Source organism: Parafrigoribacterium humi (assembly GCF_040227205.1).
Taxonomy (GTDB): Bacteria; Actinomycetota; Actinomycetes; order Actinomycetales; family Microbacteriaceae; genus Parafrigoribacterium_A; species Parafrigoribacterium_A humi.
In genome coordinates this window covers 1-57,069 of sequence record NZ_JBELOA010000007.1, presented here as the reverse complement: position 1 = coordinate 57,069, position 57,069 = coordinate 1, and the positions used below count along the sequence as shown (strand labels likewise).

At 67.6% G+C, this 57,069-nt stretch carries 55 protein-coding genes (1 of these 55 only partly in view); 41 read left to right on the top strand and 14 right to left on the bottom strand.

Going from position 1 to position 57,069, the window contains the following annotated elements:
• The 3 genes in view from murA to ABUA28_RS11285 are tightly spaced (at most 14 nt apart) and all read left to right on the top strand, a layout consistent with a single transcriptional unit that may run on beyond the window.
• Positions 1-1,035 carry the 3' portion of a UDP-N-acetylglucosamine 1-carboxyvinyltransferase gene (murA, locus tag ABUA28_RS11295; RefSeq protein WP_349904279.1) on the top strand. It extends 333 nt beyond the left edge of the window, so only the last 1,035 of its 1,368 coding nucleotides appear in the window; its start codon lies beyond the left edge, outside the window; the stop codon is at positions 1,033-1,035.
• A gap of 7 nt (positions 1,036-1,042) precedes the next feature.
• Positions 1,043-1,816, top strand: coding sequence for a lysophospholipid acyltransferase family protein (locus ABUA28_RS11290; protein WP_349904278.1), 774 nt, complete (start codon positions 1,043-1,045; stop codon positions 1,814-1,816).
• Positions 1,817-1,830: 14 nt separating this feature from the next.
• The gene (locus ABUA28_RS11285; RefSeq protein WP_349904359.1) at positions 1,831-2,862 is read left to right on the top strand and encodes an NAD(P)H-dependent glycerol-3-phosphate dehydrogenase; all 1,032 of its coding nucleotides are present in this window, start codon (positions 1,831-1,833) and stop codon (positions 2,860-2,862) included.
• Positions 2,863-2,877: 15 nt separating this feature from the next.
• Here ABUA28_RS11285 and ABUA28_RS11280 read toward each other — a convergent pair whose 3' ends face one another.
• Together ABUA28_RS11280 and ABUA28_RS11275 are read right to left on the bottom strand one after the other, a co-directional pair.
• The gene (locus ABUA28_RS11280) at positions 2,878-4,113 is read right to left on the bottom strand and encodes a CynX/NimT family MFS transporter (RefSeq protein ID WP_349904277.1); all 1,236 of its coding nucleotides are present in this window, start codon (positions 4,111-4,113) and stop codon (positions 2,878-2,880) included.
• Positions 4,114-4,245: 132 nt separating this feature from the next.
• Positions 4,246-4,776, bottom strand: coding sequence for a DUF3515 family protein (locus ABUA28_RS11275; protein WP_349904276.1), 531 nt, complete (start codon positions 4,774-4,776; stop codon positions 4,246-4,248).
• A gap of 24 nt (positions 4,777-4,800) precedes the next feature.
• Between ABUA28_RS11275 and thiL the strand changes: the two genes are divergently transcribed.
• Entirely contained in the window at positions 4,801-5,805 is a 1,005-nt protein-coding gene (gene thiL, locus ABUA28_RS11270) for a thiamine-phosphate kinase (protein ID WP_349904275.1), read from the top strand.
• Between the two features lie 140 nt (positions 5,806-5,945).
• On the opposite strand, the gene ABUA28_RS11265 is transcribed toward thiL, so the two are convergent.
• Positions 5,946-6,509 (bottom strand): RsmD family RNA methyltransferase, encoded by a 564-nt coding sequence (locus ABUA28_RS11265; RefSeq protein ID WP_349904274.1) that lies wholly within the window; start codon positions 6,507-6,509, stop codon positions 5,946-5,948.
• Positions 6,510-6,660: 151 nt separating this feature from the next.
• Here ABUA28_RS11265 and ABUA28_RS11260 point away from each other — a divergent pair, with 151 nt between their 5' ends.
• The 5 genes from ABUA28_RS11260 (at position 6,661) to ABUA28_RS11240 (ending at position 11,757) form a co-directional block, all read left to right on the top strand.
• A complete protein-coding gene (locus ABUA28_RS11260) occupies positions 6,661-8,805 on the top strand; it encodes an ATP-dependent DNA helicase RecG (protein WP_349904273.1) in 2,145 nt (714 codons plus the stop codon).
• Between the two features lie 247 nt (positions 8,806-9,052).
• Positions 9,053-9,535: a pantetheine-phosphate adenylyltransferase gene (gene coaD / locus ABUA28_RS11255; protein ID WP_349904272.1), complete on the top strand. Its 483-nt coding sequence runs from the start codon at positions 9,053-9,055 to the stop codon at positions 9,533-9,535.
• 110 nt (positions 9,536-9,645) lie between these two features.
• Entirely contained in the window at positions 9,646-10,665 is a 1,020-nt protein-coding gene (fgd, locus tag ABUA28_RS11250; RefSeq protein WP_349904271.1) for a glucose-6-phosphate dehydrogenase (coenzyme-F420), read from the top strand.
• Between the two features lie 55 nt (positions 10,666-10,720).
• On the top strand, positions 10,721-11,137 hold the full coding sequence (locus tag ABUA28_RS11245; RefSeq protein ID WP_349904270.1) for a PLD nuclease N-terminal domain-containing protein: 417 nt from the start codon (positions 10,721-10,723) through the stop codon (positions 11,135-11,137).
• Between the two features lie 35 nt (positions 11,138-11,172).
• Entirely contained in the window at positions 11,173-11,757 is a 585-nt protein-coding gene (locus tag ABUA28_RS11240; protein WP_349904269.1) for a mismatch-specific DNA-glycosylase, read from the top strand.
• 97 nt (positions 11,758-11,854) lie between these two features.
• On the opposite strand, the gene ABUA28_RS11235 is transcribed toward ABUA28_RS11240, so the two are convergent.
• Complete coding sequence (locus tag ABUA28_RS11235) at positions 11,855-12,607, bottom strand: SDR family oxidoreductase (RefSeq protein WP_349904268.1); 753 nt, start codon at positions 12,605-12,607, stop codon at positions 11,855-11,857.
• A gap of 249 nt (positions 12,608-12,856) precedes the next feature.
• On the opposite strand from ABUA28_RS11235, the gene ABUA28_RS11230 reads away from it, so the two are divergent.
• The 3 genes from ABUA28_RS11230 (at position 12,857) to ABUA28_RS11220 (ending at position 16,207) form a co-directional block, all read left to right on the top strand.
• A complete protein-coding gene (locus ABUA28_RS11230) occupies positions 12,857-13,873 on the top strand; it encodes a TIGR03557 family F420-dependent LLM class oxidoreductase (protein WP_349904267.1) in 1,017 nt (338 codons plus the stop codon).
• Positions 13,873-14,706, top strand: coding sequence for a coenzyme F420-0:L-glutamate ligase (locus tag ABUA28_RS11225; protein ID WP_349904266.1), 834 nt, complete (start codon positions 13,873-13,875; stop codon positions 14,704-14,706). The genes ABUA28_RS11230 and ABUA28_RS11225 overlap by 1 nt, the downstream gene beginning before the upstream one ends.
• Positions 14,707-14,809: 103 nt before the next feature.
• The gene (locus ABUA28_RS11220; protein ID WP_349904265.1) at positions 14,810-16,207 is read left to right on the top strand and encodes an NtaA/DmoA family FMN-dependent monooxygenase; all 1,398 of its coding nucleotides are present in this window, start codon (positions 14,810-14,812) and stop codon (positions 16,205-16,207) included.
• Between the two features lie 165 nt (positions 16,208-16,372).
• Here ABUA28_RS11220 and ABUA28_RS11215 read toward each other — a convergent pair whose 3' ends face one another.
• The gene (locus ABUA28_RS11215) at positions 16,373-16,657 is read right to left on the bottom strand and encodes a hypothetical protein (protein ID WP_349904362.1); all 285 of its coding nucleotides are present in this window, start codon (positions 16,655-16,657) and stop codon (positions 16,373-16,375) included.
• On the opposite strand from ABUA28_RS11215, the gene ABUA28_RS11210 reads away from it, so the two are divergent.
• The 3 genes from ABUA28_RS11210 to ABUA28_RS11200 are packed head-to-tail and all read left to right on the top strand — an operon-like array spanning position 16,572 to position 19,052.
• Complete coding sequence (locus ABUA28_RS11210) at positions 16,572-17,357, top strand: MetQ/NlpA family ABC transporter substrate-binding protein (protein ID WP_349904358.1); 786 nt, start codon at positions 16,572-16,574, stop codon at positions 17,355-17,357. The genes ABUA28_RS11215 and ABUA28_RS11210 overlap by 86 nt on opposite strands.
• Positions 17,357-18,391 carry a methionine ABC transporter ATP-binding protein gene (locus ABUA28_RS11205; RefSeq protein ID WP_349904264.1) on the top strand — a complete coding sequence of 345 codons (1,035 nt, stop codon included), beginning with the start codon at positions 17,357-17,359 and terminating at the stop codon, positions 18,389-18,391. Before ABUA28_RS11210 ends, ABUA28_RS11205 begins: the two co-directional genes overlap by 1 nt.
• Position 18,392: 1 nt before the next feature.
• Positions 18,393-19,052 (top strand): methionine ABC transporter permease, encoded by a 660-nt coding sequence (locus ABUA28_RS11200; RefSeq protein WP_349904263.1) that lies wholly within the window; start codon positions 18,393-18,395, stop codon positions 19,050-19,052.
• A 101-nt stretch (positions 19,053-19,153) separates the two neighbouring features.
• Here ABUA28_RS11200 and ABUA28_RS11195 read toward each other — a convergent pair whose 3' ends face one another.
• Complete coding sequence (locus ABUA28_RS11195; protein WP_349904262.1) at positions 19,154-19,405, bottom strand: hypothetical protein; 252 nt, start codon at positions 19,403-19,405, stop codon at positions 19,154-19,156.
• Between the two features lie 53 nt (positions 19,406-19,458).
• Entirely contained in the window at positions 19,459-19,875 is a 417-nt protein-coding gene (locus tag ABUA28_RS11190; RefSeq protein WP_349904261.1) for an Hsp20/alpha crystallin family protein, read from the bottom strand.
• Positions 19,876-20,134: 259 nt separating this feature from the next.
• On the opposite strand from ABUA28_RS11190, the gene msrA reads away from it, so the two are divergent.
• The 10 genes from msrA (at position 20,135) to ABUA28_RS11140 (ending at position 31,008) form a co-directional block, all read left to right on the top strand.
• Positions 20,135-20,653, top strand: coding sequence for a peptide-methionine (S)-S-oxide reductase MsrA (gene msrA / locus ABUA28_RS11185; RefSeq protein WP_349904260.1), 519 nt, complete (start codon positions 20,135-20,137; stop codon positions 20,651-20,653).
• 217 nt (positions 20,654-20,870) lie between these two features.
• On the top strand, positions 20,871-21,215 hold the full coding sequence (locus tag ABUA28_RS11180; protein ID WP_349904259.1) for a YciI family protein: 345 nt from the start codon (positions 20,871-20,873) through the stop codon (positions 21,213-21,215).
• Position 21,216: 1 nt separating this feature from the next.
• Positions 21,217-22,470, top strand: coding sequence for an RNA polymerase sigma factor (locus tag ABUA28_RS11175; protein WP_349904258.1), 1,254 nt, complete (start codon positions 21,217-21,219; stop codon positions 22,468-22,470).
• Positions 22,471-22,544: 74 nt separating this feature from the next.
• Positions 22,545-23,549: an AAA family ATPase gene (locus tag ABUA28_RS11170; protein ID WP_349904257.1), complete on the top strand. Its 1,005-nt coding sequence runs from the start codon at positions 22,545-22,547 to the stop codon at positions 23,547-23,549.
• 31 nt (positions 23,550-23,580) lie between these two features.
• The gene (locus ABUA28_RS11165; protein WP_349904256.1) at positions 23,581-24,894 is read left to right on the top strand and encodes a DUF58 domain-containing protein; all 1,314 of its coding nucleotides are present in this window, start codon (positions 23,581-23,583) and stop codon (positions 24,892-24,894) included.
• Entirely contained in the window at positions 24,881-27,070 is a 2,190-nt protein-coding gene (locus ABUA28_RS11160) for a transglutaminase TgpA family protein (RefSeq protein ID WP_349904255.1), read from the top strand. The genes ABUA28_RS11165 and ABUA28_RS11160 overlap by 14 nt, the downstream gene beginning before the upstream one ends.
• 65 nt (positions 27,071-27,135) lie before the next feature.
• Complete coding sequence (locus ABUA28_RS11155; RefSeq protein WP_349904254.1) at positions 27,136-28,101, top strand: siderophore-interacting protein; 966 nt, start codon at positions 27,136-27,138, stop codon at positions 28,099-28,101.
• Complete coding sequence (locus tag ABUA28_RS11150; RefSeq protein ID WP_349904253.1) at positions 28,101-29,138, top strand: FecCD family ABC transporter permease; 1,038 nt, start codon at positions 28,101-28,103, stop codon at positions 29,136-29,138. Before ABUA28_RS11155 ends, ABUA28_RS11150 begins: the two co-directional genes overlap by 1 nt.
• Entirely contained in the window at positions 29,135-30,178 is a 1,044-nt protein-coding gene (locus ABUA28_RS11145; RefSeq protein WP_349904252.1) for a FecCD family ABC transporter permease, read from the top strand. Before ABUA28_RS11150 ends, ABUA28_RS11145 begins: the two co-directional genes overlap by 4 nt.
• A complete protein-coding gene (locus ABUA28_RS11140) occupies positions 30,175-31,008 on the top strand; it encodes an ABC transporter ATP-binding protein (protein ID WP_349904251.1) in 834 nt (277 codons plus the stop codon). The genes ABUA28_RS11145 and ABUA28_RS11140 overlap by 4 nt, the downstream gene beginning before the upstream one ends.
• Positions 31,009-31,011: 3 nt before the next feature.
• Here the strand turns inward: ABUA28_RS11140 and ABUA28_RS11135 are convergent, their stop codons facing one another.
• Positions 31,012-32,283, bottom strand: coding sequence for a D-alanyl-D-alanine carboxypeptidase family protein (locus ABUA28_RS11135; RefSeq protein ID WP_349904250.1), 1,272 nt, complete (start codon positions 32,281-32,283; stop codon positions 31,012-31,014).
• A 103-nt stretch (positions 32,284-32,386) separates the two neighbouring features.
• Between ABUA28_RS11135 and ABUA28_RS11130 the strand changes: the two genes are divergently transcribed.
• Positions 32,387-33,403 carry an iron-siderophore ABC transporter substrate-binding protein gene (locus tag ABUA28_RS11130; protein ID WP_349904249.1) on the top strand — a complete coding sequence of 339 codons (1,017 nt, stop codon included), beginning with the start codon at positions 32,387-32,389 and terminating at the stop codon, positions 33,401-33,403.
• Positions 33,404-33,503: 100 nt separating this feature from the next.
• Here ABUA28_RS11130 and ABUA28_RS11125 read toward each other — a convergent pair whose 3' ends face one another.
• From ABUA28_RS11125 to ABUA28_RS11115, 3 genes are all read right to left on the bottom strand, one after another.
• The gene (locus tag ABUA28_RS11125; protein ID WP_349904248.1) at positions 33,504-34,301 is read right to left on the bottom strand and encodes an ABC transporter ATP-binding protein; all 798 of its coding nucleotides are present in this window, start codon (positions 34,299-34,301) and stop codon (positions 33,504-33,506) included.
• Entirely contained in the window at positions 34,298-35,365 is a 1,068-nt protein-coding gene (locus ABUA28_RS11120) for a putative F420-0 ABC transporter permease subunit (RefSeq protein ID WP_407075442.1), read from the bottom strand. Before ABUA28_RS11120 ends, ABUA28_RS11125 begins: the two co-directional genes overlap by 4 nt.
• A gap of 70 nt (positions 35,366-35,435) precedes the next feature.
• A complete protein-coding gene (locus ABUA28_RS11115) occupies positions 35,436-36,443 on the bottom strand; it encodes a putative F420-0 ABC transporter substrate-binding protein (protein ID WP_349904246.1) in 1,008 nt (335 codons plus the stop codon).
• A gap of 435 nt (positions 36,444-36,878) precedes the next feature.
• On the opposite strand from ABUA28_RS11115, the gene ABUA28_RS11110 reads away from it, so the two are divergent.
• From ABUA28_RS11110 to ABUA28_RS11095, 4 genes are all read left to right on the top strand, one after another.
• Positions 36,879-37,925 (top strand): methionine ABC transporter ATP-binding protein, encoded by a 1,047-nt coding sequence (locus ABUA28_RS11110; protein WP_349904245.1) that lies wholly within the window; start codon positions 36,879-36,881, stop codon positions 37,923-37,925.
• Complete coding sequence (locus ABUA28_RS11105) at positions 37,922-38,695, top strand: methionine ABC transporter permease (protein WP_349904244.1); 774 nt, start codon at positions 37,922-37,924, stop codon at positions 38,693-38,695. The genes ABUA28_RS11110 and ABUA28_RS11105 overlap by 4 nt, the downstream gene beginning before the upstream one ends.
• Positions 38,696-38,750: 55 nt before the next feature.
• Positions 38,751-39,674, top strand: coding sequence for a MetQ/NlpA family ABC transporter substrate-binding protein (locus ABUA28_RS11100; RefSeq protein WP_349904243.1), 924 nt, complete (start codon positions 38,751-38,753; stop codon positions 39,672-39,674).
• Between the two features lie 200 nt (positions 39,675-39,874).
• Positions 39,875-41,494, top strand: a complete 1,620-nt coding sequence (locus ABUA28_RS11095; protein ID WP_349904242.1) for an MFS transporter — start codon at positions 39,875-39,877, stop codon at positions 41,492-41,494.
• Between the two features lie 207 nt (positions 41,495-41,701).
• Here the strand turns inward: ABUA28_RS11095 and ABUA28_RS11090 are convergent, their stop codons facing one another.
• The gene (locus tag ABUA28_RS11090) at positions 41,702-42,100 is read right to left on the bottom strand and encodes a VOC family protein (protein ID WP_349904241.1); all 399 of its coding nucleotides are present in this window, start codon (positions 42,098-42,100) and stop codon (positions 41,702-41,704) included.
• Between the two features lie 112 nt (positions 42,101-42,212).
• On the opposite strand from ABUA28_RS11090, the gene ABUA28_RS11085 reads away from it, so the two are divergent.
• Positions 42,213-42,389, top strand: a complete 177-nt coding sequence (locus ABUA28_RS11085; RefSeq protein WP_349904240.1) for a hypothetical protein — start codon at positions 42,213-42,215, stop codon at positions 42,387-42,389.
• Positions 42,390-42,445: 56 nt separating this feature from the next.
• On the opposite strand, the gene ABUA28_RS11080 is transcribed toward ABUA28_RS11085, so the two are convergent.
• On the bottom strand, positions 42,446-43,771 hold the full coding sequence (locus ABUA28_RS11080) for an aminotransferase-like domain-containing protein (RefSeq protein ID WP_349904239.1): 1,326 nt from the start codon (positions 43,769-43,771) through the stop codon (positions 42,446-42,448).
• 132 nt (positions 43,772-43,903) lie between these two features.
• Between ABUA28_RS11080 and ABUA28_RS11075 the strand changes: the two genes are divergently transcribed.
• The 10 genes from ABUA28_RS11075 (at position 43,904) to ABUA28_RS11030 (ending at position 56,685) form a co-directional block, all read left to right on the top strand.
• A complete protein-coding gene (locus ABUA28_RS11075; RefSeq protein ID WP_349904238.1) occupies positions 43,904-44,752 on the top strand; it encodes a nitrilase-related carbon-nitrogen hydrolase in 849 nt (282 codons plus the stop codon).
• The gene (gene hydA / locus ABUA28_RS11070; protein WP_349904237.1) at positions 44,752-46,188 is read left to right on the top strand and encodes a dihydropyrimidinase; all 1,437 of its coding nucleotides are present in this window, start codon (positions 44,752-44,754) and stop codon (positions 46,186-46,188) included. The genes ABUA28_RS11075 and hydA overlap by 1 nt, the downstream gene beginning before the upstream one ends.
• A gap of 61 nt (positions 46,189-46,249) precedes the next feature.
• Positions 46,250-47,266, top strand: a complete 1,017-nt coding sequence (locus ABUA28_RS11065) for a TIGR03842 family LLM class F420-dependent oxidoreductase (RefSeq protein WP_349904236.1) — start codon at positions 46,250-46,252, stop codon at positions 47,264-47,266.
• Between the two features lie 43 nt (positions 47,267-47,309).
• Entirely contained in the window at positions 47,310-48,632 is a 1,323-nt protein-coding gene (locus tag ABUA28_RS11060) for an aspartate aminotransferase family protein (protein ID WP_349904235.1), read from the top strand.
• A 59-nt stretch (positions 48,633-48,691) separates the two neighbouring features.
• On the top strand, positions 48,692-49,243 hold the full coding sequence (locus ABUA28_RS11055; RefSeq protein ID WP_349904234.1) for a YceD family protein: 552 nt from the start codon (positions 48,692-48,694) through the stop codon (positions 49,241-49,243).
• 2 nt (positions 49,244-49,245) lie between these two features.
• Entirely contained in the window at positions 49,246-49,449 is a 204-nt protein-coding gene (gene rpmF, locus ABUA28_RS11050; RefSeq protein ID WP_349904233.1) for a 50S ribosomal protein L32, read from the top strand.
• A 29-nt stretch (positions 49,450-49,478) separates the two neighbouring features.
• Positions 49,479-50,183 (top strand): ribonuclease III, encoded by a 705-nt coding sequence (rnc, locus tag ABUA28_RS11045; protein ID WP_349904232.1) that lies wholly within the window; start codon positions 49,479-49,481, stop codon positions 50,181-50,183.
• Between the two features lie 5 nt (positions 50,184-50,188).
• Positions 50,189-51,259, top strand: a complete 1,071-nt coding sequence (gene mutM / locus ABUA28_RS11040; protein ID WP_349904231.1) for a bifunctional DNA-formamidopyrimidine glycosylase/DNA-(apurinic or apyrimidinic site) lyase — start codon at positions 50,189-50,191, stop codon at positions 51,257-51,259.
• A gap of 285 nt (positions 51,260-51,544) precedes the next feature.
• Positions 51,545-55,231, top strand: coding sequence for an AAA family ATPase (locus tag ABUA28_RS11035; protein ID WP_349904357.1), 3,687 nt, complete (start codon positions 51,545-51,547; stop codon positions 55,229-55,231).
• Between the two features lie 197 nt (positions 55,232-55,428).
• Positions 55,429-56,685, top strand: a complete 1,257-nt coding sequence (locus tag ABUA28_RS11030; protein ID WP_349904230.1) for an MFS transporter — start codon at positions 55,429-55,431, stop codon at positions 56,683-56,685.
• Here the strand turns inward: ABUA28_RS11030 and ABUA28_RS11025 are convergent.
• Positions 56,672-57,069: transposase (locus tag ABUA28_RS11025; protein WP_349904229.1), on the bottom strand; the 398-nt coding region annotated here is incomplete at its 5' end. The two genes, ABUA28_RS11030 and ABUA28_RS11025, sit on opposite strands and share 14 nt — an antisense overlap.

Sequence of the window (57,069 nt, the reverse complement as noted above, 5' to 3'; positions counted from 1 at the left end):
AGCCGCATCCCGATCCTGTTCTGTGGCCCGCTACTGCACCGGCTCGGCGAGGCGCGCATCCCCGATCTCGGCGGCTGCCGCATCGGAGACCGACCCATCGACTTCCACCTCGACGCGCTGCGCTCCTTCGGTGCCGTGGTCGACAAGAGCTACGAGGGCATCTACATCACGGCCCCGAACGGCCTGCACGGTGCGAACATCGAGCTGCCGTACCCGAGCGTCGGAGCGACGGAGCAGGTGCTCCTCACCGCCGTGCTCGCCGAGGGGACCACCGAGCTCAAGAACGCGGCCATCGAGCCGGAGATCATGGATCTCATCGCCATCCTGCAGAAGATGGGTGCGATCATCTCGGTCGAACCGAACCGCGTCATCCTCATCGAGGGTGTCGAGCGCCTCGATGGCTACAAGCACCGAGCGCTGTTCGACCGCAACGAGGTGGCCAGCTGGGCCTGCGCCGCGATCGCGACCAAGGGCGACATCTTCATCGAGGGCGCGATGCAGTCCGAACTCATGACCTTCCTCAACGTGTTCCGCAAGGTTGGCGGCGCCTTCGACATCGAAGACGACGGCATCCGCTTCTACCACCCGGGCGGCGAGCTGAAGCCCGTCACGGTGGAGACGGATGTGCACCCGGGCTTCATGACGGACTGGCAGCAGCCGCTCATCGTTGCCCTCACTCAGGCGCAGGGCACCTCGATCGTGCACGAGACCGTGTACGAGAACCGCCTTGGATTCACGAAGTCGCTCAACGAGATGGGTGCAGACATCGTGGTGCACCCGCACGGACTCGCGGGTGTTCCCCGCAGGGTCGCTCGCCGCGACTTCGAGCAGGCCGCGGTCATCACGGGTCCGACTCCGCTGCACGGGGCAGACGTGCTGGTTCCCGACCTGCGCGGTGGCTTCAGCTATCTGATCGCCGCCCTCGTGGCCGAGGGCCAGTCCAAGGTGAGCAACGTCGGACTCATCCGGCGCGGCTACGAGCACATCATCGAGAAGCTCGCCACCCTCGGTGCCGACTTCGTGTACGAGGGATAACTCGCGAGTGCCAGAAGAGTCGACATCCACGGCAAAGGAGCCGGACGGTAAGCCGAAATCGGAGAAGATCCCGATCTTTCGAGTTCTCGCGGGGCTCCTGCTTCCGTTCATGTACCTCGTCGCACGCTACGAACTGGAGGGCGACGAGACCCTCCCGAAGCAGGGCGCCTTCGTGCTCTCGCCCAACCACTACAGCGAGATCGATCCCGTCGTCGTCGGCGTGTACGTCTGGAAGCAGGGTCGCGCTCCGAGGTACCTGGCCAAGGCGTCGCTCTTCACCGTGCCCGTGCTCGGCTGGCTGCTGCGCAAATCGGGGCAGATTCCCGTGCAGCGCGCGGGCAGCACCCGCGGGAGCGACCCCCTGGCGGCGGGGGAGAAGCTCGCCGCAGAGGGGCTCGCCGTGATCGTCTATCCGGAGGGCTCCCTCACGCGCGACCCCGACCTCTGGCCGATGCGCGGCAAGACTGGTGCGGTGCGGATGGCACTGGAAGCCGGCGTTCCGCTCATTCCCATGGCGCAGTGGGGCACTCAGGCCGTGCTGCCCCGCTACGGCAAGCGCATCAGCCTGTTTCCGCGCAAGACCATTCGCGCGAAGTTCGGCTCACCGCTCGACCTCTCGCGCTTCGAGGGTCGCAAGATCGACAGCGCGCTGCTCACCGAGGCGACCGGGATGCTCATGAAGGCGATTGCCGAACTGCTCTCGGAACTGCGCGGGGAGCCGGCGCCCGAGGAGCTGTGGGATCCGAGCAAGCACAACCAGTCCGAGATTGGACGCTTTTGAGCAACCTCATGACCATGCCGATTCCGATCTCGGCACCGGGTGTGCGGCGCGTCGCCGTACTCGGTGCCGGCAGCTGGGGAACCACCTTCTCGAAGGTGCTCGCGGATGGTGGGTCAGATGTCGCACTCTGGTCCCGGCGCGCGGAACTCGCCCGTGAGATCTCGCAGAGCAAGCGCAACAGCGACTATCTGCCCGGCATCAACCTTCCGCGCAATCTGTGGTCGAGCGCCCTCCTTCCCGACGTGCTCGACGGCGCGGAGATCGTCTTCCTCTCGGTGCCCAGCCAGTCGCTGCGCGAGAACTTGCGCATCGTGCGTGAGCTGATTCCCGCGGATGCCGTCGTGGTGAGCCTCATGAAGGGCATCGAGCGCGGCAGTGCGCTGCGGATGAGTCAGGTGATCGAGCAGGAGCTTCGGATCGGGGAAGATCGGGTCGCGGTGATCTCGGGCCCGAACCTCGCGCTGGAGATCGCGAAGGAACAGCCCACGGCATCCGTCGTCTCCTCGGCCAGCATGGACACCGCAACGCGCGTCGCGATCGCAGCGACCAACTCCTACTTCCGCTCCTTCGTGAACACGGATGTCATCGGCACCGAGTTCGGCGGGGTGCTCAAGAACCTCATCGCCGTGGCCATCGGCATCGTCGATGGCGTGGGCTACGGCGAGAACACGAAGGCCTCGATCATCACCCGCGGTCTCGTGGAGATCACCGACTTCGCGGTCGCCTACGGTGGTCGTCCTGAGACCCTCGCCGGCCTCGCTGGCCTCGGCGACCTCATCGCCACCTGCGAGTCTCCGCTCTCGCGCAACAACACCGCAGGGAGGCTGCTTGGCCAGGGCTACGGATTCGCGGATGTTGTGAAGCAGATGAACCAGACCGCGGAGGGCCTCGCATCCGTCGCGCCGGTGCTCGAGCTCGCGGCGGCCAAGGGCGTTGAGATGCCGATCGTCGCCCAGGTGGGCAAGGTGCTTGCCGGCACCATGGACCCGCACGACATCGCCCCGCACCTCACCACGGACGACGGCGAACCGCAGCCGGAGTCGTAGGCCTCAGGTGTCCGCTCAGGTACCTGGGATCGTGCGGTTGCGGCCCGCGAGCCCGCCGACGAGACCCTGGCCCAACATCATCACCAGGAGAACGACGAGTGGGATGGTCCACGCGCCGCTGAGGTCGTGCAGCAGGCCGACGCCGAACGGGCCGATCGCGGCGAGCAGGTAGCCGAGGCTCTGCGACATCCCCGAGAGGTCTGCCGCCCCGGACGCCGTGTTCGTTCGCTGCACGATGAGCAGCAGTGCGAGCGCGAGGCAGGCGCCCTGGGCGACTCCGTAGACGAGCGTCGCCACGACGCTCAGCGCGACGGGTGCGACGAGGAGGGCGATGACGGAGAGCGCGGCGAGCGCGACGCAGACGAGAATCGGCGCGACCTGCGAGCGGATCCGGCTCGCGATGATGGGTGCGAGCAGGCATCCGGGGATGCCCGCGATGTTGGTGAACGCGAGCAGAAGGCCGGCCTGGGTGTCTGAGATCCCGTGGCTGATGAACAGCGCGGGCAGCCAGGCGGTGAGCGAGTAGTAACTCAGCGACTGCAGCCCCATGAACAGGGTCACCCACCACGCGAGCGGCTGGCGGATGAGGTGGCGAAGCCCCGCGAGTCCACCACCGGAGACCGGGTGCCGCTGCCCCAGTAGGGGCAGCCACAGCGCGGCAGCGACCGCGGCCGGGATCGCCATGAGCGCGAGGATCTCACGCCAGCCCCAGCCCGTGGCATCCATGAGCGGCACGACGATCGACGCGGCGAGGCCGGAACCGGCCGACAGGGTCATTGTGTAGAGCCCCGTCAGGAGCCCGACGCTGCGCGGGAAGTCGCGCTTGATGAGACTCGGCAGCAGCACGTTGCCGACCGCGATGGCTGCGCCGATGATGAAGGTTCCCGCGAACAGGGCAAACGTGTTCGGCAGCAGTCGCAGCAGGATGCCGGCGATGAGCGCGCAGAGTGCGGCGAAGATCGAGCGCTCGATGCCGATGCGCCTGGCCAGCTCCGGCACGAGCGGCGAGAACAGCCCGAAGCAGAGCACGGGGATGGTGGTGAGCAGCCCGGCTGTCGCCGCGGAGAAGTTCGCATCCGCGCGGATCGTCTCGATGAGCGGGGAGACCCCGACGATCGCACCGCGCAGGTTGGCGGAGAAGACGAGGATGCCGAGGCCGACGAACCAGGGAGCGATCACGCGTAGTGAGCCGCGGCCCCCACCCGCATCCGCGGCGGACGCACGGCCCGCGGGCGGCTGCTCTGCACTCACGTCACCATGCTCGCACGAAATCTGCGGCATCCGGGCCTCCCGTGTTGGCGGGAGAAGACAACTGGCGGAGGGAGTTGTGTCTCCCGCCACGGGCACAGTATTCCCGCCGCGAGGAAGCGCTCCTCAGGGTGGTTACGGCGCCGGCGTCGGGCCGGGCACGACCTGGGACTCGCCGCCCAGCCCGTTGCCGAGCACGCTCTCGCACTTGTGCTTGGTGGACTGCGCGATGAAACCGACCGCGTTGGAGAGCTGGTCGAGCACGATAGTGCCCTGCCCCTGGGTGAGCTTCGAGTCGACGACCACCTGCACGGCGGGGGTGCGGCCGTAGGTCGTGAAGGTGTAGACGGGAGCCTTGCTGTCGTCGACGATCCAGTCGATGCCCTTGACCGTCGCGCACTGGGCGCTCGTCGGCCCGGGCGGTGTCACGCCGCAGCGCAGGATGACCGCGGCCGGATCGCCCCAGGCGCTCGTCGCCTGCGCGTTCGTCTCGCGCTGTGACAGGTCGGCAACCGCCCCGGGTAGATGCACGATCACGTTGGCACACTGGGGGTTGGTGGCATCCGCGGCAGGGCTCAGCGCAACCACGGGCGCGCATCCGCTGAGGAGGAGCAGCAACAGGGGCACGAGCGTCACCGGAGCGAGGCGCGCGTATCTCGGGTTCATCGCTTTCAGGCTACCGTTTGATGCATGACGAATGCTGATGGTGCGTATCTCGGGGGCGGCGTGGGGCGTGCAGATACCCTCGGCGAGGTCGGGGAGTCTGCGACGCTGGCGCGCCTGTTTCCTCGGTTGCCTGCCGCGGCATCCGCCCTGCTCGGCCCGGGCGATGACGCCGCCGTGGTCGCCGCGCCGGACGGGCGCTTCGTCGTGACCACAGACATGATGGTCCACGGGCCGGATTTTCGGCTGGCTTGGTCGACACCGCAGGATCTCGGCTGGAAGGCCGCCGCATCCAATCTCGCGGATGTCGCGGCGATGGGAGCCGTGCCGAGCGCCCTCGTCGTGGCGATCGCCGCGCCGGCGGACTCGCCCGTCGCGCTGCTCGAGGGCATCGCGGACGGCTTTCGAGACGCCTGCGCAGAGCTCGCACCAGGCTGTGGAATCGTCGGCGGCGACCTGTCTGTCTCTCCGACGCTCACGATCGCGGTGACGGCGTTCGGCGATCTCCAGGGCCGGGATGCCGTGCTGCGCTCCGGCGCGAAGGTCGGCGATGTTGTGGCCGTGTCCGGCCCGCTCGGGGAGTCCGCGCGCGCCCTGCAGCTGCTGTTCCAGTACGCGGTGGATTCCTTGGGCGAGCCTTCTGCGGCGCTCGCCTATGGGCTGCGTGACCAGACCGCAGCGCAGCTTGCTCCGCGCCCGCCGATCGCCGACGGGGTCGCCGCCGCGCTCGCCGGAGCGACCGCGATGCTCGACCTCAGCGACGGGCTAGCGCTCGACGCTGCGCGACTCGCGCGGGCGAGCGGCGTCGGCATCGACTTCAAGAGCGTGCTGCTTGGCGCGTCGCCCGAACTCGCGCTCGACGGGGGAGAAGACCACTCGCTGCTCGCGACTTTCCCGGCGTCTGCTGCGTTTCCCGGCGGGTTCAGGCCGGTCGGGGTCGTCGTCGAGGGCGCAGGGATCGCGGTGGATGGCGAGCCGTATGTGCCGGGCGGCTGGGATCCGTACACCGGCTGGGACGGCGGCCGCGGCTGACTCAGTTGGCCTCTCTCCTCTCTCTCCGCCTGCTCCGCTCTCGTGGCGGGAGAAACCCCGCGGTGGCGGGAGAAAGCGTCTCGTGGCGGGAGTTGCAACTCCCGCCACGAGACGCTTTCTCCCGCCGCAGGGGTGTGAGATCAGGAAGCGCTCGCCCACCACAGGGTCGTGTCGCCGTAGTCCTTGCGGCGGTCCAGCTCGAGGCCGGTGGGCCAGGCAGGCTCCGGCGAGCGGCTGCTGCGTTCGACCAGAACCACGGCATCCGGCGCGAGCCTCGGCACGAGAGCTTCGAGTGCGTGCTGCAGTTGTTCGTCGGTGAGGTCGTAGGGCGGGTCGAGCAGCGCGATGTCCCAGCTCTCGGCGTCGGTGCCGAGAAAGCCCTGCACGGACTGCGCGGTCACGATGATCTCGGGCGCCTGCTCCGGCGCCGCGTGCGTCACCCGTGCGGCGTTCTCCCGCGCGGCCCGGGTGGCGGCGTTTGCGTTGTCGACCAGCGCGACCACACTTGCGCCCCGGGATGCCGCCTCGAGGCCCAGCGCACCGGAGCCCGCGTAGAGGTCGAGCACCCTCGCGCCCGCGATGAGCTCGCGTGACTGCAGCGCGGAGAAGATCGCCTCGCGTACGCGGTCGCTCGTGGGACGGGTTCCGGAGCGGGGAACCGCGAGCGTGAGCGAACCCGCGAATCCGGCGATTATCCGTGTCATCGCGCTCAACGCTACCGGCTCCCTCGTGGTGGGCCTTTCGGAAATTCAGGACATTGGTCAGAAATCTGGCCGCCAGACGCCCGGCCGACGCTTTCGGTGACCGTTGTCCTGAATTTCCGAAAGCGTGGGTGGTCGCCGGTAGCCTCGAAGGGTGACCTCGCCCCTCGACGCCAAGCTGTCATCCGTGCTGGGCGCGCGCACGGCAGCGGCGCTCCAGAAAGGGCTCGGGCTCGTGACTGTCGGCGATCTGCTCGCCCACTATCCGCGGCGATACGCCCGGCGCGGCGAACTGACCGCGCTCAGCGAACTGGAACTCGACTCGAGCGTCACCATCGTCGCCGAGGTGCTGTCGGCGCAGGAGCGTCCGATGCGGGCCAAGCGCGGCTCCATCCTCGAGGTGAAGATCGGCGACGGCCGCGGCATCCTCACCCTCACCTTCTTCAACCAGGCCTGGCGACGCACCCAGCTCGTGCCGGGCGCTCGCGGCATCTTCGCGGGCAAGGTCGGCGACTACAGGGGCACGCGGCAGCTCGCGCACCCGGACTACGAGCTGTTCGAGGATGACGCCGACCGCAGTGAGGATACGGCAAAGGCCTGGGCGGAGACGCCGATTCCGCTCTACCCGGCCACGGCATCCGTCGCTTCCTGGCAGCTGCAGAAGGCCATCGGCGTCGTGCTCGACACACTGCCTGCTCTCGACGATCCGGTTCCGGACGCGGTGCGTGCCGCCCGCAAACTGATGAGCTACTCGAAGGCGGTCGAGCTCATCCACCGCCCGCACAAGGACTCGGACTGGGGTGCCGCCCGCAAGGCGCTGCGCTTCCAGGAGGCCTTCGTGCTGCAGGCGGCACTGCTGCAGCAGCGGCAGCTCCTGCGCGAGTGTGCTGCAACGCCGCGCACGGCCGGCGCACTGCTCGAGGGATTCGATGCGCGGATGCCGTTCACGCTGACGGGCGACCAGGTGAAAGTCGGCGAGGAGATCACCGCAGATCTCGCCGCCAGCACTCCCATGAACCGGCTCGTGCAGGGGGAGGTCGGCTCGGGCAAGACCCTCGTCGCGCTGCGGGCGATGCTCGCAGTGGCGCAGTCCGGCGGCCAGTCCGCCCTGCTCGCGCCGACTGAGGTTCTTGCGAGCCAGCATCTGCGCTCGATCGTGAAGACGCTCGGGCCTGATCTCGCTGCCAGACTCCGCCCGACCCTGCTCACGGGCCAGCTCCCGACCGCCGAGCGCAAGAAGGCACTCCTCGCGGCGGTCTCGGGCAGCGCGAGCATCGTCGTCGGCACCCACGCGCTGCTGTCGGATGCCGTGGGTTTCGTCGACCTCGGCCTGGTCGTCGTCGACGAGCAGCACCGTTTCGGTGTGGAACAGCGCGAGACCCTGCGCCGCAAGGGCTCGACCCCGCCGCACGTGCTCGTGCTCACCGCGACGCCGATCCCGCGCACGGTCGCGATGACCGTCTTCGGCGATCTCGACATCTCGACGATCTCCGAGCTGCCCGTCGGGCGGCAGGGAATCGAGACCTTCGTCGTGCCGCTCGCCGAGAAGCCCGGCTGGGTCGGGCGTGTGTGGGAGCGACTCGCGGAGGAGCTCGCCCTCGGCAGGCAGGCGTTCGTGGTGGCACCCGCCATCGATCCGAGCGACCCCGGGGAGGAGCTCGAGCTTGCCGAGGGGCCCTCCGCTGCGCACGCGAATGTCACCGATCTCCTGGCCGAGCTGCGCGCGAACCCGCTGCTGGCATCCGCTCGCATCGAAGCACTACACGGCCGCCTGCCGAGCGAGCAGAAGGACGCGCTCATGCGCGCCTTCGCCGCGGGGGAGATCGACGTGCTCGTGGCGACGACCGTGATCGAGGTCGGCGTCGACGTGCCGAACGCTTCGGCGATGGTGGTGATGGATGCCGACCGCTTCGGCGTCTCCCAGCTGCACCAGCTGCGTGGTCGGGTCGGTCGCGGCGGTGTGCCCGGGCTGTGCCTGCTCGTCACCCACGCGGAGCCCGAGTCGCTCGCGAGGGAGCGGGTGGAGGCGGTCGCGTCGACGCTCGACGGCTTCGAGCTGGCGCAGAAAGACCTTGAGCTGCGGCGCGAGGGTGATGTGCTGGGTGACACCCAATCCGGCGGGCGCTCGTCGCTGCGGCTGCTGCGTGTCGCCAAGGACGGCGAGCTGATCGCGGAGGCGAGGGCGCTCGCGCGGGAACTGCTCGATACCGACCCGACCCTGGCCGGGCATCCTGCGCTCAGGGGCGCGCTCGACCGCCGCCTCGACGAGACCTCTCGCGACTTCCTCGCCAAGAACTGACCCCGCGCATCCGCTCGCCCGCGCACCCCGCCTCATCCGTCGCCGCGCATCCGCTCGCCCTCCTCTGTGCCCCGCCACCGCCCAAATGAAGGAGTTGCCGAGACATCACCCCGTGTTTCCGGGGGCGGCTCGCGCGTGGGAGCGCTCCACTCCTTCATTTGGGACACAGCGGGCGGCGGAGGGCGGGCGCGGATGACCCGAAGGGTCACGTTCAGGAATCCACCTCGGCACCGGATAGGCTTGAGACATGAACAGGATCGCTGTCGTTCCTGGGTCGTTCGACCCGGTCACACTGGGCCACATTGACGTCATCGAGCGCGCGGCCGGCATCTTCGACGAGCTGCACGTGCTCGTCGTGCACAACCCCGATAAGGTCGCGCTCCTGCCCGTGGCGCAGCGCGTCTCCCTCATCGAGAAGTCGATCGCTGAGGCCGGTCTGCCCGGCAACATCCGCGTCACCTCCTGGAGCGTCGGCCTGCTCGTCGACTACTGCACGGATGTCGGGGCCACCGTTCTCGTGAAGGGCGTGCGTTCCCAGATCGACGTGGCCTACGAGACCCCGATGGCGATCGTCAACCGGGACCTCGCCGGAGTCGAGACGATCTTCGTGCTCACCGACCCGGCGCACGCGCACGTGTCCAGCAGCCTCGTGCGGCAGGTCGCGGCGCTCGGCGGCGATGTGAGCCCGTATGTTCCGCGCGCGGTCGCGAACTTCCTGCAGACGCCGTAGCGACACCCGCGCCCCAGCTCTGACGGGCGCGTGCGCGCACATCGCATGCGGCCGATCCGGATCGCGTAGCGTTGAGTCGTGGCGTTGCGACAACGCTCGAAAGGACCCTCATGCTCCCCCTCAAGCTCGGCTACAAGGCATCCGCCGAACAGTTCAGCCCGCGCGATCTCGTCGAGTACGCGGTCCAGGCGGAGGCCCACGGCTTCGAAAGCGTGACGGTGAGCGACCACTTCCAGCCGTGGCGGCACGAGGGTGGTCACGCACCGTTCTCGCTGGCCTGGATGGCCGCCGTGGGAGAGCGCACGAAGACCGTGCAGATCGGCACCTCGGTGCTCACGCCGACGTTCCGCTACAACCCGGCCGTGATCGCCCAGGCGTTCGCGACCATGGGCTGCCTCTACCCCGGGCGCATCATGCTCGGGGTCGGATCCGGTGAGGCCCTCAACGAGATCGCGACCGGATTCCGCGGTGCGGGCGAGCAGGACTGGCCCGAGTTCAAGGAGCGCTTCGCCCGGCTTCGCGAGTCCGTCAAGCTCATGCGACAGCTCTGGACGGAAGATCGCGTCGACTTCCAGGGCGAGTATTACTCCACGCACGGGGCATCCATCTACGATCGCCCGGACATGCCGATTCCGGTATATATCGCAGCGGGTGGACCGATGGTCGCCCGATACGCGGGACGCGCGGGTGACGGTTTCATCTGCACTTCGGGCAAGGGCATGGATCTCTACACCGAGAAGCTCATCCCGTCGGTGCAGGAGGGGGCGGATGCCGCGGGCCGCGACGCGGGGCAGATCGACCACATGATCGAGATCAAGCTCAGTTATGACACCTCCTACGACACGGCGCTCGAGAACACGCGCTTCTGGGCGCCGCTCGCTCTCAGCAAGGAGCAGAAGCACGACATCACCGATCCGGTCGAGATGGAGAAGGCCGCGGATGCCCTGCCCATCGAGCAGATCGCCTCGCGCTTCATCGTCGGTGCAGACCCGGATGCCGTGGTGGCGGAGATCAAGAAGTACATCGACGCGGGTCTCAACCACCTCGTCTTCCACGGACCGGGTCACGACCAGCGTCGCTTCATGGAGCTGTTCGAGCGCGATCTCGCGCCGAGGCTGCGCGCGCTGTAGTGGGCCGAGCCGCGCACCCTCCCGCTCGGCCGCGCGGTTGCCTAGGATGCTGCCTGTGTATGTACTGATTTCGCTGCTGGTGCTCGTGCTGTTCATCGGCGCGCTCGTGGACATCATCATGCACGACCAGTCGCAGATCAAACACCTCCCGAAGGTGCTCTGGATCCTCATCGTGATCCTCATGCCGCTCATCGGTTCCGCCCTGTGGTTCGCGATCGGGCGGGAATACGCGCGCCCGGTCGGCGGTCGGCAGGCGCGCAGCTGGCCACGCCGTGACACGGATGCCGTGCCACCCCCGTCGGTTCCCGGCCAGATGGTCGCACAGACGCCCGGCGTCTTCGGCGTGCGCAACACGGAGGCCGAACTCGCCGCGCTCGAGCGCGAGATCGCGGCGAACGAGAAGGCGGACCGCATCCGTCAGCTCGAAGCCGAGTTGCGCGCTCGCCGCGGCATCGAGGGGCCGAAGGACTGAAAACCCGCGGCGCGAACCGGGGCTAAAGTTCGAGTGTGGGGTTCACGAGCGAGGAGCTGGATGCGTTCAAGGGGGTAGGGCTGCCCGACCTGGTCGGCCCCGGCATCCGTTTGCTGCTCGTCGGCATCAATCCCGGGCTGCAGACCGCGGCGGTGCAGGCCCACTTCGGCCGACGCGGCAATCGCTTCTACCCGGCGCTGTACCACGCGGGAATCGTCGATCGGCTGATCGATGCCTCGGCAGGCTTCGACCCGGATGATCGCGCGCACCTGATCGAGCGCGGCGTCGGCATCACGAGCCTCGTCTCCGGGGCCACGCGACGGGCCGACGAGCTGGATGCGTCGCAGCTGCGCGCGGGCGCCGTGGATCTCGCACGGCGCGTGGGGGAGATTCGCCCCGCCGTCGTGGCGATGCTCGGCATCACCGCGTACCGTGTCGCCTTCGACGACAAGAAGGCCGTGGTCGGGCTTCAATCCAGACCCATTGCCGGTGCGCAACTGTGGGTGCTGCAGAATCCGAGCGGGCTGAACGCGCACGCGTCGCTCGCGAGTCTCGCGACGGCATACCGCGAGGCGGCCGTGGCCGCGGGCCTCCCGGTGCTCGACCCTCCGCAGTTGTGAGGGCGCGGTATCCACGCACGCGTTGCGGCAAAATGTGGGTCGCGCGCGCCTGCACCCGCATTTTGCCGCAATCAGAGCGGCCAGCGGATGTGGCGCGCTACGCTGGCCGCGGCAGCGCCTCCAACCACTGCGCGTAGGTCTGGGTGCCGAGCGTCGAGCCGTCCCTGGGCAGGCGCGACCCGTCGCGCAGGCCTCGCATCATCTCGCCGGGCGCGCGCAACGGGATTACCCGGCGTCGCGTTCCGGTTGCCGCGAGATAGCCGCGCGCCATCTCGACGAGACTCTCCTCGCGCGGCCCGGCGAGGTCGGCGGCTCGCCCGAGCTGGTTGGTTTCGGCGAGGTGCACGAGAGAGGCGGCGACCTCGGATGCCGCCACGGGCTGCAGGCGCCCCACCGGCATCAGGGCAAACGGTCCGACGCTCGTCCGGCCCAGCAGCTGGGCGGCGAACTCGTGAAACTGGGTGGCGCGCAGGATCGTCCACGCGACCGGGCCGTTCATGACCACGCGCTCCTGCTCGACCTTGCCCGCGTAGTACCCGGAGCGGAACCCGTCGATGCCGACGATGGAGAGCGCGATGTGGTGCGAGACCCCTGCGGCCCTTTCTGCGGCGAGCAGGGTTGCGCTGCTCGTGCCGAAGAACTTGATGGATGCTTCGGTCGAGGCCGCGGCGACACTCGCGGCATCGATGACGACGTCCGCACCCCGCAGTGCCTCGGCCAGCCCCGCGCCGGTGACGATGTCTACTCCGGTCGAGCGGGACATCCGCACGACCTCGTGTCCTGCGCGTTCCGCGGCTTCCACCACGTGGTGCCCGACGGTTCCGGTGGCTCCTGCGACGGCTATTCTCACTGTGCTTTCTCCTCGCTCTGCGAACGTGTGCCCATTACCAGCTTTACTCCACAATTTCGCCTCGAACCAAGACTGGTCGGCCGATCGTCGGCTCGGTCAATTTCCCGGCCGGATTGAAGGAGATTTCCGGCGATCAGCGTGAAAAGAGGGAGGATTCAGAGCGCCGCCCCCATTTTCTCCTTCTTTTCGGATGCGGATCCCGTCGAGGATGCGTGGCCTCGTCAACGCTCGGCACGAGACAATAGACGCATGCCCGCACCCGCTCGCCGACACATCGGCTACGCCGCCGCGCTGGAGCAGTTCCATCCCACCGAGGTGATCGAGCTGAGCGGATACGCGGAGCAGCACGGCTTCAGCGGCGTCATGGCGGCGGACCGGTTTCAGCCGTGGGTGCCGAGGCAGGGGAAGGCGAGCTTCGTGTGGAGCGTGCTCGGCGCGCTCGGGGGTCAGACCGCGGGAGACCTCGGAACCGGGATGACCGTGCCGACGTTTCGGTGGCATCCGGCCATGATCGCGCAGGCGAGCGCGACCCTCGCGGCGATGTATCCCGGCCGGCACTGGCTCGGTATCGGCTCCGGCGAGGCGATCGACGAGCACATCACGGGTGCGTATTGGCCCGAGACCGCGGAGCGCATCAACCGGATGTTCGAGGCCGTCGAGGTGATCCACAAGCTGTTCGCGGGCTCGCACGCCGGCCGCGACGTGAAGCACAGCGGCCAATACTTCAAGCTCGAGGCGACGAGGCTGTGGACCATGCCGGAAGAAGTGCCGGAGATCCTCGTCGCGACCTCTGGCCCCGTCACCGCGAAGCGCGCGGGCCGCACCGTCGACGGGCTCATCGTGGATGGCGCTCCGATCGAGAAGATCGCTGCGCTGTTTTCGCGCTTCGACGAGGGCGCACGCGAGGCGGGGCGAGGTTCGAGCGCGCGCACGGGAACGAAGGTGCTGCGCCTGCACCTGAGCTGGGCCGAGACCGAGGAGCGGGCGATGGCGAACGCCCTCACAGAGTGGCCGAACGGCGGCATGCGGTTTCCGCGCTCCGACATCCGCTCGCCCTTCGAGTTCGAGCAGCTCGCGCGGCTCGTGCGCCCCGAGGACTTCGAGGGGCGGATGCTCGTCTCGGCCGACCCAGACGTGCACCGCGCGAGCATCCAGCGCTACCTCGACCTCGGCTTCGACCGCGTCTATCTGCACAACGTCGGCCGCAACCAGCGCGAGTGGATCGACGTGTTCGCCCGCGACGTGCTGCCGAAGCTGGTGCACTGATGCCGGTCGAACTGCGCGTGTGGGCGGTCGAGGGCATCCCGGAGATCGTGGCCGGTGACGACCTGGCCGAGATTATCGGGGATGCGCTGCGAGGCACGCCGCTGGAAGACGGCGACATCCTCTGCGTGACTTCCAAGATCGTCTCGAAGGCGGAGGGGCGGATGATCCTGGCCGCCGATCGCGAAGAGGCCATCACTGCCGAGACCGTGCGCGTCGTCGCGACCCGCGCACACCCGGGCGGGGTCACCCGCATCGTGGAGAACCGCCTCGGCATCGTCTCCGCCGCCGCGGGCGTCGACTCGAGCAACACCCCGGAGGGCACGGTGCTACTGCTGCCCGTCGACCCGGATGAGTCTGCCCGGGCGCTCGCCGCAGACCTGCGGGCGCGCTTCGGTGTCACCCTCGGCATCGTCGTGTCCGACACGCTCGGCAGGCCGTGGCGAGAAGGACAGACGGATGTCGCGATCGGCGCTGCGGGCATCCGCGTCGTCGACGACCTGCGCGGCACCACGGATGCGGGCGGCCGCCCCCTGCACGTCACCCTGCCCGCCGTGGCGGACGAGATCGCCGCAGCAACCGATCTCGTGAAGGGCAAGGCCGCCGCGCTTCCGGTCGCGGTCGTGCGCGGGCTCGGCCACCTCGTCGGCGATCTCGATCTCCCCGGCGCTCACAGCATCGTGCGCCCGGCCGAGCGCGACATGTTCCGGCTGGGCACAGCCGAGGCGCGGGCGGAAGGGCACGCCGCGGGCTACGACGAGGGTTACGCGGCGGGGTATGACGAGGGTGCTATCGACCAAGGCGACTATTCCGAGAGCGATAACCCACCTCAGTAATCGCCACCACCTGCCGCAATTCGTCACAGAATACCTGCCGGTGCACTCCGCACGGTGATGATGGGGAGACACCATCTGCCTCGCGGGAATTCGGGAAGTCATTGTGAAACAACTCCACTTCAACCTGTTCGAAATGAACTGTGTCGGGCATATCTCGCACGGACTATGGGTGCATCCCGACAACACCAGGCACCGATTCAACGACCTGGATTTCTGGACAGAGGAGGCGAAACTCCTCGAGGACGGCCTGTTCGACTCGGTGTTCCTCGCCGATGTGATCGGCACCTATGACGGGTATCGAGCTGGTCCCGAAACCGCGTTGCGCGAGGCCGTGCAGATCCCGAGCAACGATCCGCTGCTGGTGATCCCGGCCATGGCAGCCGTGACCAAGCATCTGGGTTTTGCTGCGACGTTCTCCACGACCTACGAACCGCCGTTCGCGTTCGCCAGACGAGCATCCACCCTGGACCACCTGACAAAGGGGCGGTTTGGCTGGAACGTCGTCACGTCCTACCTGCCGAACGCCGCGCGCAACTTCGGGCTGGCTGACGAGGTGGCCCACGACGACCGATACGCAATCGCCGACGAATATCTCGATGTGCTGTACAAACTGTGGGAAGGGTCGTGGGACGACGACGCGGTCATCCGCGACCGCGAGAATCGCGTCTATACGGATCCGGCGAAGGTGCGGTACATCAACCACGTCGGCGCCAACTTCAGGGTGGCCGGGCCGCACCTTGCGGAGCCATCGGTGCAACGCACCCCGGTCATTTTCCAGGCGGGAGCCAGCGCGGCAGGGAAGGCGTTTGCCGCGAAGCATGCGGAGGGCGTTTTCGTCGGGGGAACCACGCGGGAGAGCTACCGGGATAACGTCGCGGATGTGCGTCGTCTCGCTATCGAGAATGGTCGCGGTGCCGATGCAATCCGCACCTTCGCAAGCGCCGTGATCGTCGTAGACAAGGATCGAGAATCTGCGCTTGAGCAGGCGGAAGAGTACAAGCGGCTCTCGAGCGCAGAGGGGTATCTCGCGCACGCCGGTGGTGGTGGCATCGACCTCGCCGCCTATCCGCGTACCGCTCTCATCAGCGACATCGTCGCAGCAGAAAATCGCTCAGGCCGCGACAACTCGGCGTCAAACCGTCGATACGCACCCGGCGCGACGGTCGGCGATGCACTTGATACCTTGACGAACTTCGATCGAAGCGCGTTTTATGTCGCGGGTTCGCCAACTGAGGTTGCGGATGCGATCGAAGGCTGGGCGGAGCAAACCGACCTCGACGGCTTCAACCTTCGGCAGTTCCTTACCCCGCGCACGGCTGAGAGCTTCATCGAATACGTGGTGCCAGAACTGCAGCGTCGTGGTTTGTATCGCACCGCGTATGAGGAGTCGACGTTCCGTGAGCGGCTGTTTGGCGCGGGGCATGCCCGGCTACCCGAGTCTCACCCGGGCAGCCGTTACCGAGGCGGAGCGTACCTCAACGATGGCGTAGCCGCGCACTGAAGCCTCTCTGGCGACACATCCGGACATCCGCGGTCACATTTCGTCAAAGCGAATTGGCCCGGCTGAGCTGGGCCGTAATGCTTGAGAAATCGACCAACGACGCTCGTTGTGCCCCGCGCACAGTTGTGCCTTCACCACCACGAGAGAGGTCATTCCCATGTCTACTCAGACTCCGCCATCAGCCGAATCCGGCCCAACGCTTCCGCCGCAACTACCCGAGAAGAAGCACGGGCTCCGCGGCAGAACAATCGGATGGATCGCGGCTGCCGCCGTTGTTGTGGTCGCAGCGATCGTTGTGACCACCGTCGTCTTCTCGAACAATTCCGGCGCTTCGGCGTCCGCGGATGGTGCGAAGTCGCAGACGGTGAGCATCGGCGTCGCAGACGCGTCGCAGCCGTACTGGAAGACGTACAGCGCGTTGGTGAAAAAGAAGCTGAACGTGACGATCAAGCTCGTCAACTTCACTGATTACAGCCAGCCGAACCCGGCGCTGAGCCAGGGACAGACGGATCTGAACGAGTTCCAGCACATCCAGTTCCTCGCGAACTATAACGTCAGCAATAACGACAACCTGCAGCCGATCGGCGCCACGGCTGTGTACCCCCTGACGTTGTACTCGCTCAAGTACGCGAAGCCTGCGGATATACCGGCCGGCGTGCAGATCGCTATCCCCAACGACACCATCAACCAGGCGCGCGGGCTGCTCGTGCTACAGGCAGCGAAGCTCCTCACCTTGAAGAACGGCGGTTCCGCGTTCTCCAGCCTGGCCGACATCGAGACCCACAAGGTCGACGTTGTCGCCGTCGATGCTGCGCAGACGGCTGTTGCATTGCAGAATGGATCTGCCGCGGCATCCATCGTCAACAACAACTACGCCGCCGAGGCCAAGTTGCCCGCATCCAAGGCGATCTTCCACGACGATCCGTCCAGCGCGATTGCGGCGCCGTACGTGAATGTGTTCGTAGCCCGGGCGAAGGACGTCAAGAACCCGCTGTACCTCAAGCTCGCGGCGCTGTACCACGACGCGACCGTTGAGAAGCAAGTGCAGGCGGCGAATGGTGGCACTGCGGTATTCCGCACGGTACCGGCCAGCACGCTTCAGGCCGAGCTGAAGAAGGTTGAAGGCGACGCACGCGCCGCCAAGAAGTAATGACCGCACTGGTCCGGCTCGATCACGTCACGAAGTCCTACCCGGCCGCAGGTCTTGCGGCCGGGCGGGTGACGGCGGTCGACGATGTCAGCCTCGAAGTCGAACAGGGCGACATCTTCGGCATCATCGGCTATTCGGGTGCGGGCAAGAGCACCCTCGTGCGCCTGATCAACGCTCTTGAGCTGCCGACCTCCGGCAGGGTGTTCGTCGGCGACAGAGAGCTTACGGCCCTGACGGAACGTGAGCGCCGGGCCGAACGGCGTGACATCGGGATGATCTTCCAGCAGTTCAACCTGTTCCGCTCGCGCACCGTCGCGGGCAACGTCGCCTACCCGCTCGTTGTCGCGGGTGTGAAGCAGCCCGAAAGGGATCGACGCGTTGCGGCACTGTTGGACTTTGTCGGTCTGCTCGCCAAAGCGCACAGCTATCCTGAACAGCTCTCCGGCGGACAGAAACAGCGGGTCGGCATCGCGCGGGCGTTGGCGACCAACCCGCACCTGCTCTTGGCGGATGAGGCCACCAGCGCACTCGATCCCGAGACGACCGCGGATGTTCTCGCCTTGCTGCGTCGCGTCAACCGCGAGCTCGGCGTGACCGTGGTCGTCATCACGCACGAGATGGATGCCATCCGGAGTATTGCCAATCGGGTCGCAGTCATGGACTCCGGAAAGATCGTTGAGCACGGCACGGTGTACGACGTGTTCACCAAGCCGCGAACGGATGCCGCATCCCGGTTCGTGCGCACCGTGTTGCGTGATCGCCCGAGCGCTCAGACCCTCGAACGGCTTCGTCGAGTGCACACCGGGCGAATCGTGAGCATCGAGTTGCAGGAGGTGCGAGGGTTTCAGGCCTCCATCAACCGGGTATTCGCCGAACACTCGGTGGATTCCGAAATCATCTTCGGGGGCATCAGCGAGTTGCAGGAGCGGTCTGTCGGCAGTCTCACCTATGAGGTCACCGGTGCTGCGGATGATGTCGAACGGGCGTTGCAACAGCTGCGTCGTGCCGACGTCGCTGTTGCGGAGGAAAGCTGACGTGAACGAGTTCTTGACCAACCTGCCGATCTTCTTCCAGGCGATTTGGGAAACCCTCTACATCGTGCTGATTTCGATGGTTGTCAGCGGCATCCTCGGGCTTGCGATCGGTGTCGGACTCACGACGACCAGGCGGGGTGGCGTGCTGGCGAACCGGGGTGTCTACGCCATCCTGAACATCGTTGTGAACATCGTGCGGCCCGTGCCGTTCGTGATCTTCATCGCCGCTGTGGGGCCATTGACGCTTGCTGTCGTGCACACGACCATCGGCAACAATGCGGTGATCTTTGCCCTGTCGCTGGCCGCCGCGTTCGCGGTTGCGCGCATCGTGGAGCAGAACCTGATCACCGTCGATCCCGGCGTGATCGAAGCCGCTCGTGCGGTGGGGGCCGGGCCGTGGAGGATCATCCTCACCGTGCTGCTTCCCGAGGGTCTTGGACCGCTCGTGCTCGGATACACGTTCATCTTCGTGGGGATCGTCGATATGTCGGCGCAGGCGGCGCTCATCGGTGGCGGTGGACTTGGAAACTTCGCCATCACCTATGGGTACCAGCGCTATAACTGGCCTGCTGTGTACATCACCGTTGCGGTGATCATCGTCATCGTGCAGGCTGGCCAGTACTTTGGCAACTCGCTCGCCCGCAGAGCGCTGCGCCGCTGATCTGCCGCGCGGCGGGCGCATGGATCGCGATGCTGCCGGGGCGACCGGGGGCGAAACGATGTAGGGCACAGGGCAGGAATTACTGCCCTGTGCCCTTGCATTCAGTCGCGTCCGGTCAGCGGAGGCGACCGGGCCCAGAAGAAGGCGGTCGTTCGGCCGTCCCGAGTCTGGGGATAGTAGTTTGCTCCGCTACCGACGGCGGCCGGAGTCGCCCGATCCGGCACGGCCGTGACCTCGGTGGTTGTCAGCTTTCGGGTGATGTCCTCGAAGAGCGCTTCGACCACGATGGCCTCGGCTTCGCGGACGACGGCGATCGCATCCGCATCGTTGTCTGTCAGTGCCATGAGAGACACAGTCTCCTCCTTCGGATGAGAGTGACGGTGCCACGGCGGCCCCGCCGCCACGGTCAACTGGAGATCGACTGTCTCTCCGAGCGAGTGCCGGTCGATACCTCGATTTTGCGCGGCCGCGCCCGTTCGCTCAGTGGGATGACGAGCGAGAGCACGCCGTTGTCGTAATTGGCGGTGACGTGCTCCGAGTCGATGCCATCGCCGAGATTGAACTGCCGCAGGTAGGAGCCATGGGGTCGCTCCTGCGTCAGCCACTTCGAGCCCTCGCGCAGCTCAGGCGTGCGGTCCGCCCGGATGGTGAGCAACTGGCCGTCGATGTCGATGTCCACCGAACCGGGATCAATGCCCGGCATGTCCGCGTTCAGTACATACCGGTCGCCATCCGCGAAGAGGTCAACGGGCATGAATTTGGGCCCCTGTCGTGACCCGAACAGTCGATCCAATTCGCTGAAAGGATCAAAAGACATAGCCATGATGAAGATTCCCCTTTCTGGACTTGTATTCGATGTGTGTCTTCGGCTGTACCCCGAAAACAGCAGCACTATAACTCCAGCCGGAGCGGCATAGCTTAAAAAATGCTTCAAACTCGCTCGAAGGATGCCGCGGGCGTGAGCAGGCTTCGAGACCGCGGAACAATTGGATCAGTGTCGGCGTTTCCCATGACGCTGGCGCTAGCATGCGAACGGGCGAGTCGGCCGAGAGCAGCCGCCCAATGAAAGAGGAGAAGAGTCGATGACCGCAACGACCGAAACCGCGATCCTGGCCGGTGGATGCTTCTGGGGGGCACAGGATCTGCTCCGCAAGCGCCCCGGAGTCGTCTCCACCAGAGTCGGCTACTCCGGCGGCGAGGTGCCGAACGCCACGTACCGCAACCACGGCAATCACGCCGAGTCCGTGGAGATCGTGTTCGACCCCGAGCAGATCTCCTACCGCGACATCCTGGAGTTCTTCTTCCAGATCCACGACCCGTCGACCAAGGACCGTCAGGGCAACGACGTCGGCGCCAGCTACCGCTCGGCCATCTTCTACACAAGCGACGAGCAGAAGCGGGTTGCAGAAGACACCATTGCGGATGTCGACGCCTCGGGCCTGTGGCCCGGGAAGGTCGTCACCGAGGTGACTGCCGCAGGCGACTTCTGGGAGGCCGAGGAGGAGCACCAGGACTACCTGCTGAAGAATCCGCACGGCTACACCTGCCACTACGTCCGCCCCGGCTGGAAGCTTCCGCACCGCGAGCCGGCCGCGAGCTGACGGCGTGCCGCCTCATCCTCCCGGCTGGAAAGAATTCCCGGCCAGAAAGGAGGATGAGGCGAGGATTGCGACTGAATATCTCCTCCTTTTCGTGCGGATCACGAAAAAAGTCCTCCATTTCGGTTCAGCCTGTCGATCCGCTGATGCGCCGTTCGTAGACACTGCGTAACGTTTCACGCAGGCAAATCGGCAGGCGTTCCAGGCGAGGAGGAAGACCATGCAGTATCTGTTCTTTATCGGCACGGCCCCAGACAGCGCCATCGAACCATCAGACGGGCCCGAGGAATCGGAGACTCCGGATAACTGGGTCGAAGAAATGGACGGTCGCGGGGTGCGCAAGTTCGGCGATCGGCTGCGGCCCGCCGAGGATGCCACGACCGTGCGCGTGCGCGACGGCGAGCTGCTCGTCACCGACGGGCCGTTCGTCGAGGGCAAGGAGTACATCGCGGGCATCGACGTGATCGAGTGCGCCGACCTCGACGAGGCGATCGAGATCGCGAGCAAGCATCCGATGGCCAGATACGGCCTGGTGGAGATCCGGCCCTTCTGGCCGTTCGAGTAGCGTGCCAGCGGCGTCGGTGGATGCGGTCGCGGCAGCAGTCGCGACCGCGCACGCGGAGGAGTGGGGGCGCATCGTCGCCACGCTCATCCGCGTCACCGGCGACTGGAGCCTCGCGGAGGACTGCGCCCAGGATGCCTTTGCGACCGCACTCGAGCGCTGGCCGCGCGACGACATCCCGCCGAACCCCGGCGGCTGGCTCACGACGGTCGCCAAGAACCGCGCCATCGACCGCTTGCGGCGCGCGGCCAACGAGCGCTCCAAGGTGGCCGACGCATCCAGGCTCGAGGGAGGCGGGGTGATGATCGAACTACAGGAACCCGACGACGACGAGATCACGGACGATCGGCTCAGGCTCATCTTCACCTGCTGCCACCCCGCGCTCACCCGGGAGGCGCGGGTAGCCCTCACGCTCCGCACGGTCGCCGGACTCACCACGGCGGAGATCGCCCACGCCTTTCTCGTGCCGGAGCCGACCATGGCCCAGCGCCTTGTAAGGGCGAAATCCAAGATCAGGAACGCGGGCATCCCGTATCGCGTTCCGGAGGGTCGGCTGCTCGGTGAGCGGCTGCCGGGGGTGCTCGCGGTGCTCTACCTTCTGTTCAACGAGGGCTATTCCGCGAGCGCGGGCGATGCCCTTCTTCGCACCGATCTTGCGGCCGAGGCGATCAGGGTCGCGCGCCTGCTCGTGCGGCTGATGCCCGACGAGCCCGAGGCCGAGGGCCTGCTCGCGCTCATGCTGCTGCAGCATTCGCGGCGCGCCGCGCGAACGGATGCCGACGGCGAACTCGTGCCGCTCGAGGACCAAGACCGTGGCCTCTGGGACGCGCGGATGATCGCGGAGGGGGTTGACATACTGCGCGCCGCACTCAAGCGCGAACGCCTCGGTCGGTACCAGCTGCAGGCCGTGATCGCGGCGCAGCACGCGACGGCGCCCTCGCTCGGCGAGACGAACTTCCCGGAGCTGCTGCACGCCTGGAACGAGCTCGCTCGCCTTGACCCTTCGCCCGTCGTCGCGCTGGGTCGCGCCATCGCGTGGGGCATCTGGAAGGGTGCGGAGGAGGGACTCGCCGCCATCGACGGCGTCACGGGACTCGACGGCTACTACCTCCTGCCCGCAGCGAGAGCGGACTTCCTGCGCAGGCTCGGGCGAGACGCGGATGCCGCGGGCCAGTACCGCGCGGCCATTGCGCTCGCGCCGACCGCGCCGGAGCGCCGCTACCTCACCCGTCGCCTGGTCGCCCTCACCCCGTCCTGAGGCGTTGTGCAGATTGCCTGTTCCCATCAGGCCGATATCTGACAGACTCGCTTGGAGAAGTGTGAGGTTCGACGATGAGCATGAACAGCGCCCTGGCGGCATCCGATTTTCATCAGCTCAGCGATGAGATCATCGGCGCGATCGAGACCGTCATCGACGGCAAGCGCGACGCGGTGGAGCTCGCGCTGACCACGCTCCTCGCCGAAGGACACCTGCTCATCGAGGACGTGCCCGGCGTCGGCAAGACGATGCTGGCCCGCGCGCTCGCGAGGTCCGTCGACTGCAGCGTCAGCCGCATCCAGTTCACCCCAGACCTCCTCCCATCGGATGTCACGGGCGTCTCCGTCTTCAACCAGGTCGAGCGCACCTTCGAGTTCCAGCCAGGGCCGGTGTTCGCCAACATCGTCATCGGTGACGAGATCAACCGCGCATCGCCCAAGACCCAGTCCGCCCTGCTCGAGAGCATGGAAGAGGCTCAGGTGACCGTCGACGGTGGCACCTATCCGCTGCCCTCTCCGTTCAGCGTCATCGCCACGCAGAACCCGATCGAGATGGAGGGCACCTACCCGTTGCCGGAGGCGCAGCGCGACCGCTTCATGGTCCGCATCTCCATGGGGTACCCGGATGAGGCGGCCGAGCAGGCGATGCTGCGCACCCGCGAGCAGCACAGCCCGCTTGACTCCCTGAAACCCATCGTCTCCGCGGAGGAGCTGCGGGAGATGATCGAGGTCGTGCGCGCGGTGTTCGTCAGTCACGCGGTCGAGCAGTACGCCGTGGCGATCGCCCAGGCGACGCGCCACGACCCCGAGCTGCGCCTCGGCGCGAGTCCACGCGCCACCCTGCAGCTCGTGCGGGGAGCCAAGGCGAGGGCGGCGCTCGACGGGCGCGACTTCGTGCTGCCCGACGACATCGACGCGCTCGCCGTGCCCGTGCTCGGCCACCGGCTCCTGCCGGTCACGAGGGCGTCGGGCCGGGGCGAACGGATCGGCGACACGGCCGTCGCAGACATCATCCGGCGCATCGTCGCGTCGACCACTGTTCCGCTGGGCGCCGTCAGGTCGTCGTCGCTCGGGGCCTGAGCGAGCGCACGGGAGGGGAGGCTGAGCCGGGATGTCATCCGAATCGCGCGGGCACTCCACCTCCAGGGTGGTGCGACCGACCAGTCGCGGACTGGCCATCGGCATCGCCGGTGTCGTCGTGCTCATCCCGGCCTACCTCTTCCACCGCACCGAACTGATGTTCCTCGGCTGGTTCGGCGTGCTGCTGCTCGCGGCCGCACTGGTCCTCGTCACGATGCGACGCCTGCGCATCGACGTGACCAGGACGTTCTCCCACTCGATGCTCGTGGCCGGGCATGCGAGCGTGTGCGAACTCGAGCTCCGCAATCTCTCGCCCTATGCCACGGCGGAAGCGCACTGGCAGGAGGTGCTGCCGTGGCAGCCGGTGTTGACGCCTCCGGAGCGCCTGGCGCCGATATCCGGGCGCATCACGAGCCGCACGCTGCCGGTGCGCACGCTGCGTTATGAACTCGTTCCTCCGAGGCGCGGGCGATTTCGGATCGGGCCGCTCCTCGTCGAGGTCACCGACCCGTTTGGGCTCGCCAAGTGCGTCACGGCCGTCGGCGACACGGAACTCGTGACGGTGATTCCGCAGATCGAACACCTCACCCAGGGTGGGCTCTCGATGACCGCGGATGAGGGTGCTGCGAGCGTGCAGAGGCTGCGCGCGCTCGGCGGAGACGACGACGTGATGACACGCAGCTATCGCACCGGCGACGCGCTCCGTCGGGTGCACTGGCGGGCATCCGCCCATCGTGGCCAGCTCATGGTGCGCGAGGAGGAGCAGCGCAGTCACGCCGAGGCGAGGATCGTGCTGGACACCTCACGGCGCGGCTATTCCGACCGGCGCGGCTCGGCTGAGCCATACCAGGGCAGGAGCGGGGTGACCACGGGAGACGAGGCGCAGAGCGAGCGGTTCGAGTGGACGCTCAAGCTCGCGGCGACCCTCGCGCTGCACCTCGAACAGCGCGGATTCCTCGTGCAGATCGCCGAGACGGCACCGAGACAGCTCACCGCGCCGGATCGCGTCGACGAATTCCTCGAGAGCGTCGCCGCCATCAGCCTGGTTCCGCGCTCGGGGCCCCTGGACGAGTCGATGCTGCCAGACACGCATCCGGACCGCACGCTCGGCATGATCTTCGCCATGATCGCGGATGCCGAACCGGCCACCATCGAGTCCCTCGTGGCCCAGCGCACCCAGTTCGGTCTCGCCGTCGCGATCGTCGTCTCGCCGCGGCCGGACGAGACGATCGTGCGGCTGGAATCGGCCGGCTGGCTGTGCATCGCCGCGCCGCCCGCGGAGTCCGTCGTTCCGCTTTGGCAGTCGATCGCACCGCTCGTGGAGAGTAATCGTGCCGCGCGCTGAGCGGAATCGAGCAACCGAGCGCCGGCTGAGCCTTGCCGTGCTCATCGCCGTTCTGCTGACGAGCTACGGGTTGCACGTGCTGCTCGATGGCTCGACCTGGTGGTTCGAACTGGCGTTCGCGAGTGTCGTCGTCGTGGGCGCCGCGGCGCTGACCCGCGCGTTCAGCCGCCGCTCGTCCCTTCCGACCGTCGTGGCGGCGCTCGTGCTCGTGGCGTTCGTCACCGTGCGATTCGCCTCGGATACCGCGATCTTCGGCGTCATCCCGGGCATCGGCACGGTCGGCAGGTTCGCCGATCTCGCCTCGCAGGCGGCGACGTCCATCCAGAACCAGTCGATTCCGGCGAACGCGGACACGGCCATCCTGTCGTTGCTCGTGATCGGTGTCGGCATCATCGCGATCCTGATCGACTGGATTGCCGTGACGCGTCGCTCGCCCGCGCTCGCCGGCATCCCGCTGCTCGTTCTCGCGGCGGTACCCGCGATGACCAACCTGGACCTCAGCGATGGTCTCGCCTTCGTGCTCGCTGCGGTCGGCTACCTGTGGCTGATCCTGTCCGGGCGGAAGCACCCTCGGCTGGGGATCGCCGCGGTCGCCGGAACGGTCGTCGTCGCCGCCGCGATCGTCGTGCCCTCCGTGCTGCCGAAGACCGTGTCCGTGGACAGCGGAGACAGCGGACTCGTCAGCACCGGCGTGAACCCCACGATCAACCTCGGGCGGGACCTGGCGTCGAGCCTGAACACGACCGCGCTCACCTACTCGATGGACTCCGGCGGTTCTGAGTACCTGCGGATGGTCACGCTCGACAGGTTCTCGGGTGACGACTGGGCACCCGACAAGCCGAGACACACGCGCAGCCACACGATGGACGAGTTCGCCCCTCCGCCCGGGCTCGGCCGCGATGTCAAGACGACCACAGAGACCACCAGGGTCGCGATCGGAGACCTTCGCAGTCCATGGCTGCCGCTGCCGTATCCCACCTCGAAGGTCAGGGGACTCTGGGGTGACTGGTTCTGGGAGTCGGACAGCCTTGCCGTGTCGAGCCCGAGCGTCGGCATCGACAACCAGAGCTACCAGGTCACGAGTCTCGACGTCGAGCCGACTCCGGAGCAGCTGACTGCCGCGGGGAGCACGGTGCCCTCGGGCTTCGAGAAGTACCTGGCGTTGCCGTCGGACCTGCCCGCGATCATCCCAGACACGGCGAAGAAGGTTGCCGAGGGGGAGGACGGGAGCTACGCGAAGGCGATCGCCCTGCAGCAATACTTCCTGAGCGGAGCGTTCGTCTATTCGATCAAGGCGCCGGTCGAGAAGGGCTATGACGGAACGAGTATGTCCGTGATCGCCAAGTTCCTCACGGCACAGAGCGGGTACTGCGTGCATTTCGCCTCGGCGATGGCCGTCATGGCGCGCACCCTGGGCATCCCGTCGCGGATCGGTGTGGGCTTCCAGCCGGGCTCCAAGATGCAGTCGGACGGATCGAGTCGCACCACCTTCAGGGTCACGACACATGACCTGCACGCCTGGCCCGAGCTGTACTTCGCGGGCATCGGCTGGGTGCGCTTCGAGCCGACTCCGACCCGCGGGGAGGTTCCGAGCTACGCGGACCTGGATGTCGCCGGCGTCCCAGCCCCGCTCTCGCCCGCGCAGCTGGCCGCGCAGTCCTCGGCGAGCCCCGCCCCGACGCCCGGGCTGACCGGACGCGGAAACCGGCTCAGCGACACGAGTGTCGGGATGTCCGGCGTGGCCGCTGCGGTATCCGTCTGGCTCTGGGTCGTCCTCGGGTTCGTCGTGCTCGTGCTCCTCCTGCTGATCCCGGCGATGCGGCGCAGGCTCGACGGCGCCGCGAGGATACGCACCGCCACCGCGGGCGATGCCTGGCACGAGGTCCTGGCCGTCGCGGAAGACCTGGGCGTCCGCGCGCCACCGACGCTCACGCCGCGAGAGACCGCACACGCGCTCGCCCCCATCGCCGGGGGAGAGCACCTGGATCGGCTGCGCACCGCCGTCGAACGGGAGAACTTTGCCCGGGATGCCGGTTCGGGCGTCGACGCAGACGACGTGCGCGAGGTGACGATGCGGCTGCACGCGGATGCGACGCTGGGCCGGCGGCTCCTCGCACGGTTTGCGCCTCCCTCGGTCTGGCGACGCATCCTGCGGATCTTCCGCCTAGGCCGTTGAGCGGTCAGGCCGCTGGGCCTCCATCGCCTTTACAGCGCTTAGGTTAGGCATGCCATACTTAGGGCATGCTTACTTTGAGTCAGACGACGCTCAGGGATGCCCGCCCGGCCTACCGGCCCTACCGCGCATCCGTCTCCGCCGTCTCGAGACTCACCCCGCACTTCACGAGACTCACCCTCACCGGTCCCGAGCTCGACGGTTTCGGCACGGACGGTCAGGACCAGCGGATCAAGATCATCATTCCGTTCGAAGACGGCCACACGAGCGACGTGGGTGCGGACGACGCGGCGACGATCCTCGACGGAAGCTGGTACACGCGCTGGCGCGCGCTGCCCGACGACCGTCGCAACCCCTTCCGCACCTACACGGTGCGCGCGGTGCGGCCGGAGAGTGCCGAGGTCGACGTGGACATGGTGTCGCACAGCGACGACCACGGTGCCGCGGGCCCAGCACTGCGCTGGCTCGACCGCGTGCGCATCGATGACGAGCTCGTCGTCGTCGGGCCGGATGCGCGGAGCATCGACTCCGCCATCGGCATCGACTGGCACCCCGGCGCCGCGCGAGAGCTGTTGCTCGCCGGAGACGAGACGGCCGCCCCCGCCATCTGCAGCATCCTCGAATCCTTGCCTGCCGGCCGCAGGGCCAGGGCGTTCATCGAGGTTCCGGATGCCCGCGACGCGCTGGGCATCCCGCTCGCGCCGGGCGCACAGATCATCTGGCTCCCGCGCGGTGGCAGCCCGGTCGGGTCTGCTCTCGTGCCTGCGGTGCGCAACTGGGTCGCGCAGAACCCGCACGTCATCGACGGCGCGCTCGCGGCATCCGCCCAGCCGCTCGACGACATCGACGTCGACCTCGAGCTGCTCTGGGACTCGCCGGAGGCGCCGCGGAACGCGGGCTTCTACGCCTGGCTCGCTGGGGAGGCATCCGTCATCAAGACCCTGCGCCGCTTTCTCGTGAGCGAGACCGGCATCGACCGCAAGGCCGTCGCGTTCATGGGCTACTGGCGGCTCGGTAAGGCCGAAGCCCAGTAATGGTCACCGGCATCTCCATGCCGGTGCGGCGGCGCACGACACTCGGACGGCGCGTGGTCGGACTGCTCGTCTGTGTCGCGGCGCTGCTCGTGATCGTGCTCCTGAGCCTCGCCATCGGCACGCGCGGCACCCCGCTCGCGAACGTCATCGGCGCGCTGTTCTCACCACAGTCGGGCAACCCGGACCTTATCGTGATCCGGGATCTCCGGGTCCCGCGCACGGTGATCGGCATCGTCGTCGGCCTTGCGCTCGGGATGGCCGGCGGCATCATGCAGGGCATCACGCGCAATCCGCTCGCCGACCCGGGCATCCTCGGGGTCGACGCGGGAGCGTCGGTCTTCGTCGTGCTCGCGATCGCCCTGCTCGGCATCACGAGCCCGGCCGGATTCATCTGGTTCGCCTTCGCGGGGGCAGCCGCAGCCGCCGCGATCGTCTACGGGATCGGATCGATCGGGCGCGAAGGGGCGACGCCCGTGAAACTAGCCCTCTGCGGCATGGCCGTCACGGCAGTGGGCACCTCCATCGTGACCCTGCTGCTCATCAGCAGCACGAACACGCTCAACTCCTTCCGGTTCTGGCAAGTCGGCTCTCTCGCGAGTCGCAGCCTCGCTCCGCTCACCGAGCTCTGGCCGTTCCTGGCGGTCGGCGTAATCCTCGCGCTCGTCGTGGGACGGATGCTCAACCTGCTCTCCCTGGGCGACGACCTGGCGCGGGGCCTCGGCCAGCATTTCGCCACGACGCGCACGCTCACCGCGATCGCCGTGGTGCTGCTCTGCGGCTCCGCGACCGCCCTCGCCGGCCCCATCGTGTTCGTCGGACTCGTCGTTCCCCACCTCGCCCGATTCTTCGTGGGTCCCGACTATCGCTGGATCCTCGTCTATTCGGCCGTGCTCGGCCCGGCCCTCCTCCTTGTGGCAGACGTCATCGGCCGGCTGGTCGTCGCGCCGAGTGAGCTCGAGGCCGGACTCGTTGTCGCCCTCGTCGGGGCTCCCGTGATGATCGCGCTCGTGCGTCGCGTGAAGCTGGCCGGCCTGTGAGCGCGCGGGCAGTGGCATCCGCGATCCGCGGGACGGGCAGGCGTGGCCTCGGCCGCGCGGGCATCATCGGGGTCGCTCTCGTTGTGCTCGTGGTGATCGCCGCGGGTGTCGGCATCGCGATCGGCGCATACACGCTGTCGGTGCCCGAACTGCTGCGAACCCTCATCGGCCAGGGGAGTGCCGTCGACAACCTCGTCGTGCTGCGGCTGCGGCTGCCTCGGGTGCTGCTCGGGATGCTCGTCGGGGCCGCTTTCGCCGTGGCCGGCGGGCTGTTCCAGACCCTGCTGCGCAACCCGCTCGCGAGCCCCGACATCATCGGGATCAGCGGGGGAGCGAGCGTCGCCGCCGTGTTCGGCATCCTCGCGCTCGGCCTGAGCGGCCCGGCGATCTCGCTCGCCGCCTTTGCGGGCGCGATCCTGGTCGCCCTCGCCATCTACCTCCTCGCCTGGCGCGGTGGCGTCACGGGCCTGCGCTTCGTGCTCATCGGCGTGGGCGTCGCCTTCATGGCCAGCGCGGTGCTCGGTTATCTCATCACGCGCGGTCAGGTCGACGACGTCTCGCAGGCGCTCGTCTGGATGGTCGGCGGCCTCGGCAACGCGAGCTGGAGCGGCATCGTGGTGCTCGCGATCGCGCTCGCCGTGCTGCTGCCGTGCATCGCGGCACTCGCACCAAGGCTGCGCATGCTGCAGCTCGGGGACGAGACCGCGGGAGGCCTCGGTGTCGGCGTCGAGCGCACGCGGCTCACGCTCATCCTGCTGGCCGTCGTACTCGTGGCCTCGGGCACGGCCTTCGCGGGCCCTGTCGCGTTCGTCGCGTTCGTCTCCGCCCCGATCGCCCGACGGATGCTCGGCACCGGCGGCCTCGCACTCGTGCCAAGCGCACTCGTCGGGATGCTGCTCGTGCTCGCCTCCGACCTCGTCGCCCAGCACCTGCTGCCGGGCGCCGGTCAGGTTCCCGTTGGTATCGTCACGGGCATCGTCGGTGCGCCGTATCTGCTGTGGTTGCTTGCGACCACTCATCGAAGGGGGCAGGGAGCATGAGCGATCCGGCCGACCACATCGAGCACACGCTCGAGACGAAGAGCCTGTCGCTGTCCTACGATGGCGCCCCGGTCATCGAGGGTCTCGACCTCGCGATCCCGCACGGCGAGACGACCGTCATCGTCGGGGCGAACGCCTGTGGCAAGTCCACCCTGCTGCGCGGCATCGCGCGGCTCCTGCGTCCGGATGCCGGGGTCGTCGAGCTGGACGGCCGCGACATCCGCGGTCTCCCGACCAGGGAGGTCGCGCAGGTGATCGGAATTCTGCCGCAGTCACCGGTGGCGCCGGAGGGCATCACGGTGAGCGACCTGGTCGGCCGGGGTCGCTACCCCCACCAGGGCTGGTTCCGGCAGTGGTCGACGGAAGACGACCGGATCGTCAGCGAGGCGCTCACGATGACCTCGACCCTGCACCTGGCGGGCCGCAGGATGGAGCAGCTCTCGGGTGGCCAACGGCAGCGCGTCTGGATCGCGATGGCGCTCGCGCAGAACCCCGACATCCTGCTGCTGGACGAACCTACGACCTATCTCGACGTCGCGCACCAGCTCGAGGTGCTCGACCTCGTGCTGCAGCTGGGTCGCGAGCACGGAACGACCGTGGCGATGGTGCTGCACGATCTCAACCTCGCTGCGCGCTACGCCGACAACCTCGTGCTCATGCGGGAGGGCACTGTCATCGCGGCGGGAGAGCCGGCGGACGTCATCACCACGGAGAACCTCAAGAACGCCTTCGGCCTGGACGCCCGTATCGTCGCCGACCCGGTGGCCGGCTCGCCCATGGTCGTGCCCATCGGCCGCTTCCGCGGCGCTCCCGTGACGGACGCACCGTAGGCCTCACTTCGAGCCGAGCAGTTCCGAAGGATGCGTGAGCCTCCACCACCACGTGGGCGGCACAATCGACCCCGCGAGCACGAGCGGCACCGTGACCGTGGAATTTCCGGCCGTGAAGGTCACGCTCCCGACCTTCGTGCCGCTTTTCGCCGTGGTCACCGTGCGCGTCGTCACCGTGCTGGTGACCTTGGCGTTGGACCAGACGAGAACGGACGCGCTGTCTCCGGCCACGATCGTTGCGTGGCTGCCCCACGGCGTCGTGTACGTGCCGTAGTCGTCACCCGTGGAGGTCAGCTTCACGGTGTGGAAGCCGCCGCCGATGGTGCGAATGAACGTGCCGACATCCGCGTTGATCTCCTCGTGGGTGCCGCTGCCGAGCACGACCCCGACGAGAGTGAGAGGCTGCAGACCCGCGACGGGGACCACGGCGGAGAAGAGCAGGCAGGCGCCGGCGTCGGCGAGAGTGCCGGTCTTGATGCCCGTGACGCCGTCCTGTCCGAGCAGTTCGTTGGTGTTCGCGAGAAAACCGACGCCCCGCACGCTCACGCTCGGTGACGCCACGATGGCCGCGAGCACGGGGTTCGCGAGCGCCATCCTGCCGATTGCGATGAGGTCGCTCGGCGTGCTCGCGTTCCTGGGGTCGAGCCCCGTGGGCTCCACCATTGTCGTTCCGTGCAGGCCGTGTTTGCTCAGCCAGGCCCTCGTCGCCGAGACGAACCCGGCCTGGGAGCCAAAGGCCCAGGTGGAGAGCGCATCGGCGTAGTTGCAGGCGGAGGCGACGAGCATGACCTCGAGGGCATCGTGCTCGGACAGCGTGCTGCCCGCGTCCATCTTCGCGACGCTCGCGTCCAGCACGTAGTACTTGTCGTAGAGCTTCGAGTCTGCCGTGCTGAAGGCGATCGTGGGCCCCTGTTGGCCCGCGGCGATGGGCTTCGCATCCAGAATCACGAGTGCCGTGATGAGCTTGCTGATGCTCGCAATCGGCAGCGGATTGTCCGGTCCGGATGTCGGCAGCAGTTCCTTCGAGCCGGTCAGCTTCTCGAAGTCTTCTCCGCCCGTGATGCTCGCGGCCGACTCGACACCGTGGGGGAGAGCGATTGCCGCCGTCGCCGGACTCGTGACCGCGCGGGTGCTCGTGCTCGCGGTCGCCGCGTCGACGGGAGCGAGAAGTGTCAGCGGCGCGTAGGTGCCGATCGCGGCGACAACAACGAGAACGATCACGAGTGCGGTGATGCGGCGACGCCTGCGCCTGCGAGGAAGTGTCGAGGAATGCACACGCTCATGCTACGTCTCGGAGCGGTCACGGTGGTTTGCCGATCTCCGGCCAGTCGCTATAGTTAGGTGAGCCTTACCTAATAGACATCCTCTTGGAGCCCCCGTGCAGCTACGCCCACGTCTTCTTTTCGCCACCATCGTCGCGGTGGTTCTCGCCCCGGTTCTCGCACTCAGCGGGTGCGCAGCCGCCGACACAGCGGCGCCCGCGGCGAAGGGAGCCACCATAGCGAACGCCTTTGGCGAGACGACTGTTCCTGCCCACCCGAAGCGCGTCGTCACGCTCGGCTGGGGCAGCAGTGAGGCCGCTCTCGCTCTCGGCGTCGTGCCCGTCGCGATGGAGAAGAAGGCGTACGGCGGCGACAAGAACGGCGTGCTGCCGTGGATCGCGGCCAAACTCAAACAGCTCGGTGTGAAGACCCCGACCATGATCACCGAGACCAAGGAGGCACCGGCATACGAGGAGATCATCGCGGCCAAGCCCGACCTCATCCTCGCCACATACTCCGGCATCACCAAGGCCCAGTACACGCTGCTCAGCAACATCGCGCCCACCGTTGCCTACCCCGACAAGCCGTGGTCTACCCCGTGGAAAGACGTGATCTCCATCGACGCCAAGGCGCTCGGCAAGACGGCGCAGGCGGGGACCGTGCTCGACGGAATCGACAAGACGCTCGCGAAGGAAGCCGCGGCACATCCGGAGCTCAAGGGCAAGTCGGTTGCCGTGGTGTGGGATGTCTCCGGAACCTTCTACGTCTACCGCCCGGCCGACTCCCGCGTGAGCTTCCTCTTCGACCTCGGACTCACGAGCGCACCGGCCGTCGAGCAACTGGCCAGCGGCGACTCGCCGTTCTTCTACACGCTCAGCTACGAGGAGCTCGACAAGCTGAAGAGCGACATCCTCGTGAGCTTCGCGAACACCGATGCGGATGCCGCGACCTTCCTCGCGCAGAGCTACGCCCAGGCGATTCCCGCGGTGAAGACCGGTGCCGTCGCCTCCATCACGGGCGTGCCGCTCATCTCCGCGGTCTCTCCGCCCACCGCGCTCTCGCTCACCTGGGGCCTCGACCAGTACGTGGCGAAGCTGTCGGCGGCGGCCAAGGTGGTAGACGCGGCCCAGTAGCTCAGGGTCGTCGGGGATCGCACCAAAGGCTCCGCCCATAGAGGCCCACCACGCCCCGGTTTCGGCGCGATCCCCGACGACGGTACTTGGTGGCACAGGGTCAATCGGTGGCACTGAACGCGATCACGGGGCGACCCGTCGCGGGGTTGCGCAGCACGTCCGCACGCACGCCGTAGACCTCGCCGATGAGCTCTGGCGTAAGCACCGCCTCGGTTGCACCCGCGGCGAACACGGTTCCCCGACGCAGCACGATCACGTGATCGCAGTAGGCGGCGGCGTGGTTGAGGTCGTGCAGCGCGGCGAGCACCGTCATCGCGTCGGCGCGTTCGGTGAGCGAGCGGATGAGTGCCAGCGTCGACAGCTGCGCACTGATGTCGAGGTGGTTGGTCGGCTCGTCCAGCAGCAGCAACCGCGGCTCCTGCGCGAGCGCCTTGGCGAGCATCACCCGTTGCCGCTCTCCGCCCGAGAGACTTACGAACAGGCGGTCCGCAAACGGATCGAGCCCGGTCGAGGCGAGCACCGAGCCGACGACCGCCGCGTCATCGGCCGAGTCATCGCCCCACAGCGACTGGTACGGGGTGCGCCCGAGGGCGATCACCTGCCGCACGGTGAGGGCGAGTTCGGTCGACGCCTCCTGCTCGACGAAGCCGATGGTGCGCGCTCGCTGCCGGCGGGGCATCCCGTGCAGGTCGTCGCCGCCGAAGCGCACGCTGCCGCCCTGGGTCCGCTCGATCCCGGCCAGCACCGCGAGCAGCGTCGACTTGCCCGCGCCGTTCGGACCGAGCAGCGCGGAGAAGGTGCCCGCGGCGACCGTGCAGTCGACACCGTCGATGATGAGTGTGCCGTCGATGCGGATGTCGACCCGGCTCGCGTCGAGCCCGCCCGTCTCGGCCGTCACGAGTCTGCCCGCCGCTTCGCCAGGAGGAACGCGAACACCGGAGCGCCGATGAGCGCGGTGACGATGCCAACCGGCAGCTCGCGCGGGTCGAAGACGGTGCGGGCCAGGGTGTCGGCCCAGACCAGGAAGATGCCGCCGACGAGCGCGGAGAGCGGCAGCAGCGCGCGATGCCGCGGGCCGACGAGCAGGCGTACGGCATGGGGCAGCACGAGGCCGACGAAGCCGATCGAGCCGCTCACCGAGACCATCGCGCCGGTGAGCAGCGCGGTGATGGTGAGCAGCACCCAGCGTGATCGCTGTACGTTGATGCCGAGCGAGGCGGCGGAGACGTCACCGAAGGCGAAGGCGTCGAGCGTGCGGCCGCTCAGCAGGATCGGCACACCGGCTATCAGGATGGCCGCGAACGCGATCCCCACCTCCGGCCAGCGGGCGCCCGCGAGTGACCCGAGCAGCCAGTTGAGGATCTCGCGATAGGAATCCCCGGTCACCGTCCAGAAGATCACGAGGCTCGTGATCGCGGACGCGAGGGCAGAGACCGCGATCCCGGCGAGCACGGTGCGCGACGGCGTGATCCGCCCGAGCGAGTTGGCGAGCAGCAGCGTCACACCGAGCGCGAGCATCGCCCCGATGAATGCGGCGACCGGCAGCAGCACGGATGCGCCGAGCAGCAGCACGGCAACGGCACCGAGCGACGCACCGGATGACAGCCCGAGCAGATACGGATCGGCCAGCGGGTTACGCGTGACGGCCTGCATCACGGCGCCACTCACCGCGAGTCCTGCGCCCACCGCCGCGGCCGTGAGCACCCGCGGCAGGCGCAGTTGCCAGACGATCCCGTCTCGCAGTTCGGGCAGCGGGCTCGCGCCGAGACCGAGGTGGTGGGCCACAGACCCCCACACCTCCGCCGGTGTGATGTTTGTCGGGCCGACGGTGATCGCGAGCGTGATCGAGGCGACGAGCAGCACCACGAGCACGACGGCGACCACGGTCACTCGTGTTGCCGCTGGTCGAGTACGCCGCGACGAAGGAGCAGCCGTATCGAGACCGGAACGTGGTGCAGTCATTGGCGATAACTCTTCCACGTGGCGGTCTCGATACGCGCGTTCCGCGCTACTCGACCAGCGAAGCGTGCCCTCACCCGAGCTTCAGCTCTCGAAGCTGCTTGGCGACATCCGCTGCGGCGTCCACCGTGCGCACCCCGGCCTCGCTCGCCGGGAACGGCACGATCACGTAGCGGTGGTTCTTCACCGCATCGAGCGCCGCAGTGGCCGGGTTGCTCTCGAGCACACCGATTTTCTTCTGCACGGTGCTCCACGAGGCGTCGACGAGCACGATCACGTCGGGGTTCGCGGCGATCACGGACTCCCAGTTGTACGAGGTCCAGGTCTGCTTCACCGACGCCGCGATGTTCGTGAGCCCCGCGGTCTTCATGATGAGCTCCGGGGCGCCGATGCCCGCACCGACGTAGGGCACAGAGGAGCCGGAGGAGAACCACAGGGCGGTGAGCCCCCGCTTGTCCGGCACGATCGACGCGAGCGTCTTCTTCTGGCTCGCGATGAGCTTCGCCGGGCTGACATGGAAGATCGCGGCGACCTGGTCGATCTCGTCGAAGATGTCGGTGAAGCTCAGCTTCCTGGGCTGGAACGCCGACTCCTGGCAGGCTGCGGGGGAGACGTAGGTCTTGATGCCGAGCGCCTGCAGGTCTGCCCGATTGCCCGCGCCGTCTGCGGAGAAGTTCGACTCCCAGCCCGCGTAGACGAGCTCGGGGGATGCCGCGAGCACGACCTCCTGCGACGGCACCTTTTCGGAGAGCACGGGCAACTTCGCGGCGGCCTTCTCCCACTTCGCGGGCACCGGCCCGTCTTGGAACGCGGTGCCGACGATACGATCGCCGAGCCCCAGGGCAAGCAGCATCTCGGTCGAGGTGGACTTGATCGTGATGACCCGCTTCGGCGCGGCGCCGCTGAAGTCGACGGTTGTGCCGCAGTTGTCGACGGTGAGGGTGGAGGCAGACGGATGCGGCGCCTGTGCCGCAGCGGTCGGCGCGCAGCCCACGAGAGCGAGGGTCGCAAGCGCGGCGATGGCGAGGACGCCGCCGCGACGCCCACGGAGGCGGGCGGGACGGAAGGAACGGACTGACACGGGACTCCTGGGGGTGGGTATGGCTGTGATCATCCGTGGGCGCCACTGGCCGACGGGAGACCTGCCGCCCCAGATCCGGGGCCTGCGCACCGCACCACATCCGGCGCGGGGGTCCGTCTGTCGATTCTACGCGTGCGGCCCATCGTGCGTCCGCAGCGCGGCCGCCGGGCGGCCTCCACGTCGGCATCGCGCTCGACGCTGCACCTCCGGAATGAAGGAGTTTTTCGTCGAATGACTGCCGGTGAAGGAGGTTTTGGCCGCGCAGGATCAGAATCTCCTTCATTTCTGTCGGGGCGGATTCTGCGGCGAACCGTAACGAGAAGTAACGCTTCGACACGTCGCGAAACCCGAATATGGCCGCGATCGCGGCGACCCTAGGCTCGCTCCAGACCACAGCGAACAGCGCAGGGTCACGATGACGCGAAGCGGAGCAGCATGATCAGCCTCGAGAAGCTCACGAAGGTCTACGGGCACGGTGCCGAGCGCACGGTCGTGCTCGACGAGCTCGACTTCAGCGTGGCCGCGGGCGAGATCTTCGCCGTCGTCGGACCGAGCGGGGCGGGCAAGAGCACGCTCGCGCAGTGCGTCAATCTGCTTGAGCGCCCCACCTCCGGATCGGTCATCGTCAACGGTGAGAACCTCTCGACCCTGAAGGAGAGTCAGCTTCGCGTCGCCCGCCGCCGCATCGGGACTATCTTCCAGTCCGACGGGCTGTTCAGCCGTCGCACCGCGGCCGAGAACGTCGCGCTTCCGCTCGACTACCTCGGGGTGACCGCGGCGGAGTCCCGACGCCGGGTGGCAGAGCTCCTCGACCGGGTCGGCCTCTCCAATCGAGCCGGACACTATCCGCATCAGCTCTCCGGCGGGCAGCGCCAGCGGGTCGGCATCGCGCGGGCGCTTGCCCTGCGGCCGTCTGTGCTGCTCTCCGACGAAGCGACCTCTGGCCTCGACCCCGAGTCGACCGCCTCGATCGTCACGCTCCTGAAGGAACTGCGAGGTGACCTCGGCTTGTCGATCCTGTTCATCACGCACGAGATGGACACGGTGCTGCAGGTCGCGGACTCCGCGGCGAGGCTTGAGCGCGGGCGCATCGTCGAGTCCGGAACCATCGTGGAACTGCTGCGCGACCCGCTCTCGGTCCTCGGGCGCTCGCTGCACCCCGCGCGGGCTCACGCACCGGCCGAGCCCGGCGAATCGTCCTGGTTGCTCGACTACTCCTCGGCGTCGGTTCCCGCCGACTGGCTCGTGCGGATGTCCGAACAACTGGCGAGTCCCGTGCGGCTGCTGGGGGCGTCCATCGAGACCGTGGGCGGGGAGACCGTGGGCAACGCGAGCATCGGAGTCTCCGGTGTGGATGCCGCGCGCATCCGTGCGGTCGCGGCGAGGCTGGGCCTGACCGTGCGCGCCGCCGCACACGACGCGCACGACGCGGATGCGGCCGCCGACGAGCGCGACGCCGACTCCCTGGAGCGTGTCGCGTGAGCCTCCTCGCTGCCGCGCCGGCACTCGGGGGCCAGGTCCGCCTCGGCAACGAGGTGCCACTCGACCAGATTCCGGCGCTCGTGTTCCCCGCACTGGGCGACACCCTCATCATGGTCGGCATCGTCATGGCGATCGTGGTGACCCTGGGCATCCCGCTCGGCGCCCTCATCCACAACCTCGGTCCGGACGGCCTGGTCGAGAACCGACCGCTGCACACCGTGCTGAGCTGGGTCGTGAGCGTCGGCCGGTCGCTGCCGTTCCTGATCCTGATGGCGGCGATCGTGCCGTTCACGCGATTCATCACCGGGACCAACATCGGCATTCCCGCGGCCGTCGTGCCGATGTCGATCGCGGGTACCGCCTTCTTCACACGGATCGTCGAGAACTCGCTGCGGAGCGTGCCCGCCGCGTTCGTGCGCGTCGCGCGGGCCTCAGGGGCATCGCGGCTTCAGATCGTGCGCACAGCCCAGCTGAGCGAAGCGGTCCCCTCAATCATCGGCGGCATCACCATCAACACGATCGCGATGATCGAGTACTCCGCGATCGCGGGCACGATCGGTGCGGGCGGGATCGGCTATGTCGCGGTCACCTACGGCTATCAGCGCTTCGACCACGCCGTCATGCTCGCCACGATCGTGATCCTCGTCGGCACGGTCGCGCTCGTGCAGTTCACCGGCGATCGCCTCGTCGCGTTCACGACCCCGCGCATCCGCACCGCAGCCTCTCGCGGGGCGCCACGCGCTCGGGCCGCCGAGACGATCGACGCCTGAGCCGCCCGAGCCCCCCTTTCACCTCACCACCACAGCACACGACAGGAGCACAACCATGTCCACAGGTCCAGACATCACCCCCGCCGAGAGCGGCCAGAACAGCGAGCTCGGATTCGAGTTGAAGAAGCGCAGGCGCTGGCCGTGGGTGGCGGGCGCGGTCGTGGTGGTGGTCGCCGTGGCCGCGGCCATCGTCATCCCGATCCTCAATCCCACGAAGTCCGCGGATGCCGTGGCCGGCGCGACCCTGTATGTCGCCACCGCTGAGGGCAACGCCTCCGAGCAGGCGCTCGTGAACTTCGTCGCAGCGAAGGTCGCGCCGAAGTACGGCATCAAGGTCGCCTTCAAGGGGCTCTCCGACAGCAACACGATCAATCGCGCCGTGAGTGACGGCGAGGTCGCGGGCACCGTCTACCAGCACAAACTCTGGCTCGGGCAGGTGCTCCAGGCGAACCCCGACTTCAAGGAGACCGCGGCGACGCCCGTGTTCCGCTGGGGCTTCGGGCTCTGGTCGCAGAAGTACAAGAACGTGAAAGACATCCCCGATGGCGCGACCATCTCGCTCTACTCTGACCCCGCCAACGAGGCGCAGGGCCTCTGGGTGCTCGAGAACGCCGGACTCATCACTCTGAAGCCGGGAACGACGAAGGGGGACGCGACGCAGGACGACATCGCCTCGAACCCGAAGCACCTGAAGTTCACCCTGCTCGACTTTGCCGCGCAGTCGCGGTCGCTGCCCGACCTGGACGCCGCGGTCGGCTACACCGAGTACTACCTCGCTGCGAAGATCCCGCTCTCGCAGCAGATCTTCGCTCCCCAGGCTCCCGACGAGTTCGCTGGTCAGCTCACGGTGGGCACGAAGTACTTGAAGACCTCCAACATCCGCAGGCTCATCGCGGCGTTCAAGGACCCGGCCGTGCAGAAGTTCCTCGCCACAGACCCCACGGTGAAGGGCATCCTGCTCCCGCTCGACGCGAAGTAGCCCGGCCGATCGTTGGCGATTTCCGCCCTAAAACCCACCTTTTAGGGCGGAAATCGCCAACAATCCTGCTTCGGGGGGGGGGGGGAGCAAACCTTTGATTGATGCCTGGGGCGTGATCGCGTTCGTACTCTGAGGTGTGTTCCGGCGACCACGGTGTCTGACGTAACTGAGCCGGCCGGAACCGGCAGGGAGGTCATCCGATGACAGCAGGGGAGCCAGGCACAGAACAACTCGGCATAGAACGCAGGTCCGGCGGGCGCAGCCGCTGGATCGGACTCGGGGTGCTCGCGGCTGGCCTGTCGATGATCGTGCTCGACGGAACCATCGTCGGAGTGGCACTCCCTGTGCTCATCACAGACCTGAAACTCGACCTCAATGAGGCGCAGTGGGTCAACGGCATCTACTCCGTGGTCTTCGCGGCACTGCTTCTCACAGCTGGTCGACTCGGCGACCGGCTCGGCAGGCGTCGGATGTTCGTAGTCGGCATCCTGGTGTTCATGGCAGGAAGCCTGCTCGCGGCCCTGTCCGGCGGCGCCTCCTCGCTCATCCTGGCGAGGGTCGTGCAGGGCGTCGGCGGAGCGTTCATCCTGCCCGCGACGCTCTCCACGGTGAACGCGACCTTCCGCGGGCGCGACCGCGCCGTCGCCTTCGGTGTCTGGGGTGCCGTGATCTCGGGGGTTGCGGCATTCGGTCCGCTCCTCGGGGGCTGGCTGACGACCGACTTCGGCTGGCAGTGGATCTTCATGGTCAATCTGCCCTTCGGTGCGCTTGTGCTCGTTGGCGCCTTCCTCACCGTGAAGGAGACCAGAACGAAGATCACCGCGCCCGGGCTCGATGTCGATGGTCTCCTGCTGAGCGCGATCGGGTTCGGCGCGCTCGTCTTCGCCATGATCGAGGGCCGCACCATCGGCTGGTGGACGCCGAAGGCAGAGCTGAACATCTTCGGCTGGGTGTGGCCGGTATCCGCCCCCATCTCGCCCATCCCGATCGTCGGTGCGATCGGTATCGCGGCGCTCGCGCTGTTCGTGATCTGGGAGCGGCACCGCGGGCGCAACGGCCGCTCCGGCATCCTCGACCTGAGGCTGTTCTCCGTTCCCACCTTCACCTGGGGCAACCTCACCGCGCTCTGCGTGGCGACCGGCGAGTTCGGCCTGCTCTTCGTTCTTCCCCTGTTCATCGTCAACGCAATGGGGCTCACGACGCTTGGGGCGGGTCTCGTCCTGGCCGCAATGGGGTTTGGCGCCTTCCTCTCGGGCGCCTCAGCCCGTCACCTGTCGGAACGGCTTGGAGCGACCACTGTCGTCATCGTGGGGCTCAGCCTGGAAGTGGTTGGCATCGTCACGGTGGCATTGCTGCTGTCATCGACCGTTTCGTCGTGGCTGCTCGCGGTGCTCCTGGTCGTTTACGGCGTGGGTCTCGGGCTGGCTTCGGCCCAGCTCACCGGCACGGTGCTCGCAGACATTCCGACCGAACAGTCCGGGCAGGGTTCTGCGACACAGAGCACTGTGCGCCAGCTCGATACGGTGCACGGGCTCCCGCCCACACAGTCGCAGCAGCTTGCCCAGTCCACGACGGATTCCGCGGGAGGCACCATCGCGCCGCTCCGCGCTCAGGGCACGACGGGCAGGCTCGGTACTGCAGGCCCTGCCGTGGCAGACGCGCTGGCGAGCGGTGTTGCGGATGCGACGCGAGTGTCGCTCTTCTCCGCTGCGGGGTTCCTCGTGCTCGGACTGGGATTCGCGTTCGCGCTCCGCGCCCGCAGTCGCTCGGCTCACAATAGTCAGCGCGCGCCCACAACGCAGGACATCGCAGCAAAATGAGCCCGTGGGAGCACCGCGCGGCCATTTCCGTCACGATCTCCTGCGTTTTGTGCACACCGGCGACGCTGACCGCGGTCTCTCGGCAAACTCCTAGCCTGCTATCGAGCTCCGTCCAGTCGGCAGCGGAATGCTGTCAGGCAGAGAGAGTCCCCAACACAATTGCCCGGCCGTCGCGGAATACCGCGGCGGTCGGATGTGTGTGCGGGCTTAGCGGGGACGGCTCCACCAGAACTCGAGCTGGATGTTGTCGGGGTCGCGGAAGACGAGCGCCGCGCCGTTGGGGGTGTCCTCGGCGGGGGAGTGCACGACCCCCATCGACGCGAGCCTCTCCTGCCAGGCGTCGAGATCGGCGCGCTCCGCTACGCTGAACCCGATGTGGTCGAGTCCCACGTTCCTGTCATCGAAGCGTGCGAGCGGGATGACCGTGTGCTGGTTGAGGCCGATGATCAGTCCCGTCGCCTCGTGCTGCAGCACGATCATGATGCGGTTGTCCAGGTCGGCGCGGCGAAGGCGCGTAAGACCCAGCGTCTCGCTGTACCAGCGCGCGCTCGCCTCCGCATCCGACACTGAAAAGTCGATGTGCGATGGCAGGCCGAAGGCAGGCATGTTTTCTCCTCTGTACTCATTTTCTGTGGCCAGTCACCAGCGTATGACTCCGCGGTGCCTCCTCGTGGTGGTCGCTGCGATTCGGGAGCCGGGCTGCCGCTAGCGTTGCCGGATGGATACTCAAACATTCACCACCGGCGGCACCGCATGGCTCGCCCTCGCTCTCGTCAATGCGGGTCTGGCCGAGCAGAAGAATCGTTCTCGCTGGATCTGGTTTCTGGTGTCGCTGATCCTCGGGCCGGTCGCCACGTTCTTCATCGTCGTGTGGCGCAAGGGCGGCGAGTACTGAGCCAGCGTTTATCTGAGCCAGCGCGCGCGTAAGCCAGTGCTCGAGTAAGCCAGTGCTCAGGCACGCACCGCTTCGGCCAGTTGCGCGGCGACCGCATCGAAGTCGCCGCGCACGAACCCCGCGGTCACGCGGATGAAGTTGCCGCCCGACGTCGCGAGGAACGGCGTGCCCGCCGCGACCCGGATGCCCGCGGCGGCCAGCTGCACGACCGCTGACCGCTCGTCCCGCACCTCGAGCCACGTGTTGACCCCGTCGGCAACCGGCACGTGCACGTCGTGCGCGGCCAGGGCATCCGCGAGTCGTCGCTGCCTGGCGCGATAGACACGCCTCGCGTCGCTGACCTCCGAGACCGAGGTCGAGTTCGTGAGCAGATCGAGCAGGATCGTCTGCAGCATGCGCGAGGTCCAGCCCGGTCCGAGAATGCGGCGCGAGACAAGCTGGTCGATGAGCTCGGTCGGGCCCCCGAGCGCCGCGATCCTCAAATCGGGTCCGTGCGACTTCGAGAAGCTGCGGATGTGCAGCACCTGATCCGGAAGCCAGGTGCCGAGGCTCACGTCTCTTGTGGCCGAGATCTCGCCGGAATGGTCGTCCTCGATAATCACGACATCGCTCGAGATTCGGCTGGTGCGGATGACGCGGGCCAGTTCCTGAGCCCGCGCGCGGGTGAGCGAACGCCCGGTCGGGTTCTGCGCCCGCGGCTGCAGCGCGATCACGGACGGTCGCAGCCGCAGGGCCTCGGCCAGCGCATCCGGCCTCATTCCGTCCTCGTCGAGCGCGACGGGAACCCGCACCGCGCCGACGTGCTCAAGCAGGTCGAAGATCGGCGGAAATCCGGGGTCCTCGACGATCACGCGGTCGCCGAATCGCACGACCATGTCGAGCGCGCGCGAGATCGCATCCATTGCCCCGTTGACCACGGTGACGGCCTCGACTTCGTAGGGCCAGCGGTCGCGCAGCACGGTCTCGAGCTCGGGGATGACCGGCTCGTCGAGGTAGCTGATCGTGGCCGCGCGCATGGAGACCCTCGAGAGCGCGGGGCCGAGGGCGGGCAGCAGCACCGGATCCGGCGTGCCCGTGGAGAGGTCGAGTTTGGTCGCCTCGAGCTGGCCCGCGAGCCCGCGGAAGCGCGGCGGAAGCCAGCGCCTGGGGGTCGCGCGCACGAAGCTGCCACTGCGGCCGCGGGACACGATGAGGCCCACCTCTGAAAGCGCCTGCCACGCGTGACTGACCGTCGCAGGACTGATCCGGAGGTCTGCGGCGAGCTCGCGAACGGTAGGCAGGCGGTCGCCAGGGGCGAGGTCTCCCGAGCTGATCATGCGCGCGATCGTGGTCGCAATGCCCTGCGGAGTGGGCTCTTCCACCTCGGGTGCAACAGGCTTCATCGCGTGTCCAAACGGTAGGGGATTGAACTGTGCGCAAACACCATCTATGTTTGCGCCAAGGTCGTTAACACGAATACCACAGAAATGTTTACGACGCAAAATAACAAAACGAGTGCACCAATGGAGGTACACATGACCGTCGTACGAGCCGCAGTGACCCAGACAACCTGGACGGGCGACAAGGAATCGATGATCGCGAAGCACGAGCAACTCGCTCGGGATGCTGCCGCCCAGGGCGCCCAGGTCATCTGCTTCCAGGAGCTCTTCTACGGTCCGTACTTCGGCATCATCGAAGACGCCAAGTACTACGACTACGCGGAGTCCGTGCCCGGCCCGACGGTCGAGAGGTTCCAGGCGCTCGCGAAGGAACTGAACATGGTCATCGTGCTCCCCGTCTACGAGGAAGAGATGCCGGGCGTCTACTACAACACGGCAGCGGTGATCGACGCCGACGGCAGCTACCTCGGCAAGTACCGCAAGCACCACATCCCAAACCTTCCGCAGTTCTGGGAGAAGTTCTACTTCCGCCCGGGCAACCTCGGCTACCCGGTCTTCGACACCGCGGTCGGCAAGGTCGGCGTCTACATCTGCTACGACCGGCACTTCCCGGAGGGATGGCGTGAGCTCGGCCTGAACGGTGCGCAGATCGTCTTCAATCCCTCGGCCACCAAGCCCGGCCTGTCCAACCGGCTGTGGGAGCTCGAGCAGCCGGCGGCCGCGGCGGCCAACCAGTACTACATCGGAGCCAACAACCGCATCGGCACCGAGAGCGAGGAGTTCGGGGATGAAGCGGTCACCTTCTACGGTCGCTCCTACTTCGTCGACCCGCGCGGCAACTACGTCGGCGACGTCGCGAGCGAGGACCAGACTGAGATCGTCGTGCGTGACCTCGACCTCGACGTGCTGCGGGAGGTGCGCAACGCCTGGCAGTTCTACCGCGATCGTCGGCCGGAATCCTATGAGGCGACGGTGGCCCCGTAATGACAAAGACACTCATCGCGAACGGGACGGTCGTCAACGCGACAGGTGCAGCTCTCGCCGACGTGCTCATCGACGGTGAGACCATCGCCGCGGTGCTCGCGCCCGGCTCGACGCTGCTCGGCTTCGACCTCGCGTCAAACGTTGACACCGTGATCGACGCGAAGGGCAAGTACGTCATCCCGGGCGGCGTCGACGCACACACCCACATGGAAATGCCCTTCGGCGGCACCAACGCGAGCGACACCTTCGAGACGGGAACGCGGGCCGCGGCGCACGGCGGCACGACGAGCATCGTCGACTTCATCGTGCAGTACCCCGACCAGAACATCCTCGACCAGTACCGGCTGTGGCACGAGAAGGCCGCGGGCAACTGCGCGATCGACTATGGGTTCCACCAGATCCTGTCCGACGTTCAGGATGCGTCGCTCACCGCGATGGACGAGCTCATCGAGGAGGGCGTGTCGAGCTTCAAGCTCTTCATGGCCTACAAGGGCGTGTTCCTCTCGGACGACGGACAGATCCTTCGCGCCTTCCAGAAGGGTGCCAGCAACGGCGCTCTCATGATGATGCACGCCGAGAACGGCGGCATGATCGACGTGCTCGTCAAGCAGGCGATCGACGCGGGCAACACCTCTCCCTACTACCACGGGCTCACCCGTCCATGGCAGGCGGAGGAGGAGGCCACTCACCGCGCCATCATGATCGCCAATCTCACCGGCGCCCCGCTCTACGTCGTGCACGTGAGCGCGAAGCAGGCGGTGGAGCAGATCGCCACCGCGCGCGACAACGGCCAGAACGTCTTCGGCGAGACCTGCCCGCAGTACCTCTACCTCTCGCTCGAGGAGCAACTCGGAGCGCAGGGCAAGGAATGGGGCTCGTTCGAGGGGGCGAAGTGGGTGTGCTCGACGCCGCTGCGCTCGCGCGAGGAGGGGCACCAGCACCACATGTGGCAGTCGCTGCGCACCAACGACATCCAGATGGTCTCCACCGATCACTGCCCGTTCTGCATGAAGGGCCAGAAAGACATGGGGTTGAACGACTTCTCCAAGATCCCGAACGGGATCGGCTCGGTCGAGCACCGCATGGACCTCATGTACCAGGGTGTCGTCGACGGTCATATCTCGCTCTCGCGCTGGGTGGAGCTCACCTCCACGACCCCGGCGCGGATGTTCGGGATGTACGGCAAGAAGGGCGTCATCCAGCCCGGTGCAGACGGCGACGTGGTGATCTACGACCCGAACGGGCACACCTCGATCGGCATGGGCAAGACCCACCACATGAACATGGACTACTCCGCCTGGGAGGGCTTCGAGATCGACGGCCACGTCGACACGGTCATCTCCCGCGGCAAGGTCATCGTCGATCGAAACGAGTACCTCGGCACCAAGGGCGATGGCAAGTACTTCAAGCGCGGCCTCAGCCAGTACCTGATCTGACCATCGTTGGTCGAGTAGGCCGCCCGCGGCCGTATCGAGACCTTCCGACAGAAAGCACAGCATGGATTTCGGAGCAGTACTCCAGACCAACCCACCGGCGTCTCGCACGGTCGCCCTCGCCAAGCTCGCGGAGCAGCAGGGATTCGATTACGTGTGGACCTTTGACTCGCACCTGCTCTGGCAGGAGCCGTACGTGATCTACAGCCAGATTCTGGCCGAGACGCACAAGGTGAAGGTCGGGCCCATGGTCACGAACCCGGCCACCCGCGACTGGACGGTCACGGCATCCCTCTACGCAACCCTCAATGAGATGTACGGCAACCGCACGATCTGCGGCATCGGCCGGGGTGACTCGGCCGTGCGCGTGACGAACGGCGCGCCCACGACGCTGAAGACGCTGCGCGAGGCCATCCACGTCATCCGTGAGCTCGCGAACAGCAGGAGCGTCGAGTACAACGGCGCGACCCTGCAGTTTCCGTGGAGCACGGGGAGCGAACTCGACATCTGGGTCGCGGCCTACGGCCCGCTCGCGCTCAAGCTCGCGGGCGAGGTGGGCGACGGGTTCATCCTGCAGCTCGCCGATCTCGACATCGCCGAGTGGATGATCAAGACCGTCAGGAACGCCGCGGAGGCCGCGGGGCGCGACCCGCTCTCGGTCAAGTTCTGCGTCGCCGCACCCATGTATATAGGGACGGATGTCGCCCACATGCGCGACCAGTGCCGCTGGTTCGGCGGCATGGTCGGCAACCACGTCGCGGACATCGTGGCCAAGTACGGCTCCGACGGCGCCGTGCCGAAGGCGCTCACCGACTACATCAAGGCCCGCGAGGGCTACGACTACAACGAGCACGGCCTCGCGGGCAACACCCACACCGACTTCGTTCCGGATGAGATCGTCGACCGGTTCTGCCTGCTCGGCACCGCAGAGCAGCAGATCGGGAAGCTCACAGCACTCAAGGAGCTGGGCGTCGACCAGTTCGCCGGATACCTCCAGCACGACAACAAGGAAGAGACGCTGCGGGTCTACGGCGAGACCGTAATCCCCGCGCTGCGCGACCACATCCTCGCCAAGGCCTGAACCATTGCACTTCCACCGCACCACCTGAGAAAAAGGAACCAGTATGAGCACCATCTCTGACCCCGCGGAAGGCATCCTCGCCTACGAGCTGGATCGCGCACACGTCTTCCACTCCTGGTCCGCGCAGGGGGCACTGAAGCCCTTTGTCGTGGCCGGCGCGCTCGGCAGCACGGTGTGGGACTACGACGGCAAGGAATATCTCGACTTTTCGAGCCAGCTCGTGAACATGAACATCGGGCACCAGCATCCGAAGGTCATCGAGGCGATCAAGGCGCAGGCCGAGGTCCTCACGATGATCGCGCCCGCGCACGCCAACATCGCGCGCGGCGAGGCCGCCCAGCGCATCCTCGACAAGGCGGGGCGCCCGTTCAACAAGGTCTTCTTCACCAACGGCGGTGCGGATGCCAACGAGAACGCGATCAGGATGGCCCGCCTCGTCACTGGTCGCGACACAATTCTGTCGCAGTACCGTTCGTACCACGGCAACACCGGCGCGGCGATCGGGGCGACGGGAGACTGGCGCCGTATACCCAACCAGTTTTCGCGCGGACACGTGCACTTCTTCGGTCCGTTCGCGTACCACTCCGAGTTCTGGTCTGACTCGCCCGAGCAGGAGTCCGAGCGCGCGCTGCATCACCTCGAGCGCGTGATCCAGGCCGAGGGCGCCGCGTCCATCGCGGCGCTCCTGATCGAGACCATTCCGGGCACCGCAGGCGTGCTCGTGCCGCCGCCCGGGTATCTCGCTGGCGTGCGCGCGCTCGCCGACAAGTACGGCATCCTGCTCATCCTCGACGAGGTCATGGCCGGGTTCGGGCGCACGGGGGAGTGGTTCGCGTTCAAGGGCTTCGATGTCGTCCCCGACCTCGTGACCTTCGCCAAGGGCGTCAACTCCGGCTACGTGCCGGCGGGCGGCGTGATCATCTCCGAGTCGATCGCGAACAAGTTCAACGACGAAGTCTTCCCGGGCGGGCTCACCTACTCCGGGCATCCGCTCGCCATGGCCGCCATCGTCGCGACCCTCGACGCGATGGATGAGGAAGGCATCGTCGACAATGCGCGCGCGATGGGCGAGGACCACATCGGGCCCGGCCTGCGCGCTCTCGCGGCCAGGCATCCGATGATCGGGGAGGTGCGCGGACTCGGCGTGTTCTGGGCGCTCGACCTGGTCGAGGATGCCGCGAGCCACGCCCCCGTCTCCGGCGCGATCATCGCGCGGCTCAAGAGCGAGCTCATGGAGCGCGGACTGCTGCCGTTCGCCTCGGAGAACCGCATCCACGTCGTGCCTCCGTGCGTCGTCACGGCGGACGAGGTCGCCCGTGCCCTCGCCATCTACGACGAGGCCTTCACCGCGGTGGAGAGCGACTGAGCCAGGTCGGGTAGGCTTCTTCGGTGCCACATCCAGCAAAGACTCCGTACACGATCGACGTGTATGACCTTCTGCACCGCCCGGGCGAGATGCGCGAGCGCACGCTCTCCGTGACCGTTCCGGACGACCTGGGCACCGAGATCATCGCCGTGAAGGCCGGCAGCGTGCTCACCGCTGAGCTGCGATTGGAGTCGCTGCACGACGGCATCCTGGTCAGCGCGGACGTCAGCGGCGCGGCATCCGGTGAGTGCGTGCGCTGCCTCATCGGCCTCGAACAACCGGTCGAAGTCGAAATCCAGGAGCTTTTCGCGTATTCTGAGGACGAAGCTTTCGACTACGCGGTTCAGGTCGACACGATAGATCTTGAACCCGTTATCAGGGATGCGGTGGTGTTGTCGCTACCGTTCCAACCGGTCTGTCAAGATGATTGCCTCGGCCTGTGCCCGGAGTGTGGGGTGCGGCTGCTCGACAATCCGGGTCACGAGCATGAAGCGCCCGTCGATCCCCGCTGGGCCGCACTTGCCGGGCTCGAGGGTCTGGGCGGCGAAGGCAGCACCCAAGAAGAAGATGTAGCTGGTACCGGTACCGGTACCACAGAAGAGAAGAGATAGCCATGGCAGTACCCAAGCGCAAAATGTCGCGCGCGAGCACCCGTGCCCGTCGCGCGCAGTGGAAGGCAACCCCTCCCACCCTGGTGAAGACCATCGAGGGTGGCAAGGTCACCTACAGCCTCCCGCACCGCGCGAGGGTCGTCGAAGACTCCGTTGGCACGCCGTTGTACCTCGAGTACAAGGGCCGCAAGGTAGCCGACGTATAACCCGTCATGTGACAGGGCGGGGGTGAAGTGTGTCCGGTAGCGAATACGCCGTGGGCCAGCTTGCCGCCGAGCTCTCGATCGATATCAGCCCCGAGCTTCTCGAGCTGGCGCTGACCCACCGCTCTTTCGCGTACGAAAACGGCGGTGTCGCGCACAACGAACGCCTCGAGTTCCTCGGCGACTCGATTCTCGGGCAGGCCGTGACGGTCATGCTCTACACGACGAATCCGCACCTCGACGAGGGCGAGCTTGCCAAGCGCAGGGCGAGTCTCGTGAGCAGTGTTGCGCTCGCGGAGGTCGCGCGCACCATCGGACTCGGGCGATTCATCCGTCTCGGCCGCGGAGAAGAGCTCACCGGTGGTCGCGACAAGTCGTCGATCCTGGCCGACACCGTCGAAGCGGTGATCGGCGCCGCCTACCTCGACGCGGGCGGCGAGGCCGCGACGGATCTCGTGCTGCGCCTGATCATGCCGCTCATGGACAACCCGGAGCGCTTCGGCGCCGCGATGGATCCCAAGACGAGCCTGCAGGAGCTGGCCGCAACGCTGGGGCGTGGCGTTCCCAGCTACGTCGTCACGGACTCCGGCCCGGACCACTCCAAGAGGTTCCGCGCCGTGGTGGTGCTCGGCAAGGAGGAGATCGCCTCCGGCGAGGGCACGAGCAAGAAGCAGGCCGAGATGGCCGCCGCACTCGACGCCTGGACGCTTCTGCAGCCTTCCTCGCCCCAGGCCTGAGCCGGATGCCGGAGCTTCCGGAGGTCGAGGTCGTGCGCGCCGGGCTCGCGCCCGTCGTGCACGACGCGACCGTGGCATCCGTCACCGTCTTCGACGAGCGTTCGCTGCGCCGTCACCCCGGTCCGAGCGAGGACTTCATCGACCGACTCACCGGCCGCACCTTCTCCTCGGCGGTGCGCCGGGGCAAGTTCCTGTGGCTGCCGCTCGAACCGCCGCCCTCCGAGCGTGTGCTTTCGGAAATTCAGGACAATGGTGCGACTTCCGCCACCGATGCGGTGCGACACGCGGTGACGGCTGACCAGAGTCCTGAATTCCCAACGGAGGCGCTCGTCGTGCACCTGGGGATGAGCGGGCAGGTGTTGCTGCGCGCGCCCGGAGCTCCGGATGACCGGCTCACCCGCATCCGCATCGAGCTGTCGACGCCCGCCCACGGCCCCCTGCTGATGAACTTCGCCGACCAACGAATCTTCGGCTCGATGGCGATCGACGAGCTGGTTCCGACACCGGACGGGCAGCCCGGCGGGTACAGCGGCGTGCCGGTGGCCGAACTTGTCGAGACCCCATCGACGTTATCGCTTCAGAAGGTCTCGACAAGCTCGACCACCGACTCCGCCGCCCTCGTGCCCCGCAGCGTCTCGCACATCGCCCGCGACCCGCTCGATCCCGCTTTCGACGAGGGGCGGTTCTTCGCCGCCCTCTCCACGCGCCGCACGGGCATCAAGCGCGCACTGCTCGACCAGGGCCTGATCAGCGGAATCGGCAACATCTACGCGGATGAGGCGCTCTGGTCCGCGCGCGTTCACTACGAGCAACAGACCAACACCCTGAGTCGTGCGAGGGCGAAACTGCTGCTCGCGGAGGTGCGGGCGGTGTTGGCGAAGGCTCTGGCCGAGGGCGGCACGAGCTTCGACGCGCAATACGTCAACGTCAACGGCGCATCCGGCTACTTCTCGCACTCGCTCAACGCCTACGGCCAACAGGGCACACCGTGCCCGCGCTGCGGTCGGCCGATCGTGCGCGAGCAGTTCATGAACCGCGGCTCGCACTTCTGCCCGCACTGTCAGCGCCTGCGCTGAAGAGCTTCCCTCTGTCGGGCACGTGACGGATGTCTCACCCGCGTCCCGCCCTTTCGTAACTCCGGCAAAATGGTCCGGCACGCGATCCTTGCCGCGAGATCGCGCGGATGTCCGAGCCGAGCCGCGCATTTTGCCGGAGTTACGAAAACGGCCGAGTCGGATGCGCAACCCACCGCCCCGCGGCGCGCGGGCGCGCGTCACGCCGCCAGCGTTCCTGCGAGGTGCCACCCGCGCACTCCGGTACCGTAGACGCAGGTATTGCGCACGCGAGCGAAGGGTGGGCCGTTGTATCTCAAGAGCCTGACCCTTAAGGGGTTCAAGTCCTTCGCCCAGCCCACCACCTTCGCGTTCGAGACCGGCGTCACCTGCGTCGTCGGACCGAACGGATCTGGTAAGTCCAACGTCGTCGACGCCCTCGCCTGGGTCATGGGCGAGCAGGGGGCGAAGACCCTCCGCGGCGGCAAGATGGAAGACGTCATCTTCGCGGGCACGGCGACCAAGGGCCCGCTTGGACGCGCCGAGGTCATCCTCACGATCGACAACTCGGATGGCGCGCTTCCGATCGACTACACCGAGGTCACGATCAGCCGCACCCTGTTCCGCAACGGCGGCAGCGAGTACGCGATCAACGGCGAGAGCTGCCGGCTGCTCGACGTGCAGGAGCTGCTGAGCGACTCCGGTCTCGGCCGTGAGATGCACGTCATCGTGGGGCAGGGGCAGCTCGACGCGGTGCTGCGGGCCAGCCCCGAGGAGCGGCGCGGGTTCATCGAAGAAGCCGCGGGCATCCTGAAGCATCGTCGCCGCAAGGAGAAGACGATCCGCAAGCTCGACGCGATGCAGGCGAACCTCACCCGTCTCAGCGACCTCGCCGGGGAGATTCGCAGGCAGTTGAAGCCGCTCGGGCACCAGGCCGAGATCGCGAAGGAGGCCCAGTCGATCGCCGCGATCGTGCGGGATGCCCGCGCGCGCATCCTCGCGGACGACGTCGTCACCCTGCGCACCGCGATCACCCTGCACAGCCGCAGCGAATCCGAGCGCAAGACCGAGCGCATCGTGCTGCAGGAACAGCTCGACCAGAACAAGCTGCGCGGCCACCGCATCGAGGAGGAGCAACTCGGCGACTCGGTCGACCTCGCCCGTCGCACCGCCTTCGGGCTGGAGTCGGTGCAGGAGCGCCTGCGCAGCCTCTACACGCTCGCGAACCAGCGGCTCGCCCTGCTCGGCTCGGAGTCCGAGGTGACGGATGCGACCTCCGGCGTCTCGGAACAGACGGTAGCGGATGCCCGCGCCGAGGCCGCACGCCTGCGCGAGCAGATCGACCTCACCGAGGAGGCGTGGCAGCAGGCCCAGGCGGCAACGGCCCTCGCGCGAGCGAACCTCGACGGCCTGGACGAGCACATCGCGCAGCAAAGCGCGCTCGTCTCGCGCCACGACCTCGAGATCGCCGGGCTCACCGGCCAGGCGGAGTCCGCCGCGACGAGGCTCGCGGCCGTGCGCGGCGAGGTGCTTCGCCAGCAGAACGCTCTCGACGCGGCGATCGCCCGGCGCGAGGCCGCGCAGGCCGAGTTCGCCGAGCTCGAGGCGGATGCCGCGCTCACCGACGCGGGGGAGACCGACCTCGACGCGGCGTACGAGCTCGCGCAGTCCGAGGTGGCCGCGGCGGAGTCCGAGATCGAGCGCCTGCGCGAGGAGCTCCACACGCACGAGCGTGAGCGCGATGCCCTCGCCGGGCGCGCGAGCGCCCTCTCCCTCGCCCTCGACCAGAAGGACGGCTCGACCGCGCTCATCACGGCCAAGCTCAGGGGCATTCGTGGGCTCGTCGCCGAGCACGTGCAGGTGCGGCCGGGCTTCGAGGCGGCCATCGCCGCCGCCCTCGGATCGCTCGCCGACGCCGTGCTCGCCGACGACAGGAACGCGGGCATCGACGCGCTCGCGTCAGCCGGGGCCGCAGACATGGGCAGGGTCGAGCTGCTGCTCGCCGAAGCCGAAGAGCAGTCGCCGTCGTCGTTCGATCTGCCGAGCGGAACCGTTGCCGCCCACGAGGTCGTCACCGCGCCGTCCGGGGTCCTGGGCCTGCTCGCAGGCGTTGTGATCGCGGACGACCTCGAGGCCGCGCGGGCCGCATGGAAGACGCTGCCCACCGCATCCGATGTCACGGTCATCACGAAGTCCGGTGACGTGCTCAGTCGCTACGTGCTGCGGGGCGGCTCCGGAGCCAAGCGTTCCAGGCTCGAACTCGTCGCCGATCGGGATGCCGCGAACGAGCGGCTGGGCGAGGTCACCTCCCTCATCGAGCGGGCCCGATTCGCACTCGCGGAGCACCGCGGGGCGCTCGAACTCGCCAAGGAACAGTCCGCCCACGCGCTCGCCGCCCTGCGCGAGTTCGACTCGCAGCTCGCGGCGCGCATGGAGAAGCTCAACCGAGCTCGCGTGCAGGTGGAGGCCGCGCACGGGGAGTTCGAACGGCTCGAGCGCGCGCTCGTGCTGTCCACGGACGCCGTGACGGATGCCGCAGCAGCAGCCGAGCGCGCCACCCAGGAACTCGAGGCGGCGAAGTCCCGCCCCCGACCCATCCTCGACGTCGCTGCCCGCGACGCGCTCTTCGACGAACTGGAGAATGCCCGCGAGCTGGAGGTCGAGGCCCGCCTGCAGGTCGAGACCGCACGCGAGCGGGTGCGCGCGGAGGAGGCTCGTGCAGACGGGCTACAGCGCAGGCTCGAGGCCGAACGCGCCCAGGCGGAGGAGGCTGCGAGGCGTGCGGTCATCCGTCGTCGCCAGGTCGAGGCCGCGGAGCGCGTCGTCGCGGCGCTGCCCGCCGTGATGGATTCCGTCGATCGCTCGGTCGTCCAGGCGCGGGTCGAGCTCACGACGCGCGAGAACGACCGCGCGGCCCAGAACGAGGAACTGGCCGCCCTGCGCCGGGACGAGGCCGTGCTGCGCGAACGCCTCACCGCCGTGAGCGAGACCGTGCACGGCCTCGAGATGCAGGTCTACGAGAAGAAGCTGCAGCTCTCCTCGCTGCTCGAGCGCGCGGGCGAGGAACTCGGCCTCGTCGAAGACGTGCTCGTGGCGGAGTACGGTCCGGAGCAGCTCGTGCCTCTCGACGCCGCCCTCACCGACGCGCCCCTCCCTGCCACCTCTGCCGCCCAAATGAAGGAGTCGTCGGACGTCGTCCCCGAGATTCCGGGGGAGGAGGAGCCGCGGGAGCGCTCCACTCCTTCATTTGGGCGGGATGGCGAGAACGAGGGGGACGCGACGGATGCCGCCGACGCCGCCGAAGCACCCGATGAACCGCAGGGCGTGCGCTTCGTCCGCGCCGAACAGGAGGCCCGCCTCGCCAAGGCGGAGCGCAAGCTCGCGCAGTTGGGCCGGGTCAACCCACTCGCGCTCGAGGAGTTCGACGCGCTGGAGCAGCGGCACAAGTTCCTCACCGAGCAGCTCACCGATCTCACGAACACGCGCAAGGATCTCCTCACGATCATCGAGGAGATCGACGAGAAGATGCAGGACATCTTCGCCAGCGCCTTCGACGACACGAGGGCCGCGTTCAACGAGGTCTTCCCGATCCTGTTCCCGGGCGGCACCGGCAGCATCCACCTCACCGATCCGGAGAGCCTGCTCACGACGGGCATCGAGGTCACGGTGAAGCCCGCAGGCAAGAAGATCGAGCGCCTGTCGCTGCTCTCGGGCGGCGAGCGTTCCCTCGCCGCGGTCGCCCTGCTCATCGCGATCTTCAAGGCTCGCCCCAGCCCGTTCTACATCATGGACGAGGTCGAGGCCGCGCTCGACGACGCCAACCTCGGCCGCCTGCTCACGATCTTCGAGGACCTGCGCCAGGCATCCCAGCTCATCGTGATCACGCACCAGAAGCGCACGATGGAGATCGCGGATGCCCTCTACGGCGTCTCGATGCGGCAAGACGGGGTGAGCGCGGTCGTCGGCCAGCGCGTCGCCCACGAAGCCGCCAGCTGACCCGCGCCCGCCCGGTTCGCACCCTCCTCCACTTCCACCCTTCATTTCGTCGAGCGTGCCCGTTGGCACCGAGTGTGCTCGTTGGAACTCGATGGAATGGGCACGCTCGGCGCGAACGAGCACGCTCGGCGCGAACGAGCACGCTCGACGACGGGGCCGAGCGTGAGAGTAGGACACGGCACCCATAGACTTGCGCGATGACCGAGGTGGATGTCGTCCAGCGCAAGGTCGTGCGCACCCTCGTCATCGCCCAGATCCTCGGTGGCATCGGACTCGGCGCGACCGTGTCTGTCGGCGCGCTTCTGGCGGCTGAAGTCTCGGGATCGCCCGCCTGGTCCGGGATGGCCGCGACGATGAGCACGCTGGGTGCCGCACTGCTCGCGGTGCCACTCGCGCGGGCCGCCCAGGCCCGCGGGCGCCGGGTCGCGCTCGCGGGGGGCTCCGTTCTCGCGGCGTGCGGTGCGCTGCTCGCGGTGGTCGCTGCCGCGCTCGGATTCTTCCCGCTGCTGCTGGTCGCGCTTGCGATGGCGGGGGCGTCATCCGCCACCAACCTGCAGGCGAGATTCGCGGCGGTCGACCTGGCAGAGCCGCACAAACGGGCCCGCCAGCTGTCGGTCGTCGTCTGGTCGACCACGATCGGCGCCGTGCTCGGTCCGAACCTCATCGGGCCGGGCGAGGCGATCGGCGGCGCGATCGGGCTCCCCACCCTCACCGGTCCGTTCGTGTTCACGGTGAGCGCGCAGCTCATCGCGATGGCGGTGTACTTCGCGGGGCTGAGGCCCGACCCGCTGCTCACGGCGATGGAGCGCGCGCCGCTCGCTGCCGGCATCCGCCCCAAGCACGGCTTCGCGAGTCTTCGCGTCACTCCGGGAGCGCGCTACGCGGTCGTCGCGGTCGCGCTCAGCCACACGACGATGGTCGCGATGATGTCGATGACGCCCGTGCACCTCTATGAGCACGGCGCGACCCTCGAGATCGTGGGCTTCACCCTCAGCCTGCACATCGCCGGAATGTACGCGCTGTCTCCGATCTTCGGCTGGGCCGCCGACCGCTGGGGCCGCATGCCCGTTGTTCTCGGGGGCCAGGGCCTGTTGCTCGCGTCGCTCATTGTTGCCTGGACGCAGAGCGATTCGGATGTGTGGGTCGCCGTGAGCCTGATCCTCCTGGGCCTCGGCTGGTCGGCCTCCACCATCGCCGGGTCGACTCTCGTGGCCGAGTCGGTTCCCGTGGATGACCGCGCGGGACTGCAGGGCGTCTCCGACCTGCTGATGAACGCGACGGCCGCAGTCGGCGGTGCGCTCGCAGGTCCGGTGCTCACGCTGCTCGGATACTCGGGGCTCGGTGTCGTCTGCATGGCGCTCGTCGCCGTCGTGGTGGGCTGGACGATCGTGCGGCAGCGCGCGCTGCGCCGGGCCGTGCCGCTGGATAGTCCTATGGATGTCAAGCGGGAGTGAGGTCGGTTTTGAGGGCGTGGAAGACTTCGCGGGCGACGTAGCGTTTGAGGGCTCTGATGGTGTCGCGTTTGGAGTGTCCGGCGGCAAGCTTTTTTGCCAGGTAGGCCTTTGTGGGGGCATGGTTTTTGAAGCGTCCGATGATGATTATGTGCAGGGCGCGGTTGGCGCGGCGGTCGCCGCCTCGATGTAGTCGCATGCGATGCGTTTTCCCTGAGGAGACGGGGACGGGTGCTGCGCCGCAGAGTCTGGCGAATGCCGCGTCGGTGGGGATCCGGTCGATGTTGGCGGCCGCGGTGATCAGGAATTGTGCTGCAGTATGGGTGCCGATCCCGAACCTGGTAATCAGGGTCGGCGCGGTCGCCTCGACAAGGGCTTTCAGTTCTT

Bases quoted from the DNA above. Each gene is read 5' to 3' on its own strand.
- fgd (WP_349904271.1), top strand. From the start codon at position 9,646: ATGCTCCCCCTCAAGCTCGGCTACAAGGCATCCGCCGAACAGTTCAGC.
- ABUA28_RS11170 (WP_349904257.1), top strand. From the start codon at position 22,545: ATGAGCATGAACAGCGCCCTGGCGGCATCCGATTTTCATCAGCTCAGC.
- ABUA28_RS11085 (WP_349904240.1), top strand. From the start codon at position 42,213: ATGGATACTCAAACATTCACCACCGGCGGCACCGCATGGCTCGCCCTC.
- ABUA28_RS11080 (WP_349904239.1), bottom strand. From the start codon at position 43,771: ATGAAGCCTGTTGCACCCGAGGTGGAAGAGCCCACTCCGCAGGGCATT.
- ABUA28_RS11100 (WP_349904243.1), top strand. From the start codon at position 38,751: ATGTCCACAGGTCCAGACATCACCCCCGCCGAGAGCGGCCAGAACAGC.
- ABUA28_RS11140 (WP_349904251.1), top strand. From the start codon at position 30,175: ATGAGCGATCCGGCCGACCACATCGAGCACACGCTCGAGACGAAGAGC.
- thiL (WP_349904275.1), top strand. From the start codon at position 4,801: ATGACGAATGCTGATGGTGCGTATCTCGGGGGCGGCGTGGGGCGTGCA.
- ABUA28_RS11165 (WP_349904256.1), top strand. From the start codon at position 23,581: ATGTCATCCGAATCGCGCGGGCACTCCACCTCCAGGGTGGTGCGACCG.
- ABUA28_RS11265 (WP_349904274.1), bottom strand. From the start codon at position 6,509: ATGACACGGATAATCGCCGGATTCGCGGGTTCGCTCACGCTCGCGGTT.
- ABUA28_RS11060 (WP_349904235.1), top strand. From the start codon at position 47,310: ATGAGCACCATCTCTGACCCCGCGGAAGGCATCCTCGCCTACGAGCTG.
- ABUA28_RS11225 (WP_349904266.1), top strand. From the start codon at position 13,873: ATGCCGGTCGAACTGCGCGTGTGGGCGGTCGAGGGCATCCCGGAGATC.
- ABUA28_RS11190 (WP_349904261.1), bottom strand. From the start codon at position 19,875: ATGGCTATGTCTTTTGATCCTTTCAGCGAATTGGATCGACTGTTCGGG.
- ABUA28_RS11230 (WP_349904267.1), top strand. From the start codon at position 12,857: ATGCCCGCACCCGCTCGCCGACACATCGGCTACGCCGCCGCGCTGGAG.
- ABUA28_RS11095 (WP_349904242.1), top strand. From the start codon at position 39,875: ATGACAGCAGGGGAGCCAGGCACAGAACAACTCGGCATAGAACGCAGG.
- ABUA28_RS11090 (WP_349904241.1), bottom strand. From the start codon at position 42,100: ATGCCTGCCTTCGGCCTGCCATCGCACATCGACTTTTCAGTGTCGGAT.
- ABUA28_RS11180 (WP_349904259.1), top strand. From the start codon at position 20,871: ATGCAGTATCTGTTCTTTATCGGCACGGCCCCAGACAGCGCCATCGAA.
- msrA (WP_349904260.1), top strand. From the start codon at position 20,135: ATGACCGCAACGACCGAAACCGCGATCCTGGCCGGTGGATGCTTCTGG.
- ABUA28_RS11075 (WP_349904238.1), top strand. From the start codon at position 43,904: ATGACCGTCGTACGAGCCGCAGTGACCCAGACAACCTGGACGGGCGAC.
- ABUA28_RS11155 (WP_349904254.1), top strand. From the start codon at position 27,136: ATGCTTACTTTGAGTCAGACGACGCTCAGGGATGCCCGCCCGGCCTAC.
- ABUA28_RS11030 (WP_349904230.1), top strand. From the start codon at position 55,429: ATGACCGAGGTGGATGTCGTCCAGCGCAAGGTCGTGCGCACCCTCGTC.
- rpmF (WP_349904233.1), top strand. From the start codon at position 49,246: ATGGCAGTACCCAAGCGCAAAATGTCGCGCGCGAGCACCCGTGCCCGT.
- ABUA28_RS11285 (WP_349904359.1), top strand. From the start codon at position 1,831: ATGCCGATTCCGATCTCGGCACCGGGTGTGCGGCGCGTCGCCGTACTC.
- ABUA28_RS11110 (WP_349904245.1), top strand. From the start codon at position 36,879: ATGATCAGCCTCGAGAAGCTCACGAAGGTCTACGGGCACGGTGCCGAG.
- coaD (WP_349904272.1), top strand. From the start codon at position 9,053: ATGAACAGGATCGCTGTCGTTCCTGGGTCGTTCGACCCGGTCACACTG.
- ABUA28_RS11120 (WP_407075442.1), bottom strand. From the start codon at position 35,365: ATGACTGCACCACGTTCCGGTCTCGATACGGCTGCTCCTTCGTCGCGG.
- ABUA28_RS11150 (WP_349904253.1), top strand. From the start codon at position 28,101: ATGGTCACCGGCATCTCCATGCCGGTGCGGCGGCGCACGACACTCGGA.
- ABUA28_RS11065 (WP_349904236.1), top strand. From the start codon at position 46,250: ATGGATTTCGGAGCAGTACTCCAGACCAACCCACCGGCGTCTCGCACG.
- ABUA28_RS11205 (WP_349904264.1), top strand. From the start codon at position 17,357: ATGACCGCACTGGTCCGGCTCGATCACGTCACGAAGTCCTACCCGGCC.
- mutM (WP_349904231.1), top strand. From the start codon at position 50,189: ATGCCGGAGCTTCCGGAGGTCGAGGTCGTGCGCGCCGGGCTCGCGCCC.
- ABUA28_RS11275 (WP_349904276.1), bottom strand. From the start codon at position 4,776: ATGAACCCGAGATACGCGCGCCTCGCTCCGGTGACGCTCGTGCCCCTG.
- hydA (WP_349904237.1), top strand. From the start codon at position 44,752: ATGACAAAGACACTCATCGCGAACGGGACGGTCGTCAACGCGACAGGT.